48 protein-coding genes and 5 tRNA genes (2 of these 53 only partly in view) are annotated in these 57,671 nt (G+C 72.0%); 18 read left to right on the forward strand and 35 right to left on the reverse strand.

The window, feature by feature from the left end; all coding sequences use genetic code 11:
- The 4 genes from CP968_RS09900 to leuC form a co-directional block, all read right to left on the reverse strand.
- Positions 1–407, reverse strand: partial view of an HU family DNA-binding protein gene (locus CP968_RS09900; RefSeq protein WP_150517658.1) — the 5' portion only. The gene continues 277 nt to the left of window position 1, outside the view; the window shows 407 of its 684 coding nt (coding positions 1–407); the start codon lies at positions 405–407; its stop codon lies beyond the left edge, outside the window.
- A 145-nt stretch (positions 408–552) separates the two neighbouring features.
- Positions 553–780, reverse strand: coding sequence for an SCO5555 family protein (locus CP968_RS09905; RefSeq protein ID WP_150517659.1), 228 nt, complete (start codon positions 778–780; stop codon positions 553–555).
- A gap of 137 nt (positions 781–917) precedes the next feature.
- Positions 918–1,511 (reverse strand): 3-isopropylmalate dehydratase small subunit, encoded by a 594-nt coding sequence (gene leuD, locus CP968_RS09910; RefSeq protein WP_150517660.1) that lies wholly within the window; start codon positions 1,509–1,511, stop codon positions 918–920.
- Positions 1,512–1,514: 3 nt separating this feature from the next.
- Positions 1,515–2,948, reverse strand: coding sequence for a 3-isopropylmalate dehydratase large subunit (gene leuC / locus CP968_RS09915; RefSeq protein ID WP_150517661.1), 1,434 nt, complete (start codon positions 2,946–2,948; stop codon positions 1,515–1,517).
- Between the two features lie 184 nt (positions 2,949–3,132).
- On the opposite strand from leuC, the gene ndgR reads away from it, so the two are divergent.
- On the forward strand, positions 3,133–3,849 hold the full coding sequence (ndgR, locus tag CP968_RS09920) for an IclR family transcriptional regulator NdgR (protein WP_150517662.1): 717 nt from the start codon (positions 3,133–3,135) through the stop codon (positions 3,847–3,849).
- A gap of 185 nt (positions 3,850–4,034) precedes the next feature.
- On the opposite strand, the gene CP968_RS09925 is transcribed toward ndgR, so the two are convergent.
- The 9 genes from CP968_RS09925 to CP968_RS09965 form a co-directional block, all read right to left on the reverse strand.
- Positions 4,035–4,107, reverse strand: a tRNA-Glu gene (locus CP968_RS09925).
- A gap of 24 nt (positions 4,108–4,131) precedes the next feature.
- Positions 4,132–4,203: transfer RNA gene (locus CP968_RS09930), tRNA-Gln, on the reverse strand.
- Between the two features lie 24 nt (positions 4,204–4,227).
- Positions 4,228–4,300: transfer RNA gene (locus tag CP968_RS09935), tRNA-Glu, on the reverse strand.
- Positions 4,301–4,361: 61 nt separating this feature from the next.
- A tRNA-Glu gene (locus CP968_RS09940) sits at positions 4,362–4,434 on the reverse strand.
- Between the two features lie 29 nt (positions 4,435–4,463).
- A tRNA-Gln gene (locus tag CP968_RS09945) sits at positions 4,464–4,535 on the reverse strand.
- Positions 4,536–4,621: 86 nt separating this feature from the next.
- Positions 4,622–5,350, reverse strand: coding sequence for an HAD family hydrolase (locus CP968_RS09950; RefSeq protein WP_150517663.1), 729 nt, complete (start codon positions 5,348–5,350; stop codon positions 4,622–4,624).
- Positions 5,351–5,511: 161 nt separating this feature from the next.
- On the reverse strand, positions 5,512–6,990 hold the full coding sequence (gene gltX, locus CP968_RS09955) for a glutamate--tRNA ligase (RefSeq protein WP_150517664.1): 1,479 nt from the start codon (positions 6,988–6,990) through the stop codon (positions 5,512–5,514).
- Positions 6,983–7,789, reverse strand: coding sequence for a fumarylacetoacetate hydrolase family protein (locus CP968_RS09960; protein ID WP_150517665.1), 807 nt, complete (start codon positions 7,787–7,789; stop codon positions 6,983–6,985). The genes gltX and CP968_RS09960 overlap by 8 nt, the downstream gene beginning before the upstream one ends.
- A 99-nt stretch (positions 7,790–7,888) precedes the next feature.
- Positions 7,889–8,077: a hypothetical protein gene (locus CP968_RS09965; protein ID WP_150517666.1), complete on the reverse strand. Its 189-nt coding sequence runs from the start codon at positions 8,075–8,077 to the stop codon at positions 7,889–7,891.
- 578 nt (positions 8,078–8,655) lie between these two features.
- Between CP968_RS09965 and CP968_RS09970 the strand changes: the two genes are divergently transcribed.
- From CP968_RS09970 to CP968_RS10005, 8 genes are all read left to right on the forward strand, one after another.
- Positions 8,656–12,396: a nitrate- and nitrite sensing domain-containing protein gene (locus CP968_RS09970; RefSeq protein ID WP_150517667.1), complete on the forward strand. Its 3,741-nt coding sequence runs from the start codon at positions 8,656–8,658 to the stop codon at positions 12,394–12,396.
- A gap of 9 nt (positions 12,397–12,405) precedes the next feature.
- Positions 12,406–12,819 (forward strand): roadblock/LC7 domain-containing protein, encoded by a 414-nt coding sequence (locus CP968_RS09975; protein WP_030708442.1) that lies wholly within the window; start codon positions 12,406–12,408, stop codon positions 12,817–12,819.
- A gap of 152 nt (positions 12,820–12,971) precedes the next feature.
- On the forward strand, positions 12,972–13,364 hold the full coding sequence (locus tag CP968_RS09980) for a DUF742 domain-containing protein (protein ID WP_030037344.1): 393 nt from the start codon (positions 12,972–12,974) through the stop codon (positions 13,362–13,364).
- The gene (locus CP968_RS09985) at positions 13,345–13,929 is read left to right on the forward strand and encodes a GTP-binding protein (RefSeq protein WP_150517668.1); all 585 of its coding nucleotides are present in this window, start codon (positions 13,345–13,347) and stop codon (positions 13,927–13,929) included. The genes CP968_RS09980 and CP968_RS09985 overlap by 20 nt, the downstream gene beginning before the upstream one ends.
- A gap of 293 nt (positions 13,930–14,222) precedes the next feature.
- The gene (locus CP968_RS09990) at positions 14,223–17,417 is read left to right on the forward strand and encodes a sensor histidine kinase (protein WP_150517669.1); all 3,195 of its coding nucleotides are present in this window, start codon (positions 14,223–14,225) and stop codon (positions 17,415–17,417) included.
- Positions 17,418–17,427: 10 nt separating this feature from the next.
- On the forward strand, positions 17,428–17,841 hold the full coding sequence (locus tag CP968_RS09995) for a roadblock/LC7 domain-containing protein (protein WP_030037347.1): 414 nt from the start codon (positions 17,428–17,430) through the stop codon (positions 17,839–17,841).
- Positions 17,842–17,934: 93 nt separating this feature from the next.
- Positions 17,935–18,501: a DUF742 domain-containing protein gene (locus CP968_RS10000; protein ID WP_150517670.1), complete on the forward strand. Its 567-nt coding sequence runs from the start codon at positions 17,935–17,937 to the stop codon at positions 18,499–18,501.
- Positions 18,482–19,066 carry a GTP-binding protein gene (locus CP968_RS10005; protein WP_150517671.1) on the forward strand — a complete coding sequence of 195 codons (585 nt, stop codon included), beginning with the start codon at positions 18,482–18,484 and terminating at the stop codon, positions 19,064–19,066. Before CP968_RS10000 ends, CP968_RS10005 begins: the two co-directional genes overlap by 20 nt.
- Positions 19,067–19,218: 152 nt before the next feature.
- Here the strand turns inward: CP968_RS10005 and CP968_RS10010 are convergent, their stop codons facing one another.
- Both CP968_RS10010 and CP968_RS10015 read right to left on the reverse strand, forming a co-directional pair.
- Positions 19,219–19,416, reverse strand: a complete 198-nt coding sequence (locus CP968_RS10010) for an acyl-CoA carboxylase subunit epsilon (RefSeq protein ID WP_150517672.1) — start codon at positions 19,414–19,416, stop codon at positions 19,219–19,221.
- Positions 19,417–19,432: 16 nt separating this feature from the next.
- Entirely contained in the window at positions 19,433–21,016 is a 1,584-nt protein-coding gene (locus CP968_RS10015) for an acyl-CoA carboxylase subunit beta (RefSeq protein ID WP_150517673.1), read from the reverse strand.
- A gap of 261 nt (positions 21,017–21,277) precedes the next feature.
- Between CP968_RS10015 and CP968_RS10020 the strand changes: the two genes are divergently transcribed.
- Entirely contained in the window at positions 21,278–21,889 is a 612-nt protein-coding gene (locus CP968_RS10020; RefSeq protein WP_150517674.1) for a YceI family protein, read from the forward strand.
- A gap of 22 nt (positions 21,890–21,911) precedes the next feature.
- On the opposite strand, the gene CP968_RS10025 is transcribed toward CP968_RS10020, so the two are convergent.
- The 6 genes from CP968_RS10025 to ureA form a co-directional block, all read right to left on the reverse strand.
- Positions 21,912–23,270, reverse strand: a complete 1,359-nt coding sequence (locus CP968_RS10025; protein WP_150517675.1) for a hypothetical protein — start codon at positions 23,268–23,270, stop codon at positions 21,912–21,914.
- Positions 23,271–23,351: 81 nt separating this feature from the next.
- On the reverse strand, positions 23,352–24,971 hold the full coding sequence (cimA, locus tag CP968_RS10030) for a citramalate synthase (RefSeq protein WP_150517676.1): 1,620 nt from the start codon (positions 24,969–24,971) through the stop codon (positions 23,352–23,354).
- A gap of 314 nt (positions 24,972–25,285) precedes the next feature.
- The gene (locus CP968_RS10035) at positions 25,286–25,912 is read right to left on the reverse strand and encodes a TetR/AcrR family transcriptional regulator (protein WP_150517677.1); all 627 of its coding nucleotides are present in this window, start codon (positions 25,910–25,912) and stop codon (positions 25,286–25,288) included.
- A gap of 36 nt (positions 25,913–25,948) precedes the next feature.
- Positions 25,949–26,995, reverse strand: a complete 1,047-nt coding sequence (locus CP968_RS10040; RefSeq protein ID WP_150517678.1) for an agmatine deiminase family protein — start codon at positions 26,993–26,995, stop codon at positions 25,949–25,951.
- Between the two features lie 27 nt (positions 26,996–27,022).
- Entirely contained in the window at positions 27,023–28,756 is a 1,734-nt protein-coding gene (locus CP968_RS10045; protein ID WP_150517679.1) for an urease subunit alpha, read from the reverse strand.
- Positions 28,753–29,529, reverse strand: coding sequence for an urease subunit gamma (ureA, locus tag CP968_RS10050; protein WP_150517680.1), 777 nt, complete (start codon positions 29,527–29,529; stop codon positions 28,753–28,755). Before ureA ends, CP968_RS10045 begins: the two co-directional genes overlap by 4 nt.
- Positions 29,530–29,685: 156 nt before the next feature.
- Here ureA and CP968_RS10055 point away from each other — a divergent pair, with 156 nt between their 5' ends.
- Positions 29,686–31,158 (forward strand): cytosine permease, encoded by a 1,473-nt coding sequence (locus tag CP968_RS10055; protein WP_150517681.1) that lies wholly within the window; start codon positions 29,686–29,688, stop codon positions 31,156–31,158.
- Positions 31,159–31,266: 108 nt separating this feature from the next.
- Here the strand turns inward: CP968_RS10055 and CP968_RS10060 are convergent, their stop codons facing one another.
- The 3 genes from CP968_RS10060 to CP968_RS35340 form a co-directional block, all read right to left on the reverse strand.
- Complete coding sequence (locus CP968_RS10060; protein WP_150517682.1) at positions 31,267–32,352, reverse strand: branched-chain amino acid aminotransferase; 1,086 nt, start codon at positions 32,350–32,352, stop codon at positions 31,267–31,269.
- A gap of 229 nt (positions 32,353–32,581) precedes the next feature.
- The gene (locus CP968_RS10065; RefSeq protein WP_150517683.1) at positions 32,582–33,622 is read right to left on the reverse strand and encodes a 3-isopropylmalate dehydrogenase; all 1,041 of its coding nucleotides are present in this window, start codon (positions 33,620–33,622) and stop codon (positions 32,582–32,584) included.
- 103 nt (positions 33,623–33,725) lie between these two features.
- Complete coding sequence (locus CP968_RS35340) at positions 33,726–33,857, reverse strand: hypothetical protein (RefSeq protein ID WP_268253259.1); 132 nt, start codon at positions 33,855–33,857, stop codon at positions 33,726–33,728.
- Positions 33,858–34,434: 577 nt separating this feature from the next.
- On the opposite strand from CP968_RS35340, the gene CP968_RS10070 reads away from it, so the two are divergent.
- Positions 34,435–36,465 carry a phosphocholine-specific phospholipase C gene (locus CP968_RS10070; RefSeq protein ID WP_150517684.1) on the forward strand — a complete coding sequence of 677 codons (2,031 nt, stop codon included), beginning with the start codon at positions 34,435–34,437 and terminating at the stop codon, positions 36,463–36,465.
- 52 nt (positions 36,466–36,517) lie between these two features.
- Here the strand turns inward: CP968_RS10070 and CP968_RS10075 are convergent, their stop codons facing one another.
- Positions 36,518–37,057, reverse strand: a complete 540-nt coding sequence (locus CP968_RS10075; protein WP_150517685.1) for a GNAT family N-acetyltransferase — start codon at positions 37,055–37,057, stop codon at positions 36,518–36,520.
- 295 nt (positions 37,058–37,352) lie between these two features.
- Here CP968_RS10075 and CP968_RS10080 point away from each other — a divergent pair, with 295 nt between their 5' ends.
- Entirely contained in the window at positions 37,353–38,054 is a 702-nt protein-coding gene (locus CP968_RS10080; protein ID WP_150517686.1) for a nitroreductase family protein, read from the forward strand.
- 124 nt (positions 38,055–38,178) lie between these two features.
- Here CP968_RS10080 and pruA read toward each other — a convergent pair whose 3' ends face one another.
- Together pruA and CP968_RS10090 are read right to left on the reverse strand one after the other, a co-directional pair.
- Complete coding sequence (pruA, locus tag CP968_RS10085; protein WP_150517687.1) at positions 38,179–39,810, reverse strand: L-glutamate gamma-semialdehyde dehydrogenase; 1,632 nt, start codon at positions 39,808–39,810, stop codon at positions 38,179–38,181.
- A gap of 31 nt (positions 39,811–39,841) precedes the next feature.
- The gene (locus CP968_RS10090) at positions 39,842–40,768 is read right to left on the reverse strand and encodes a proline dehydrogenase family protein (protein WP_150517688.1); all 927 of its coding nucleotides are present in this window, start codon (positions 40,766–40,768) and stop codon (positions 39,842–39,844) included.
- Between the two features lie 159 nt (positions 40,769–40,927).
- Between CP968_RS10090 and CP968_RS10095 the strand changes: the two genes are divergently transcribed.
- Positions 40,928–42,121 carry a PucR family transcriptional regulator gene (locus CP968_RS10095; RefSeq protein WP_229886133.1) on the forward strand — a complete coding sequence of 398 codons (1,194 nt, stop codon included), beginning with the start codon at positions 40,928–40,930 and terminating at the stop codon, positions 42,119–42,121.
- 140 nt (positions 42,122–42,261) lie between these two features.
- On the opposite strand, the gene CP968_RS10100 is transcribed toward CP968_RS10095, so the two are convergent.
- Positions 42,262–42,888 (reverse strand): TetR/AcrR family transcriptional regulator, encoded by a 627-nt coding sequence (locus CP968_RS10100; RefSeq protein ID WP_150517690.1) that lies wholly within the window; start codon positions 42,886–42,888, stop codon positions 42,262–42,264.
- Between the two features lie 102 nt (positions 42,889–42,990).
- On the opposite strand from CP968_RS10100, the gene CP968_RS10105 reads away from it, so the two are divergent.
- A complete protein-coding gene (locus tag CP968_RS10105; protein WP_150517691.1) occupies positions 42,991–44,547 on the forward strand; it encodes an MFS transporter in 1,557 nt (518 codons plus the stop codon).
- Positions 44,548–44,624: 77 nt separating this feature from the next.
- On the opposite strand, the gene serA is transcribed toward CP968_RS10105, so the two are convergent.
- From serA to CP968_RS10135, 6 genes are all read right to left on the reverse strand, one after another.
- A complete protein-coding gene (gene serA / locus CP968_RS10110) occupies positions 44,625–46,214 on the reverse strand; it encodes a phosphoglycerate dehydrogenase (protein WP_150517692.1) in 1,590 nt (529 codons plus the stop codon).
- 282 nt (positions 46,215–46,496) lie between these two features.
- Positions 46,497–47,498 (reverse strand): ketol-acid reductoisomerase, encoded by a 1,002-nt coding sequence (gene ilvC / locus CP968_RS10115; RefSeq protein ID WP_150517693.1) that lies wholly within the window; start codon positions 47,496–47,498, stop codon positions 46,497–46,499.
- Positions 47,499–47,611: 113 nt separating this feature from the next.
- Complete coding sequence (gene ilvN / locus CP968_RS10120) at positions 47,612–48,136, reverse strand: acetolactate synthase small subunit (protein ID WP_150517694.1); 525 nt, start codon at positions 48,134–48,136, stop codon at positions 47,612–47,614.
- A 31-nt stretch (positions 48,137–48,167) separates the two neighbouring features.
- A complete protein-coding gene (locus CP968_RS10125; protein ID WP_150517695.1) occupies positions 48,168–50,054 on the reverse strand; it encodes an acetolactate synthase large subunit in 1,887 nt (628 codons plus the stop codon).
- Between the two features lie 204 nt (positions 50,055–50,258).
- On the reverse strand, positions 50,259–53,144 hold the full coding sequence (locus CP968_RS10130) for a putative bifunctional diguanylate cyclase/phosphodiesterase (protein WP_150517696.1): 2,886 nt from the start codon (positions 53,142–53,144) through the stop codon (positions 50,259–50,261).
- Between the two features lie 273 nt (positions 53,145–53,417).
- Positions 53,418–54,365, reverse strand: a complete 948-nt coding sequence (locus tag CP968_RS10135) for a 2-hydroxyacid dehydrogenase (protein WP_150517697.1) — start codon at positions 54,363–54,365, stop codon at positions 53,418–53,420.
- Positions 54,366–54,437: 72 nt separating this feature from the next.
- Between CP968_RS10135 and CP968_RS10140 the strand changes: the two genes are divergently transcribed.
- The 3 genes from CP968_RS10140 (at position 54,438) to CP968_RS10150 (ending at position 57,048) form a co-directional block, all read left to right on the forward strand.
- Positions 54,438–55,445 (forward strand): aldo/keto reductase, encoded by a 1,008-nt coding sequence (locus CP968_RS10140; protein ID WP_150517698.1) that lies wholly within the window; start codon positions 54,438–54,440, stop codon positions 55,443–55,445.
- A gap of 128 nt (positions 55,446–55,573) precedes the next feature.
- Positions 55,574–56,827, forward strand: a complete 1,254-nt coding sequence (locus CP968_RS10145) for a PQQ-dependent sugar dehydrogenase (protein WP_150517699.1) — start codon at positions 55,574–55,576, stop codon at positions 56,825–56,827.
- Between the two features lie 32 nt (positions 56,828–56,859).
- Positions 56,860–57,048 (forward strand): DUF6191 domain-containing protein, encoded by a 189-nt coding sequence (locus tag CP968_RS10150; protein ID WP_373304030.1) that lies wholly within the window; start codon positions 56,860–56,862, stop codon positions 57,046–57,048.
- Here the strand turns inward: CP968_RS10150 and CP968_RS10155 are convergent.
- A protein-coding gene (locus tag CP968_RS10155) for a helix-turn-helix transcriptional regulator (RefSeq protein WP_150521835.1) crosses the window boundary here: on the reverse strand, positions 57,011–57,671 show its final stretch. The gene runs 2,426 nt beyond the window's last position; 661 of the gene's 3,087 nt are visible here — the last part of the coding sequence; its start codon lies off the right edge, out of view — the gene reads right to left on this strand; the stop codon is at positions 57,011–57,013. The two genes, CP968_RS10150 and CP968_RS10155, sit on opposite strands and share 38 nt — an antisense overlap.

Here is a 57,671-nt window from a genome sequence, read left to right on the forward strand (position 1 = left end):
CTCTTCACGGCCGCCTTCTTGGCGGTGGTGGCCTTCTTCGCGGCGGCCTTCTTGACCGTCGCGGAGGCACCGCCGGTGAGGCTGCCCTTGGGCGCCTTCTTCACCGACACCTCGCCGCCCTTGGGCAGCTTCTTGGTGCCCGCGACCAGGTCCTTGAAGCCCTGGCCCGCACGGAAGCGGGGCACCGAGGTCTTCTTGACCCGGACGCGCTCTCCGGTCTGCGGGTTGCGGGCGTAACGGGCCGGACGGTCGACCTTCTCGAACGAGCCGAAGCCCGTGACCGAGACCCGGTCGCCCGCGACGGTAGCGCGGACGATGGCGTCCAGTACCGCGTCGACAGCGTCCGCGGCCTGCTGACGGCCGCCCAGCTTGTCGGCAATCGCTTCTACGAGCTGCGCCTTGTTCAACGTCTTCCCCTTCGGAGACTTCGCCAGAACGAATGTGTTCAAGCTTATTTCGCACGTTAGGCGGATATATACCGCAAATCAAACACGAAACGGGCTAATCACCCTAGTGCCGCAACGCTGTAGGCCGTTACGGAGTTCCTTCGCATCAGTCGCCTTCAGGGAATCGACCCTCGTCGAGGTCCTTCATCAACCTGTCCAGGCGCCTTGCCGCATCGGCGAGATCGTGCTTCGCCGCGGCCGTGACGACCAACAGCTTCCGGGACAGCGCCATCCTTACGCCCTCCGGGACTTGCAGTGAGCGCACCCTTGTGTGTGCTTCTTTCAGCCGGTCCGCGACGAGCCCGTAGAGCTCAAGTTGACTGTCGCGTTCCATGCACAGATTGTGCCATCTGGGGCGAGTTGTCGCCTCATGGGGCCTCAACACACAGCTGTGCCCCCCACCGGAAGGTGGGGGGCACAGTGTCCTCTATGGGGTCGCCCTATGGCGAATAAGCGCTGATCAGGCTGGAATCAGACCCGAATCGTGCGGGGCTTGAAGACGGGCCGGGTGCTTTCGTAGGTCGCGATGTCCGCTTCGTTCTGAAGGGTGAGGGAGATGTCGTCCAGCCCCTCCAGGAGCCTCCAGCGCGCGTTGTCGTCCAGCTCGAACTCCGCGACGACGCCCTCGGCTCGCACCTGGCGGTCGACCAGGTCGACGGTGATCTCGGCGGTCGGGTCGGCCTCGGTCAGCTTCCACAGCCGCTCGACCGTCTCCTGCGGGAGCACCACGGTCAGCAGACCGTTCTTCAGCGAGTTGCCGCGGAAGATGTCGGCGAAGCGGGAGGAGATGACCGTCTTGAAGCCGAAGTTCTGCAGGGCCCAGACGGCGTGCTCGCGCGAGGAGCCGGTGCCGAAGTCGGGTCCGGCCACGAGCACCGTGGCGCCCGCGCGCTCCGGGCGGTTCGTGACGAACTCCGGGTCCTTGCGCCAGGCCTCGAAGAGCCCGTCCTCGAACCCGTCACGGGTGATCTTCTTGAGCCAGTGGGCCGGGATGATCTGGTCGGTGTCGACGTTGCTGCGGCGCAGCGGCACGGCCCGGCCGGTGTGGGTGGTGAAGGCTTCCATGGTTCAGACTCCGGAGGGGGCGGGATCGGCCGAGTTGGCGGTCAGGTCGGCGGGAGAGGCCAGATGGCCCAGTACAGCGGTGGCGGCGGCCACCTGCGGGGAGACCAGATGGGTGCGTCCGCCCTTGCCCTGCCGGCCCTCGAAGTTGCGGTTGGAGGTGGACGCGGAGCGCTCGCCGGGAGCGAGTTGGTCGGGGTTCATGCCCAGGCACATGGAGCAGCCCGCGTGCCGCCATTCGGCGCCGGCCTCCTTGAAGACCTTGTCCAGGCCCTCTTCCACGGCCTGGAGGGCGACCCGAACCGAGCCGGGGACGACCAGCATCCGTACGCCGTCGGCGACTTTGCGGCCGTCGATGATGCCGGCCACGGCGCGCAGGTCCTCGATGCGGCCGTTGGTGCAGGAACCTACGAAGACGGTGTCGACGGTGATGTCGCGCAGCGGCTGTCCGGCGGTCAACCCCATGTACTCCAGGGCCTTTTCGGCGGCCAGGCGCTCCGAAGCGTCCTCGTACGAAGCGGGATCGGGGACGTTGGCCGACAGCGGCAGGCCCTGGCCCGGGTTGGTGCCCCAGGTGACGAACGGGGAGAGCGTGGTGCCGTCGATGACGACCTCGGCGTCGAAGACCGCGTCGTCGTCGGTGCGCAGCGTCTTCCAGTACGCGACGGCCGCGTCCCAGTCCTCGCCGGTGGGGGCGTGGTCGCGGCCCCGCAGGTAGTCGAAGGTCGTCTCGTCGGGGGCGATCATGCCCGCGCGGGCGCCGGCCTCGATGGACATGTTGCAGATGGTCATGCGGGCTTCCATCGAGAGCTTCTCGACGGCCTCGCCGCGGTACTCCAGGATGTAGCCCTGGCCGCCGCCGGTGCCGATCCGGGCGATGATGGCCAGGATCAGGTCCTTGGCGGTCACGCCGTCGGCCAGCGCGCCGGTGACGGTGATCGCCATCGTCTTGGGGCGGGCCAGGGGCAGGGTCTGGGTGGCCAGCACGTGCTCGACCTGGCTGGTGCCGATGCCGAAGGCCAGCGCGCCGAACGCGCCGTGCGTGGAGGTGTGCGAGTCGCCGCAGACCACGGTGGTGCCGGGCTGGGTCAGGCCCAGCTGCGGTCCCACGACGTGGACGACGCCCTGCTCGACGTCGCCGAGCGAGTGCAGGCGGACGCCGAACTCGGCGCAGTTCGCCCGCAGCGTCTCCAGCTGGGCCCGGGAGACCGGGTCGGCGATCGGCTTGTCGATGTCGAGGGTGGGGGTGTTGTGGTCCTCGGTCGCGATGGTGAGGTCGAGGCGCCGGACCGGGCGGCCCGCCTGGCGCAGGCCCTCGAAGGCCTGCGGGCTGGTCACCTCGTGCAGCAGGTGCAGATCGATGAAGAGGAGATCGGGCTCGCCCTCGGCGCGCCGGACGACATGGTCGTCCCAGACCTTCTCCGCGAGTGTCCTACCCATCGCTTTCCCTCCGGCCGGCCGGTTGCGCCGGCGCTTCATAGAGACCTGTTGCGCCTGATCGCCCGTACCCCACGTCCCGGACGACGGCTCGGACCCAGTGGTTCGTGGACCCGCACATACAGACTCGCTCGTTCTTGGAAAAATTGAACTTGCGTTTCACAGTGTGAGACGCGAATATCGTTTCATGGACAACTCTAGCGGCGTCGGCGTTCTCGACAAGGCAGCTCTGGTACTGAGCGCACTGGAGTCCGGTCCGGCCACCCTCGCCGGGCTGGTCGCGGCGACAGGGCTCGCACGACCCACGGCGCATCGCCTTGCCGTGGCTTTGGAACACCACCGGATGGTGGCGAGGGACATGCAGGGCCGGTTCATCCTCGGACCGCGGCTGGCGGAGCTCGCCGCCGCGGCCGGCGAGGACCGCCTGCTGGCCACGGCGGGACCGGTACTCACCCACCTGCGGGACGTGACGGGGGAGAGCGCGCAGCTCTACCGCCGTCAGGGAGACATGCGCATCTGCGTGGCGGCCGCCGAGCGGCTGTCCGGCCTGCGGGACACCGTGCCCGTGGGCTCGACCCTCCCGATGAAGGCCGGTTCGGCCGCGCAGATCCTGATGGCCTGGGAGGAGCCCGAGCGGCTCCACCGCGGGCTCCAAGGCGCGCGCTTCACGGCGACGGCGCTCTCCGGCGTACGGCGCCGCGGCTGGGCCCAGTCGATCGGCGAGCGGGAGCCCGGCGTGGCCTCCGTCTCGGCGCCGGTGCGCGGGCCCTCGAACCGCGTGGTGGCCTCGGTGTCGGTCTCCGGTCCGATCGAGCGGCTCACCCGCCACCCGGGCCGGATGCACGCCCAGGCCGTCATCGACGCGGCCGCCCGCCTCACCGAGGCCCTGCGCCGCACCGGCTGACCCTTCCCTCCGTCCAGCCTCCACTCCCCCGGGCCGGGGGCGCGTACGACGCCGCACACGTCCGAACACGCGCCTCCCGGCCCGCACTTGTACCCGCGGGCCCGCGCGCCGGCCGGCTCCGGCCCGCCCGCGCGGACATGACGAAGAGGCCCTCCGCGATGATCGCGGAGGGCCTCTTCGATGCGTACCCCCGACCGGATTCGAACCGGCGCTACCGCCTTGAGAGGGCGGCGTGCTAGGCCGCTACACAACGGGGGCTAGCTGGTGGTGCTGTGTGATGCGCTGGGCTACCAGGACTCGAACCTAGAATAAGGGAACCAGAAACCCTCGTGTTGCCAATTACACTATAGCCCAAAGTGGTCTAGACCAGACCAACAGTACCCCCGACCGGATTCGAACCGGCGCTACCGCCTTGAGAGGGCGGCGTGCTAGGCCGCTACACAACGGGGGCCCTAGCGATCCTGCATCAAGACGTCCGGGTGCGACCCTGGAGATCTCGCGGGAAGGATCTGTACCCCCGACCGGATTCGAACCGGCGCTACCGCCTTGAGAGGGCGGCGTGCTAGGCCGCTACACAACGGGGGCAAAGCACTGCGTTTACTGCTTGTACTGCGCTGGGGTACCAGGACTCGAACCTAGAATAAGGGAACCAGAAACCCTCGTGTTGCCAATTACACTATACCCCACCAAAAGTCAACCCCTTGTCGGGGTTTTCCTTCGGGTGGCGCCTCCGTCCGGCCTTTCGGCCCGCTCCGGCGGCGCAGAAAGAACATTACCGGATGCCCGACCGTGCTCCAAAACGGGTATCGCCTGCCAGCAGCGGCGGAAGCCGGTCGAGGCCCCCGATGCGGTGGACGCCGTCGGGACCCGGTCCGCGCAGGCCGTCGCGGTCCAGCCAGATCGCCAGCAGCCCGGCGTCCCGGGCGCCCCGGGCGTCGATCTCCGGCTGGTCCCCCACGTACGCCACCTCCCCCGGCGGCAGTCCGAGCGCCTCGCAGGCCGCGAGGAAGGCGGCTGCCTCGGGCTTGCTCACGCCGAGCTCCGCGGCGCAGACCAGCACGTCGAAGCGGTCGCGCAGGCCGAGGTGGCGCAGCTTGGGGTCCTGGTTGGCGACGGAGGAGTTGGAGAGGATCCCGTGTCGGTAGCCGGCGGCGAGGGCATCCAGTACGGGCACCACGTCGGGGAAGAGCGCCCAGGCGGCCTTGTAGTGCTCGACGTAGCGGTCGAACCAGGCGTCCGCCGCGCGGTCGCCCAGGGCGGGCGCGTCGAGGAAGTCGCGCACCCGGTCGCGGCGCTGGCCCTGGAACCCGACCTCGCCGGCGGCGAACCGGGCCCAGTGCCGCTCGGTGATCTCCCGCCACCGGGCCAGCGCCCCGGCGGGGGTCCCGAACCGTGTGCCCTCCCCCAGCGCCTCAAGCTGCCGCACGAGCCCGGTGGCGTCGGCGCCGGTGTAGTCGAAGAGGGTGTCGTCGATGTCCCACAACACGGCACGGATCGGCATGGGACCGAGCCTACGCCGGGGGGCGGGCCGCGGTGGGCGGGAGGGGGAAGTCCGCCGGGAGGCGGGCCCGGCCCGGTGCGCGGGTCCCGGCACGCCGCGGGGGGCGGGCGCCGGAGTGCGGCGCCCGCCCCCCGCGGGACGTGGGTACGAAGCGGGCGGGGCTAGGCGGCGAGCCTGCCCAGGGCCGCGTCGATGCGGGACAGCGAGCGCTCCTTGCCCAGGATCTCCAGGGACTCGAAGAGCGGGAGGCCGACCGTGCGGCCGGTGACCGCCACGCGGACCGGGGCCTGGGCCTTGCCGAGCTTGAGGCCGTGGGCCTCGCCGGCGGTCAGGACGGCCTGCTTGAGGGACTCGGGGTCCGACCAGTCGGCCGCGTCGAGGTTCGCACGGGCCGTGGTGAGCAGGGCCGCGGGCTCGCCCTTCATCGCCTTGTCCCAGGACGCCTGGTCCTCCACCGGCTCCTTGCGGAACAGGAAGTCGACGTTGGCGGTGATGTCCGACAGGACGGTGACCCGGGTCTGGGCGTACGGCGCGATGCGCTCCCAGGCGGCGGCGTCGAAGTCCTCGGGCTCCCAGTTGGCGTGCGGGGCGCGCAGCCAGGGGGTGCAGGCGTCCGCGAAGGCCTTCGGGTCCAGCAGGCGGATGTGGTCGGCGTTGATCGCCTCCGCCTTCTTGAGGTCGAAGCGCGCCGGGTTGGCGTTGACGTCCGGGATGTCGAACTTCGCCACCATCTCCTCGATCGAGAAGATGTCCTGGTCCTTGGAGAAGGACCAGCCGAGGAGCGAGAGGTAGTTCAGCAGGCCCTCGGGGAGGAAGCCGCGCTCGCGGTACAGGTTGAGCGAGGCTTCCGGGTCGCGCTTGGAGAGCTTCTTGTTGCCCTCGCCCATCACGTACGGCAGGTGGCCGAAGGCGGGCGTGGCCTTGGCGATGCCCAGCTCCGTCAGCGCCTTGTACAGGGCGATCTGGCGGGGGGTGGAGGAGAGCAGGTCCTCGCCGCGCAGGACGTGGGTGATCTCCATCAACGCGTCGTCGACCGGGTTGACCAGCGTGTAGAGCGGGGCGCCGTTGGCCCGGACGATGCCGAAGTCGGGCACGTTCTCCGGGCTGAAGGACAGCTCGCCGCGGACCAGGTCCGTGAAGGTGATCGTCTCGTCGGGCATCCGGAAGCGGACGATCGAGGTGCGGCCCTCGGCCTCGTACGCGGTCTTCTGCTCGGCGCTCAGGTCGCGGCAGTGGCCGTCGTAGCCGGAGGGGCGGCCGGCCGCGCGGGCGGCGTCGCGGCGCGCGTCGAGCTCCTCGGTGGTGCAGAAGCAGCGGTAGGCGTAGCCGGCGTCCTGGAGCTTCTTCGCCACGTCGGCGTAGATGTCCATGCGCTGGGACTGGCGGTAGGGCGCGTGCGGGCCGCCGATCTCCGGGCCCTCGTCCCAGGTGAAGCCGAGCCAGCGCAGCGAGTCGAGGAGCTGCTCGTAGGACTCCTCGGAGTCGCGGGCCGCGTCGGTGTCCTCGATCCGGAAGACGAACGTGCCGCCGTGGTGGCGGGCGAACGCCCAGTTGAAGAGGGCCGTGCGGACCAGGCCCACGTGGGGGTTGCCGGTCGGGGAGGGACAGAAACGTACGCGGGGGGAGTTCGCGTTAGCCACGCTTGATCACCTTGTTGGTGAGAGTGCCGATGCCTTCGATGGTGACGGCGACCTCGTCGCCGACGTTCAGGGGGCCGACTCCGGCCGGGGTCCCCGTGAGGATGACGTCGCCGGGGAGCAGCGTCATGGCCTCGCTGATGTGGACGATCAGGTCCTCGACCGGGCGGATCATGTCCCCGGTGCGGCCGAGCTGGCGCTGTTCGCCGTTGACGGTGCACTGGATGGCGAGGTCGCCCGGGTCGAGGTCGGTCTCGATCCAGGGGCCGAGGGGGCAGGAGCTGTCGAAGCCCTTGGCGCGGGCCCACTGCTTCTCGCGCTGCTGGATGTCGCGCGCGGTGACGTCGTTGGCGCAGGTGTAGCCGAGGATCACGTCCTTGACGCGCTCCCTGGGGACCTCGCGGCACATGCGGCCGATGACCACGGCCAGCTCGGCCTCGTAGTGGAGGTCCTGCGTGAAGGAGGGGTACGTGATCGGGTCGCCCGGGCCGACCACCGAGGTGGAGGGCTTGAAGAAGGTGACGGGCGGTTCGAGCCGGCCCTGCTCGTCGACGACGGCGTGTCCGAGCTCCGCCGCGTGCTCCGCGTAGTTGCGGCCGATGGCCACGACCTTGCTGGGCAGCACGGGCGGCAGCAGGCGGACCTTGCTCAGCGGGACCTTGGTCCCGGAGAGCTCGAAGTCCGCGAAGGGGATGCCCTTGATGATGTCGAGGACGAGCTCGCCCCCGGCGCCGGGGGCTGCGTCGCCCTCGACCGCGCCGAAGGCGACGTTGCCGTCGATCGAGAACCTGGCGATGCGCACGTGTTGCGTCTGCCCCTCTGTCTGTCCGCTGGCTGGAGTCTGCGGACTCCAGGCTAACGCGGCGGACAGGGGGTGCTTCGCGCTCCGCGCGCGCCGGCGCTACGGCGCGGGGGTGGTCTCCGGCGCGACCATCAGGATGGTGCGGCGCGGGTTCGCGGTCTGCGTCGGCAGCTCGACGGCGTGCTCCGGGAGGGCCGGGGCCGCCTGCAGCTCCTCTGCGTCCTTGAGGTGCGCGAGGGTGGTGCGGCGGGGGTTGGCAATGTTGCGGAACATCGTCGTCGTCTTCATCGGAGTTCGGGGTCCTCGGTTCGGTCTGGATGGTGGATGTCGCGTGCGCCGGCCCTCGGCGCCAACCCTTGAAGAGGCAAGGCTAAACATCTGAATCCCCCGTCTCGCGGGGAAGTAATGGCCATGGCCGTGTGAGTTTGCTCACCAGCGACCAGGCATTATGGGCATAACGGGCAGTCAATTACCTCCGGCGAAACGGACATTGCGCCACTGAATGCGCCATTCCGCTCCTGATCATCGCGACTGGGACACCTTGCCAGGCCCACTGTTTGGATGATGTAAGTCCGATTCGTCCGCAAAGCGGTCCCACATCGCGTAGCCCGTCTGTCACAAGCCGTCACCGACGGTCCGAGCGGGGGCGCGCACCTTGTTGGAGATCCTCCACTGTGCTGGAATTCGCGGGACCGCCGCGGGAATCAGCCGGCGCGCAGGTGGCGCGACCCAGCGCCGAGCGCGGTGGCAAGGAGAGGGAGACGCGCCGGTCACCGACGACCACCATGGGGCCGTACGTGCCCCACGACTCGACACCGTCCCGCCGGTCACCCGGCAGGACGCCTGGTCCAGAGGTTGCGACGCTAGTGCAGGGACGATTCAAGAGGGATGGCAGCGCTGCGGCGGAGCAGGAGCCGCGCGGCGGGACCGACCGCGGCTCCTCGCCCCAGCACGCCCAGAACCGCGGGCCGGGTGCCGAAGGCACGGGCCGGGACTCCTCCGCCGGCAAGGCGAAGGGCCGCGGCAAGCCCGGCAAGGCCAAGGCGGCCAAGGCCGGCGCGGTCGGCGCCGCCACGCCCGTCGAGCAGGACGCGGCGATACCGAAGGCCCCCAGTGGGCCCGGCTCCCGCCTCGCCATGCAGAACTGGCGCATCAGCACGCGCCTGGTGTCGCTGCTGACCCTGCCGGTCGTCGCCGCCACCACGCTCGGTGGCTTCCGCATCAACGACTCGATGAACGACATCGCGCAGCTGGAGCACATGCAGCTGCTGACGACGATGACCCGGCAGGCCACCAACCTGGCCGCCATGCTCCAGGAGGAGCGGGACATCTCGGCGGGTCCGCTCTCGCTCTCGAAGGGCGTCAGCAACAGCACCGTCGACGGTGCGCGCGCGACGACCAACACCGCGGCCGAGGCCTTCGCCGCCGCGACCGACAAGGTCGACAACGTCGAGAACTCCGACGAGACCCTCAAGTCGATCCGCAACAACGTGCTCCAGATCGGCCGTCAGCTCTCCGGCCTGGAGGACATCCGCAAGAAGGCCTACGTCAACGGGGCCCAGCAGACCGTCACCGAGTACAACGCACTGATCGTCTCCCTCCTCTCGCTCTCCCAGGACATGGCCCAGGCCACGTCCAGCCCCGAGATGATCAAGCGCACGCGCGCCCTGGCGGCCTTCTCGTCCGCCAAGGAGTACGCCTCCATCCAGCGCGCGATCATCGCCGCCTCGCTCCCCGACAGCTCGGAGACGCAGGGCAACCTGAAGGAGAACGACCGGCTGTACGGCCAGTCGGCGCTCAAGGGCGAGCAGCAGGCGAAGAAGACCTTCGAGCTCGTCTACCAGGGCCAGCCCGAAGAGCTCCTCGCCTCACTCGGCGACGGCAACACCGAGATCGGCAGCGCCGACCACTACGCGCGCCGCGTGCTGAGCACCGAGGGCCAGTTCCGCAACGAGAAGAACCGGTCCTGGATGGACTGGTACGACGCCGACGGCACCAAGCTCCAGGCCATGAAGGTCATCGAGCTGACACTGCTGGAGGACATGGAGCAGAAGGCCCGCGAGCTCAAGAACGAGTCCCAGCAGGACGCCATCCTCAACGGTGCGCTGATCCTCCTCGTCCTCGGCGTCTCCCTCGTCGGGGCCTTCGTCATGGCCCGGTCGATGATCCGCTCGCTGCGCCGCCTGCAGGACACCGCCACGCGCGTCGCCCAGGACCGCCTCCCCGAGCTCGTCAAGCAGCTCTCCGAGTCCGACCCGCAGGACGTCGACACGTCCGTGGAGTCGGTGGGCCTGCACACCCGCGACGAGATCGGCCAGGTGGCCGCGGCCTTCGACGACGTGCACCGCGAGGCCGTCCGCCTCGCCGCCGAGCAGGCCCTCCTGCGGGGCAACGTCAACGCGATGTTCACCAACCTCTCGCGCCGCTCCCAGGGTCTGATCCAGCGCCAGCTCTCGCTCATCTCCGAGCTGGAGTCGCGCGAGGCCGACCCCGACCAGCTCTCCTCGCTCTTCAAGCTCGACCACCTCGCGACCCGCATGCGCCGCAACGGCGAGAACCTCCTGGTCCTCGCGGGCGAGGAGCCCGGCCGCCGGTGGACCCGCCCGGTCCCGCTCGTCGACGTGCTCCGTGCCGCCGCGTCCGAGGTGGAGCAGTACGAGCGCATCGAGCTCGCGTCGGTGCCCGGCACCGACGTCGCCGGCCGCGTCGTCAACGACCTCGTGCACCTGCTGGCCGAGCTGCTGGAGAACGCCACCTCGTTCTCCTCCCCGCAGACCAAGGTCAAGGTCACCGGTCACGCGCTGCCCGACGGCCGCGTGCTCGTCGAGATCCACGACACCGGCATCGGACTCTCCCCCGAAGACCTCGCCGCGATCAACGAGCGGCTCGCCGCGCCGCCGACCGTGGACGTCTCGGTCTCCCGCCGCATGGGCCTGTTCGTGGTCGGCCGCCTGTCCCTGCGCCACGGCATCCGCATCCAGCTGCGCCCCTCCGACTCGGGCGGTACGACGGCCCTCGTCATGCTCCCGGTGGACGTCGCCCAGGGCGGCAAGAAGCCGGCCCCGATGCCCGGTCAGGGCGGGCCCGGCGGCGCCGGCCAGGTTCCCTCCGGTGCACCCCAGTCCTCCGTGGCCGGCGGCGGAGCACGTCCGCCCGTGGGCGCCGCGCCGCAGCGCGGCCAGGTCTCCGGGGCCGGCCAGCGCGCCGCCCTGCCGGGACGCGACGGTGCGGGCCAGCAGCGCCCGCAGGGTCCCGGCCAGGGCCAGGGCCAGGGTTCCGGCCAGGGCCAGCAGGGCGGCCGGCCGCAGTCCGGGCCGACCACCGCCGGGCAGGGCCAGGGCCTCTTCGGCGCCGGTGCCCCGCTGCCCACCCGCGGCCAGGCCGGTGCTCCGGCCGGCGGCTTCGGCGGCGGCGGCCTCTCCGGCGGCCCGCAGGCCCGGCCGGGGGCGGTCCCCCCGGGCGCCGCTCCCTCCGCCTTCCCGCAGGGCAACGGCTTCGAGCGGCCCCAGCAGCCGCAGCCCGCGCAGGCCCAGCCCGCGCAGCAGCCCCCGTCGCAGCAGCCCGCCGATCGGGCCGGGCGCGGTGGGCGGCCGCAGCTGCCGCCGCGCGGCGGCGCTCCCCGGCCGGAGCTCCCCGGCCCGCAGACCACCAGCTGGGGCGCCGACCAGGCGCGCGGCCACGACGAGGTGTCGGGCCCGGGTTCGACGGCGGAGTTCGCCCGTCCGGACTTCGACGCGCCGATGCCCCAGGGCGACGGCGCGGGCAGCGGCACGGGCCAGTTCGAGCGTCCGGACGTACGGGGTCCGGTGAACCCGTCCCCCACCGGCCAGTTCGAGCGCCCGCAGCTCGGCGCTCTCCCGGACCCGTCCGCCACGGGCCAGTTCGCCCGCCCGGGCTTCACGCCCCAGCGGCCGGGCGGCCCCGGGGTCGGTGGTTTCGGCCGTCGGCCCGAGCCCCCGCAGGAGCAGCAGCCGTACCAGCAGCCCCAGGCTCCGCAGCCCGGCGGCGACTTCGCGCCCCTGGCGCCCCAGCGCCCGCAGACCCACGGCCTGCCGCAGGGGCACCGGCCGGAGGCGCTGCCTCCGGCGCAGGGGTCCGGCGAGGGCCGCAGCCCGATCTTCGACACGCTGGAGTCGAACTGGTTCCGCGAGGAGGGGCAGCAGCCCGCCTCGGGACCGGCCGTCCCCCAGCAGCCGCAGCACTCCGCCCCGGCGGCCCCCGCGCCGCAGCAGCACCTGCCGCAGCGCGGTCAGGAGCACGCGGCCGAGCCGGCCGCCGCGGTCAGCGGCGCCGTGCCGACGGTCAGCTGGCGCTCCTCTCCGAACGACGAGCTGATGCGCCAGGCCGAACGCGTGCGCCAGCCCGCCGCCGGCGGCATCACGACCTCGGGGCTGCCCCGCCGGGTCCCGCGGGCGAACCTCGTGGCCGGCACCGCGCAGCAGCAGGCCGAGGCACAGGCGGGGCCGCAGGTCTCGCGGGCCCCGGACGACGTGCGCGGCCGTCTGACCAACCTCCGACGCGGTATCCAGCAGGGCCGTCAGGCCGGCAACAGTGGTCCGGCAACCGGCAGTTACCACATCGACCCCACTTACCAGCAGGAGCGATAGTTGAGTTCGATGAGCCAGGCGGCACAGAACCTGAACTGGTTGATCACCAACTTCGTGGACAACACCCCCGGGGTGTCCCACACGGTGGTGGTCTCCGCCGACGGACTCCTTCTGGCGATGTCCGAAGGATTCCCCCGCGACCGCGCCGATCAGCTGGCGGCCGTGGCCTCCGGCCTGACCTCCCTGACGGCGGGTGCCTCCCGCATCTTCGAGGGCGGCGCCGTCAACCAGACCGTGGTCGAGATGGACCGGGGATTCCTCTTCCTCATGTCCGTCTCGGACGGGTCCTCGCTGGCCGTCCTGGCGCACCCCGAGTGCGACATCGGCCTCGTGGGCTACGAGATGGCCCTCCTCGTGGACCGCGCCGGCAGCGTCCTCACCCCGGACCTGCGCGCGGAACTCCAGGGCAGCCTGCTCGGCTGACTTCCCCCCTCCCGGTCGGACGGTACTTCCGGCCGGGGGGGCCGGGGCCACCGCCCCGGAACCCAGTACCCCCCTCAGGCCGTCATACCGTCCCCCCACCGGCCGCCCCGTCAGACGGCACGCTGACCACTGCTGTCCAGCCCGGAGGATCAATGACCCCGCCCCCCGCCTATCCCGATGCGTACGGAGATTCGTACTCGGAAGGCGATCAGCCGCTGGTGCGTCCGTACGCGATGACCGGCGGCCGGACCCGGCCCCGCTACCAGCTCGCCATCGAGGCGCTGGTCAGCACCACCGCGGATCCGATGCACCTGTCCGGCCTGCTCCCCGAGCACCAGCGGATCTGCACGCTGTGCCGCGAGGTCAAGTCCGTCGCCGAGGTGTCGGCGCTGCTGTCGATGCCGCTCGGTGTGGCCCGGATCCTCGTGGCCGACCTGGCGGAGGCCGGGATGGTGGCCATCCACCAGCCCGGCAATGGAGAGGCCGGCGGCACGCCGGATGTGACGCTGCTCGAAAGGGTGCTCAGTGGCCTTCGGAACATCTAGCGGCGGAGCGGCTCCTCGCTCCACCACCTCCGCGAAGATCGTGGTGGCGGGCGGCTTCGGCGTGGGCAAGACCACGTTCGTCGGCGCCGTCTCCGAGATCAACCCCCTGCGCACCGAAGCCGTCATGACCAGTGCGTCCGCGGGCATCGACGACCTCACCCACACCGGTGACAAGACGACCACCACGGTCGCCATGGACTTCGGCCGCATCACCCTCGACCAGGACCTGATCCTCTACCTCTTCGGCACCCCCGGACAGGACCGCTTCTGGTTCATGTGGGACGACCTCGTCCGCGGCGCCATCGGCGCCGTCGTCCTCGTCGACACCCGCCGCCTCGCCGACTGCTTCCCCGCCGTCGACTACTTCGAAAACAGCGGCCTCCCCTTCGTGGTGGCGCTCAACGGTTTCGAGGGGCACCAGCCGTACACGCCGGACGAGGTGCGCGAGGCCTTGCAGATCGGGCCGGGCGCGCCCATCATCACCACCGACGCCCGCCACCGCGCGGACGCCAAGAGCGCGCTCATCACGCTCGTCGAGCACGCCCTCATGGCACGGCTCAAGTAGCACGGTTCGGGTTGCCGGGTACGAGGGGCGGGCTGTGTCATACGACACGGCCCGCCCTTCTCGTTCATAACGTTTCGACAGACAATTCACGCCAGCTGGCCACAGGGAGCGTTCGGTTGGTGCCGCTACGCGCACAACTCCCCCCATTTTTGCCGCAGGACGCTCTTTATGTCCGATTTATGTGGGGCATAAGGCTCTAGGAATGGCCGGTTTCAACTGTTTGGAACACGGCCGTTAACCGTGCTGGAATTCAACGAACCAGCTAGTAGCACCGCGGAGAGGTTGTTGGTCGAGTGAGGCGAAGCAACGCAAGCCCCGCGGATGAACCCGCGCGCGGCAACTTCACCCCGCCGCCGAGAGCGGCCGCGTCGCCCGCCGACGTGCCCGTGGACTCACCCGCGCGCAGCGGGAGCGCCAGCAGGTTCTCTCCGCGCAACTGGCGTGTGCCGACCCGTCTGAACGCCATCCTGCTCGTGCCCGCCCTGGTCGGGCTGGTCATGGGCGGTTTCCAGGTGAAGGGCTCCGTCGACAGCTGGAACGAGGCCAAGGACGCCGAGCAGATAGCCAAGGTCGTCCAGGCCGCCTCCGAGTACAGCCAGGCGCTGCTCAACGAACGCGACCAGACGGCCGAGCCGCTGCTGACCGGCAACACCAAGGACGACGCGGTCACCCAGGCCTACGGGGCGACCGACGCCGCGAAGGTCAAGTTCGACAGGGCCGTCAAGGACATGCCGAAGAACCAGGGCATGGAACGGCGCCTGGAGCTCTTCCGCGCCGAAGAGCCGAAGCTGGAGGGCGTCCGCCAGAAGGCGTACCAGACGGTCCTCGAAAGCCCCAAGAAGAACCTCCCCTCCGCGCTGGGCCCGATCCCCACCGAAGAGGGGTACGTGCTCGTCCAGCACTACCTCATGCAGTTCGCCAACGAACTCGGCCTCGGCACCGGCAACGTGACCTCGTACGGCCGCATGGTCTACGCGATCCAGCTGTCCAAGGCGGCGCTCTCGCTCCAGCGCTCCGTCGGCACCCACCTGCTGGTCCGCCCGAGCGCCAACGAGGAGACCCGCAAGGCCCAGCTCGTCGCCTTCTCCTCCTACAACTACCTCGAAGAGATCGCCATCGGCGAGTACGTCGCGGCGGGCACCGAGGAGGACGTGAACCGCCTCAAGGAGGTCATGGCCCAGAAGTCCGAGGACGGGGCCGCCAAGCTCGCCGCCGCCAAGCAGGCGGCGGAGCAGGCCGGCACCCCGTTCAAGGCTCCGCCCGTGGCCGGACCGACCCAGTCGCCGCTCGTCGGCATGACCGAGGCGATCGCGAGCGGCGAGAAGAACACCAAGCTGGCCCAGAACGGCACGACGCCGCTCGCCTGGCAGGCCGCCGCCACCGCGAAGTTCGACGCCTACGACATCGTCGAGAAGGAACTCCTCGCCAAGGCCGTCGACGACGCCGTCGCCGTCTCCGACGAGTCCCGCAACGACGCCGTCACGAACGGCGCCATCGTCGTCGTCGCCCTGCTCGCCGCCTTCGTCCTGGCGGGCCTCATGGCCCGGCAGATGGGCCGCGCGATGCGCCGGCTGCGCGGGGCCGCCTTCGACATCGCCGAGCAGCGCCTGCCGATGCTCGTCGACCAGCTCTCGCGCACCGACCCCGGCAAGGTGGACACGCGCGTCGTTCCGATCCCCATCGACTCCCGGGACGAGATCGGCGAGGTCGCCCGCGCCTTCGACCAGGTCCACCGGGAAGCGGTGCGGCTCGCGGCCGAGCAGGCCCTGCTGCGGGGCAACGTCAACGCGATCTTCACCAACCTCTCCATGCGCAACCAGTCGCTGATCGAGGGCCAGCTGACCCTCATCACCGACCTGGAGAACAACGAGGCAGACCCGGACCAGCTGGAGAACCTCTTCCGCCTGGACCACCTGGCCACCCGCATGCGCCGCAACGGCGAGAACCTCCTCATCCTCGCGGGCGAGGAGCCGGGCCGCCGCTGGGACCAGCCGGTCCCCCTCGTCGACGTGCTGCGCGCCGCCTCCTCCGAGGTGGAGCAGTACGAGCGCATCGAGCTCTCCGGCGTCTCGGAGGCCGAGATCCACGGCCAGGCCGTGACCGACCTCGTGCACCTGCTCGCCGAGCTGCTGGAGAACGCCACCACGTTCTCCTCTCCGCAGACCAAGGTCCGCGTCAACGCGACCCGGCTGCCCGACGGCCGCGTGATGGTCGAGATCCACGACAAGGGCATCGGCCTCACCGCCGAGGACTTCGCGGACATCAACCACAAGCTGGCCAACCCGCCGACCGTGGACGCCGCGATCTCGCAGCGCATGGGCCTGTTCGTGGTCGGCCGGCTGGCGGACCGCCACAGCATCCGCGTCCAGCTGCGCCCCTCGGGCGAGGCCGCGGGCACCACCTCGCTGGTCATGCTCCCCGACGCCATCACCCACGGTGGCGGTGGCGAGGGCGTCCCGGACGACGACTTCACCGTCTCCCAGATCATCCCGGAGCAGCACAGCCAGCAGGCCGCCCCGCTGCGCACCGCCGCGGAGCTCGGCTTCGACGACTCGCGCTACGACCAGCAGGGCGCGGAGGGCCGCGAGCTCGACCCGGTCGGCCGCTCCCTGGGCCGCGAGGAGCGCCGGGCCGCCCTGGAGGCCCAGGCCGGTACGGGTTACCCGCAGGAACAGCAGGAGTACCCGCCGCAGGAGTATCCGGAACCCCAGCCCGAACACGGGTACCAGCCGTACCAGGGGTACGAGCAGCAGCCCGAACAGGGTTACGAGGGTGCGTACGAACAGCAGCGGGCGCAGCCGGGCTTCGATGCCTTCCCGCAGCAGGGCTACACCTATCCGGAAGCCGGATACCAGGACGGACAGCAGACCGCCCCCGCCTACGAGGACGGCTACGAAGCCCAGTCGGGACAGGCGCAGTGGCCCGAGCAGAACACCTATCCGGCTGCCTACCAGCAGGATTACGGGACCGAATCGGAATCCTCGTCAGGTGCCGAACCGGCCCCGGAACGCGTAGGCTTCGACCGTCCGGATACCGCTGCGGACACCGGTCACGAGATGACCGGAGCGGGTCTGCCGCGGCGCGGCAGCCAGCAGCAGTGGCAGCCGGCGCAGCAGGAAACGGAGTCCACCGGTTCCCTCTTCGAGCAGCGGCCGCAGCGTCAGCAGCAGCCCGCTGAGGCGGAGGGGGCCCCGGACGACGCGGAGGGCACCGCCGCCTGGCGCTCGCGCAACGACGAGCGCTGGCAGCAGGCCGGCAAGCTCCGTGAGCCGAAGGCGGGCGGGGTCACCCCGTCCGGTCTCCCTCGGCGGGTACCCAAGGCCAACCTGGTCGAGGGTGCGGCGGAGACGACCCCGCAGGGCGGCCCCCAGGTCTCCCGGGCCCCGGAGGACGTCCGCGGCAGGTTGAGCAACCTGCGGCGCGGTGTCCAGCAGGGCCGCAGCGCGGGTTCCGAGCAGTCAAGTAACAGCTATGACCAGGAGCGTTAGTGTGAGCCCGATGAGCCAGGCGGCACAGAACCTGAACTGGTTGATCACCAACTTCGTGGACAACACCCCCGGGGTGTCCCACACGGTGGTGGTCTCCGCCGACGGACTCCTTCTGGCGATGTCCGACGGGTTCCCGCGCGACCGCGCCGATCAGCTGGCGGCCGTGGCCTCCGGCCTGACCTCGCTGACCGCCGGCGCCTCCCGCATCTTCGAGGGCGGCGCCGTCAACCAGACCGTGGTCGAGATGGACCGCGGATTCCTCTTCCTCATGTCCGTCTCCGACGGCTCCTCCCTCGCGGTGCTCGCGCACCCCGAGTGCGACATCGGCCTCGTGGGTTACGAGATGGCCCTTTTGGTGGATCGTGCGGGCAGCGTCCTCACTCCGGACCTGCGCGCGGAGCTGCAGGGAAGTCTTCTCAACTAACAGACAGGCAGTGCGTTTCGCGCCATCGCACCATAAGGTGCGGTGGCGCGGTTCCACAGGGAGTACTGCGTACTTGGAGTCGGAGGAGGAAACGTGACAACACCCGGAGGACATCCCTATGGCGGCGCGCAGCAGCCGCAGGGTGGGCACGACCAGAACCGCTTCAACTTCCCCTCCGCTCCCAGCCGGCCCGTTCCGGAGCACAACCCCTACCAGCAACAGCCGTATGGACAGCCTCCTCAGTACCAGCAACCTCAGCAGCCCCCGATGCCTCCTCAGCAGCCGCCGCGTTCCGCACGGCCGCCGGCACCGCAGGCCCACAACCCGCTGGTGCGTCCGTACGCGATGACCGGCGGCCGGACCCGGCCGCGCTACCAGCTCGCCATCGAGGCGCTGGTCACCACCACGGCCGATCCCGCCCGGCTGCAAGGGCAGTTGCCCGAGCACCAGCGGATCTGCCGCCTGTGCCAGGAGATCAAATCCGTCGCGGAGATCTCGGCACTCCTCTCCATTCCTCTTGGTGTCGCCCGCATCCTCGTCGCCGACCTGGCGGAGGCGGGCCTTGTCGCCATTCACCAGCCCGGCGGCGACGAGTCTGCCGGCGGCCAGCCAGACGTGACACTGCTCGAAAGGGTGCTCAGTGGACTTCGCAAGCTCTAGCGGCGGAGCGGCTCCTCGCTCCACCACCTCCGCGAAGATCGTGGTGGCGGGCGGCTTCGGCGTGGGCAAGACCACGTTCGTCGGCGCCGTCTCCGAGATCAACCCCCTGCGCACCGAAGCCGTCATGACCAGTGCGTCCGCGGGCATCGACGACCTCACCCACACCGGTGACAAGACGACCACCACGGTCGCCATGGACTTCGGCCGCATCACCCTCGACCAGGACCTGATCCTCTACCTCTTCGGCACCCCCGGACAGGACCGCTTCTGGTTCATGTGGGACGACCTCGTCCGCGGCGCCATCGGCGCCGTCGTCCTCGTCGACACCCGCCGCCTCGCCGACTGCTTCCCCGCCGTCGACTACTTCGAAAACAGCGGCCTCCCCTTCGTCATCGCCCTCAACGGCTTCGACGGGCACCAGCCGTACACGCCGGAGGAAGTCCGCGAGGCCCTGCAGATCGGCCCGGACGCGCCCATCATCACCACCGACGCCCGCCACCGCGCGGACGCCAAGAGCGCGCTCATCACGCTCGTCGAGCACGCCCTCATGGCACGCCTGCGCTAGCGGTCCCCCGTATGCGGCCGAAGGCCCCCGTGTCCCCGGACGCGGGGGCCTTCGCCGTGCGCGGCGGCCCGCCGGACCGGAGCCGCGTCCGGGCACGCGCGAGGCCCCGCACCCTTCGGGGTGCGGGGCCTCACGGGTGCGTGCGGCGGGTCTCAGCCCTGCCAGCTGTGCGGGGCGCGGAAGCCCGGGGTGCGCTCCAGCCGGCGCCAGCCCGCCTGCGGGCGGGGGGTGCGGGCGGGGGCGGTCTCCGGGGTGGCGGCGGCGCGGGCGAGCAGGATCGCGGTGATCGCGGCCAGCTCCTCGGGGGCGGCGTTGCCCTTCTCGACGCGGAGCAGCGTGTCGGTGCTCATCGGTGGCGGTTCTCCTCTACTGCGGCGGGTTGCCGTGCTTGCGGGACGGCAGATCGGCGTGCTTGTTGCGGAGCATGGCCAGGGCGCTGATGAGCGTCCCGCGGGTCTCCGCCGGGTCGATGACGTCGTCGACGAGGCCGCGCTCGGCCGCGTAGTACGGGTGCATCAGTTCGGCCTTGTACTCCTTGACCATGCGGGTGCGCATGGCCTCGGGGTCCTCGGCGTCCGCGATCTGCTTGCGGAAGATGACGTTGGCCGCGCCCTCGGCGCCCATGACGGCGATCTCGTTGGTGGGCCAGGCGTAGGTGATGTCGGCGCCGATGGACTGGGAGTCCATGACGATGTACGCGCCGCCGTAGGCCTTGCGCAGGATCAGCGAGATCCGCGGGACGGTGGCGTTGCAGTACGCGTAGAGGAGCTTGGCGCCGTGGCGGATGATGCCGCCGTGCTCCTGGTCGACGCCGGGCAGGAAGCCGGGGACGTCCAGGAGGGTGATGATCGGGATGTTGAAGGCGTCGCAGAGCTGGACGAACCGGGCCGCCTTCTCGGAGGCGTGGATGTCCAGCACGCCGGCGAGGTGGCCGGGCTGGTTGGCGACGATGCCGACGACCTGGCCGTCGAGGCGGGCCAGGGCGCAGATGATGTTGCGGGCCCAGCGCTCGTGGATCTCCAGGACGTCGCCCTCGTCGACGAGCTCCTCGATGACCTTGAGCATGTCGTACGGCCGGTTGCCGTCGGCCGGGACCAGGTCGAGCAGGACCTCGGAACGGCGGTCGGCCGGGTCGGCGCTCTCGTGGACCGGGGGGTTCTCCCGGTTGTTGGAGGGCAGCATCGAGATCAGGTAGCGGACCTCGGAGATGCAGGTCTCCTCGTCGTCGTACGCGAAGTGCGCGACGCCGGAGGTCTCGGCGTGGACGTCGGCGCCGCCGAGGCCGTTCTGGGTGATCTCCTCGCCGGTCACCGCGCGGACCACGTCCGGGCCGGTGATGAACATCTGCGAGGTGTCGCGGACCATGAACACGAAGTCGGTCAGGGCCGGGGAGTAGGCCGCGCCGCCGGCGCAGGGGCCGAGCATGACCGAGATCTGCGGGATGACGCCCGAGGCCCTGGTGTTGCGCTGGAAGATGCCGCCGTAGCCGGCGAGCGCGGAGACGCCCTCCTGGATGCGGGCGCCGGCGCCGTCGTTGAGGGAGACCAGCGGGGCGCCGGCCGCGATGGCCATGTCCATGATCTTGTGGATCTTCGTGGCGTGGGCCTCGCCCAGCGCGCCGCCGAAGATCCGGAAGTCGTGCGCGTAGACGAAGACCGTGCGGCCCTCGACCGTGCCCCAGCCGGTGATGACACCGTCGGTGTACGGCTTCTTGCCCTCCAGGCCGAAGCCCGTCGCACGGTGCCGGCGGAGCTGCTCGACCTCCTTGAAGGAACCCTCGTCGAGCAGCAGCGCGATGCGCTCGCGGGCGGTCAGCTTGCCCTTGGCGTGCTGGGTCTCGGTCGCCCGGTCGCTGGGGCCGCGCCGCGCCTGCTCGCGCAGGGAGTGCAGTTCGGCCACGCGGCCGCGGGCGTCCGTCGGCTCGCTCGGGGTCTGGTCCACAACGGTCATGTACCGACCTTACGAAGCGCGCGCCGAAAAACCTCCGTTGGTTCCGCACAGTCTCCGGTGTCTTCCGCTGTCCGGCCCGCACAGTAGCCCGACGGGATGCGTGGACTCCGCCATACGGGACCTTCGTCCTTTGTCGGGCTCCGACAAAACACGGTGCCATCGCGCAGAGAAGTTGAAATTTGAACTGAACGGGGCTAACGTCGTTCCCGTTGAAGTCGTTGAACATTCAACATCGCGCAGCACCCCACCGAGGAGGAAGCCATGGGTCTGTTCACCCGCCGCAGCCAGGACACCACCGCCCCCGCCACCGCCGTGCTCGACGTGGACCCGGCCCTCGCCGCGCTCACCGGCGACTACGTGATCGACCCGGCGCACAGCAGCATCGGCTTCACCGTCCGCCACGCCATGGTGACCAACGTCCGCGGCAGCTTCGCCGAGCACGAGGGCACCCTGCACCTGGACGGAGCCGACCCGGCCCGATCCACCGCCACCATCGACGTCACGATCGCCTCCGTCGACACGGGCATCGCCGACCGCGACGGCCACCTGCGCGGCGGTGACTTCTTCGACGCGGACGCCTTCCCCCTGATGACCTTCCGCTCCACCGGGGCGCGCTCGCTCGGCGGCGACACGTACCGCATCACCGGCGACCTGACCATCAAGGACGTCACGCGTCCGCTCTCCATCGACCTGGAGTTCGCCGGCTCCGCCACCGACGTCTACGGCAACGAGCGGGTGGGCTTCGAGGGCTCCGCCGAGATCCTGCGCTCCGACTGGGGCCTGACCTGGAACGCGGCTCTGGAGGCCGGCGGTGTGATGGTCAGCGACAAGGTGAAGCTGACCTTCGACATCTCCGCCATCAAGCAGGCCTGACCGGCGCGGCCCCCGGGGGCGGCTACCAGCCGCCCCCGCCGTCGAACCCGCCGCCCCCGTCGAACCCGCCCCCGCCGCCGAAGTCCCCGCCCCCGAAGTCGGACGGGTTGAAGTCGGCCCCCGAGACGTCCCCGCCGCCGAAGCCCGACCCGTCCACGGCGCCCCCGCCGAAGTCCGCGGCGTAGGCGGGGCTGGACATCATCGAACCGAGCATCGTGCCCATCAGCAGACCGGGCAGCATGCCGCCGCCGAAGTAGCCGCCGGCCCAGGGGCCGTAGGCCGGGCCCGCGTCGTAGTACGGGCGCGGGCCGTGCTCCGTGTCGACGGTACGGACCGCCGGCTCCTGCCCGTCCCGCAGCCGGACCGCGTCCGCCGTGCAGACGGGCACCGTACGGGCCGTCCCGCCCGCCGGCGCCCAGGTGGCGTCCTCGGTGCCGGGCCCGTGCCGCGGGTCGAAGAAGCAGGGCGCGCGGCGCTCGGGCAGCGGCCGGCCCTGACGGCGCGCGTCGAGGCGGGCCAGCGCGAAGCGCCCGTCCTCCAGCGCCCGGGTCACGTCCCGGACCTCCTCGGGCCGCCGGACGGCGGCCATGACCTGCTTGGCCTTCTCGTACGAGTCGAGCCCCTGCGCGTAGTCCTCGCGCATCGCGTCGTCGGCGCCGGGCTCGCCGGGGTGGAAGTCCAGCCGGTCGAGCTCCTCGCCGAAGGCGGTGATGTCCTCGTCGACGACCACGCTCAGCCGTGCCACGGCCTCGCGGCGGGCCTCTTCCTTCCGCTTCCGGTTGCGCCGGACCAGCGCGTACGCCCCGCCGCCGCCGACCACGGCGACCGCGCCGAGGGCGATCAGACCGCCGACCGGGGCGCCCGCGTCGGCTCCCGCTCCGGCTCCGCCCCAGGACGCGGGGGCGGAGCCCTCGGCCTGGCTCAGGGCCTGGTCGACGAAGGTGCCGAGCTGGGTGTTCGCGTCCACCGGGGCGCCGGTCTTGACGGCGTCGGTGAGGTTGCGCACCGCGTTGACCGGCATGACGCTCCGGTCGGCGCCCGCGTTGAAACCGTCGCCGAGCCGGATCGCGTAGAGCCCGGTGATGCCGGTCTCGGTGCGGACGGCCTTGAGCACCCCGTCCCGGGGGAACGCGGCGGTGGCCGGCAGGACGGCGACGAACACCGGCTTGTCCGCGTCCTTGATCTTCTTCGCGAGCGCGTCCGCCTGGGCCGCGGACAGCTGGTCCCGGGCCCCCGGATCGACGTAGACCGGCCCCTTCTTGAGGGCCTCCCCCACCGCGGCGACGCCGGTGTCGGCCGACGCCTGCGGGGCGGCCGCGACCGCCGTCACCGCCAGGGCCAGCAGCAGACCGGAACATGCGGAAATCAGCCTGGTCCTCATGGCCACGACGCTACCGGAACCGGCCGTTTCCCGTGTGAGCGGGACATAAGCCCCCGCGGCCCGTCCCGCGGGGGCGGCCGGCTATTCGGCCGGTTCCACGCCCGCGTGCAGCAGGCCGAAGGTGAAGGCGTCCTCCAGGGCCTGCCAGGACGCCGCGATCACGTTCTCCGCGACGCCGACCGTGGACCACTCGCGCGCACCGTCGGTCGTGGCGACCAGCACGCGGGTCGTGGACTCCGTGCCGTGCTTGCCCTCCAGGATGCGGACCTTGTAGTCGACCAGCTCGAACTTGGCGAGCTGCGGGTAGAACCGCTCCAGCGCGACCCGCAGGGCCCGGTCCAGCGCGTTGACCGGGCCGTTGCCCTCGGCCGTCGCGACGATCCGCTCGCCCTTGGCCCACAGCTTGACCGTGGCCTCGTTGGCGTGGGTGCCGTCCGGGCGGTCCTCGACGATCGCCCGCCAGGACTCGACGCGGAAGTACCTGCGGGCCCGGCCCTCGACCTCGGCGCGCAGCAGCAGTTCGAAGGAGGCGTCGGCGGCCTCGTAGGTGTAGCCCTGGAGCTCCCGCTCCTTGACCCGCTCCACGACCCGCGAGATGAGGGCGCGGTCCCCGCCGAGGTCGACGCCGAGCTCCTTGCCCTTGAGCTCGATGGAGGCCCGGCCGGCCATGTCCGAGACGAGCATCCGCATGGTGTTGCCGACCCGCTCGGGGTCGATGTGCTGGTAGAGGTCCGGGTCCACCTTGATGGCGGAGGCGTGCAGGCCCGCCTTGTGCGCGAAGGCGGAGACGCCGACGTACGGCTGGTGGGTGGAGGGGGTGAGGTTGACGACCTCGGCGATGGCGTGCGAGATGCGGGTCATCTCGGCCAGCGCGCCCGCGGGGAGCACCGTGCGCCCGTACTTGATCTCCAGGGCGGCGACGACCGGGAAGAGGTTGGCGTTGCCGACGCGCTCGCCGTAGCCGTTGGCGGTGCACTGGACGTGCGTGGCGCCGGCGTCGACCGCGGCCAGGGTGTTGGCGACGGCGCAGCCGGTGTCGTCCTGGGCGTGGATGCCCAGCCGGGCGCCGGTGTCGGCGAGGACGGTGGCGACGGTGGCGGTGACCTGGGCGGGCAGCATGCCGCCGTTGGTGTCGCACAGGACGACGACGTCGGCCCCGGCCTCGTGGGCGGTGCGCACGACGGACGTGGCGTACGCGGCGTTGGCGCGGTAGCCGTCGAAGAAGTGCTCGCAGTCGACGAAGACGCGCCGGCCCTGGGCGACCAGGTGGGAGACGGTGTCGCGGACCATCTCCAGGTTCTCTTCGAGGGTGGTGCGCAGCGCCAGCTCGACGTGCCGGTCGTGCGACTTGGCGACGAGCGTGATCACCGGAGCGCCCGATTCGAGCAGCGCCCGCACCTGCGGGTCCTCGGCGGCCGAGCCGCCGGCCCGGCGGGTCGCGCCGAACGCGACGAGCCGGGCGTTCCTGAAGTCGATCTCGGCGCGGGCGCGGGCGAAGAACTCGGTGTCGCGCGGGTTGGCCCCGGGCCAGCCGCCCTCGATGAAGCCCACGCCGAAGTCGTCCAGGTGGCGCGCGATCGTCAGCTTGTCGGCGACCGTGAGGTTGATGCCCTCGCGCTGGGCGCCGTCGCGCAGGGTGGTGTCGAAGACGTGGAAACTGTCGTCGAGGACCGCTGCCGCCGCCTCTGGTGTCGTCGTCATGCTGATCTGACTCCTGTCGGATGAGTGGTTCCGGATGCCCGGGGTCCACTGCTCCCATCATCGCGCGCGGTCCGTTCCCGGCAGGGGTGGGCCGGGAAAAGAAAAAACCCCTCGCGGGTAGCGAGAGGTCGGCGCGCGGGTCGGGGGCACGGTGGCCGCTTCCGCGAAGTTCTTCCGCGGTTCAGCGGCCCCTGGGGACCGGCGCGCTGCTGGCGATAATCACGAGCTGAGCAGGCACGCTCGCAGTGTGCCACACCGCGCGCCGCCCGTGGACGGCGGTCTCAGCATCCGGTCAGCGGGCGCCGCGGCGGCCCTCAGGCCGGCGGGCGCGGCGTGAGGGTGTCGTCGAGGAACTCGCGGACGTGGGCCAGGATGGCGCCGCGGTCCAGGGTGGGCAGGCCCACCGCGAGCTGGATGCTGAACCCGTCGAGCAGGGCCCGGATGCGGGCCGCCGTGCGGTCGGGGTCCACCGCGCGGAACTCGCCGCGCGAGATCCCCTCGGCGAGCAGCGCCACCAGGTCGCGGTGCCAGGCGCCCTCGATGGCCGCCTGCCGGTCGCGCTCCTCGGGCCCGGCGTTCTGCGAGCGGTTCCAGACCTCCAGCCACAGCGTCCAGTGCGGGTCGCGGGCCTGCGTGGGCACGTACAGGTCGACGTAGGCGCGCAGGCGCTCCGCGGCCGGTCCGCGCCGGGAGAGCAGGGCGCGCCGCTCCCGGCCGAGCTCCGACTCGCTCCACTCCAGGGTCCGCAGCAGGAGCTCGTCCTTGCTGCGGAAGTAGTAGAGGAGGTGGCCGCTGCTCATGCCCACCTCGCGGCCCAGCCCGGCCATGGTCAGGCCGTCCAGGCCGCGCTCGGCGATCGTGGCCATGGCGGCGACGAGTACGTCCTCGCGCGGGGGCGCGTTCTTGCGCGCCGCCCGTACCGGTACTCCGCCCGCCGTCATGGCCCACTCCTCATCGGTACGCCGCCCGGCCCGGGGTCAGGCCTTCGGCTGCTGCTGGGTGATGCAGTGGATACCGCCGCCCCCGGCGAAAATCGTACGTGCGTCGACCAGGGTCACGGTCCGCTCGGGGAACAGGCCGCGGAAGATCTCGGCGGCCTCCTCGTCGCGCGGGTCGTCGAAGGCGCAGAGCACCACGCCGCCGTTGCACAGGTAGTGGTTGATGTAGGAGTAGTCCACCCACTCCCCGTCCTCCTCCAGCACGGTCGGCGCGGGGACCTCCACGACCTCCAGCTGCCGGCCGCGGGCGTCGGTGGACGCGCGCAGCAGGGCCGCGATGGCCTTGCAGCGCTCGTGGTCGGGGTGGGCCGGGTCGGGCTGGGTGTGGACCATGACGACGCCGGGGCGGGCGAAGGCGGCGACGATGTCGACGTGGCCCTGGGTTCCGTAGGTCCCGTAGTCGCCGGCCAGGCCGTACGGGAGCCAGATCGCCTTGGTGGTGCCGAGGTGGGCGTGGACCTCGGCCTCGACCTCGCGGCGGGTCCAGCCGGGGTTGCGGCCCTCGCCCAGCTGGACGGTGTCGGTGAGCAGCACGGTGCCCTCGCCGTCGACGTGGAGCGCGCCGCCCTCGTTGACGAGCGGGGTGCTGTACGTGCGGGTGCCGATCACGTCCGAGACGTGCCGGGCGATCTTCGAGTCGTGCTCCCAGCGGGCCCATTCCTGGGCGCCCCAGCCGTTGAACGTCCAGTCGACGGCGGCCAGTTCACCGGCGTCGTTGGTGACGAAGGTGGGGCCGATGTCGCGCATCCAGGCGTCGTCGAGCTCGCGCTCGACCAGCTCCACGTCCTCGCCGACGATCGCCCGGGCGCTGTCGGCGTCGCCCGGGGAGACGACGAGGGTCACCGGCTCGTACGCCCGCACGGCGCGGGCGACGGCGCCCCAGGCCTCGCGGGCCTCGGCGAGCTCCCGGGGGGTGGTGAAGGTGGGGTTGGGGCTGGGCCAGGCCATCCAGGTGCGCTCGTGGGGGGTCCACTCGGCGGGCATCCGGAATCCGGCGTCGGCCGGCTTGGCGGGCTGTGCGGTCATGGCGGGGTCCTTACGGGCTGTGCAGGCTTACAGGAAGTACAGGCGGTTGAGCGAGACGGTGTCGGCGGCTTCGGAGTGCAGCGGTTCCCCGTCGAGGGAGACGAGGCCGCTGCGCGCGTCCACGTCGACGGCGCCCACCCGGGAGTTGAGGAGGAGGTCGGCGGGGCCGATCCCGCGGGTGCCGCGGACGGCGACCCGGCGGCGGCGGGTCGGCATCGCGTCGCTGCCGAGCGCGGCGGCCGCGGCGGAGACGAAGGCGACGGAGATGTCGGCGGCGGCGGCTCCGTGCGCGCCGAACTGGGGCCCGAGGACGAGCGGTTCGCAGGTGTCGGTGGCGGCGTTCGGGTCGCCGGTGACCCCGTAGGCGGGGAAGCCGGACTTGAGGACCAGCTGCGGCTTGGCGCCGAAGAACGGGGGGCGCCACAGCACGATGTCGGCGAGCTTGCCGACTTCGATGGAGCCGATCTCGTGGGCCAGGCCGTGGGCGATGGCGGGGTTGATGGTCAGCTTGGCCATGTAGCGCAGGACGCGGGCGTTGTCGTCGCCCTCGCCGTCCCCGGCCAGCGGGCCCAGCTCGCCCTTCATCTTGGCGGCCATGGCGAAGGTGCGGCGGATGGTCTCGCCCGCGCGGCCCATGCCCTGGGCGTCGGAGGAGGTGATGCCGATCGCGCCGAGGTCGTGCAGGACGTCCTCGGCGCCCATGGTGCCCGCGCGGATGCGGTCGCGGGCCATGGCGGCGTCGCCGGGGAGGTCCGGCTTGAGGTCGTGGACCGAGACGATCATGCCGTAGTGCTCGGCGACGGCGTCGCGGCCGAAGGGGAGGGTGGGGTTGGTGGAGGAGCCGATGACGTTGGGGACGCCGGCCATCTTCAGGACGTTGGGGACGTGTCCGCCGCCGCAGCCCTCGATGTGGAAGGCGTGGATGGTGCGGCCGTCGAGCACGCGCAGGGTGTCCTCGACGGAGAGGCACTCGTTGAGGCCGTCGCTGTGCAGGGCCACCTGCACGTCGTGCTCCTCGGCCACCCGCAGCGCGGTGTCCAGGGCGCGCGTGTGGGCGCCCATGTCCTCGTGCACCTTGAACCCGGACGCACCGCCCTCCGCGAGCGCCTCCACCAGCGGGGCCGGGTCCGAGGACGAACCGCGGGCCAGGAAGCCGATGTTCACCGGCCAGGCGTCGAACGCGTTGAACGCGTGCCGCAGCGCCCAGGGCGAGTTCACCCCGACGCCCCACACCGGGCCGAACTCCTGACCGATGACCGTGGTCACCCCGGCGGCCAGCGAGGCCTCCATGATGCGCGGCGACAACAGGTGGACGTGCGTGTCCACCGCGCCCGCCGTCGCGATCATGCCCTCCCCCGACACGATGCTCGTCCCGGTCCCGACGACCACGTCGACCCCGTCGAGGGTGTCCGGGTTCCCGGCCCGGCCGATCGCGTGGATCCGCCCTTCCCTGATCCCGATCGACACCTTCCGGATCCCCAGGACCGCGTCGATCACCAGCACGTTGCTGATCACCACGTCACACGTGGCGCGTACCGCCGCGGCCTTCAGGTGCAGCCCGTCGCGCGCCGTCTTCCCGAACCCCGCCAGGAACTCGTCCCCCGGCCGCTGCGCGTCCGACTCCACCCGGACGGTCAGCCCCGAGTCGCCGAGCCGCACCCGGTCCCCCGCCCGGGGCCCGAAGACGGAGGCGTACTCGTGGGGGTCGATGTGCCGGCTGCCGGGGGCGCAGTGGTCGCTGTGGGGGGTCTGGCGGCTCATGCGGGGTTTCCTTCCGGGCGGCCGGTGGGTGCGGGGCCTTCGCCGGGGCCGGGCCGGGGGTCCTCGGCGCGGGCGTCCGCCGGGTCTTCGCCGGGCACGCCGAGATAGCCGCAGGCCGCCGCGCGGCGCAGCGCCTCCTGCCGGGCGCCGGGGGCGTCGAGGGGGCCGTCGACCAGGCCCGCGAAGCCGATGGCGATGCGGTCGCCGCCGATCGGGACGAGCCCGACCTCGCCCTCGCCGTGCGGGTCGAACCGCACGGAGGAGCCCGCCGGGACGCACAGCCGCATGCCGTAGGCGGCCGCGCGGTCGAAGTCGAGGCGCGGGTTGGCCTCGAAGAAGTGGAAGTGGGAGGTGACGCTGACCGGCACGGCGGCCGTGTTGCGCACCCGCAGGTGCAGGGCAGGCTCCGGCTGCGGGACGCCCGGGCCGGGGACGACCGCGCCCGGGGCCTCGTCGCCGAGGGAGACGGCGCCGGCGATCGGGGCGGACACCACCGCGAGGCGGGAGCCGTCGTCGAAGACGGCCTCCACGTGCACCTCGGTGACCACGTCGGACACGCCGGGCAGGACGTCGTCCGGTCCGAGCACGGCGCGGGCCTCGGCGATGGCCTCGGCCAGCCGCTTGCCGTCGCGCGCCGCCTCGCAGACCGTGTCCGCGATCAGCGCGGTGGCCTCCGGGACATTCAGTTTCAGGCCACGGGCCCGCCGGGCCCGGGCGAGCTCGGCGGCGCTGCGCAGCAGCAGCCGGTCGCGCTCCGTAGGGGTCAGCCGCACGCCGATCCACCACCTCTTGAGTCGATGGGTTAGAGCATCACTCTAACTCTTCATTTCCTCGCAGGGAATCATTGACCTGACACATGGGCTTGGGTCACATTGAGTGGCGCTCAAACTTCTGTGCAACCACCCCCCGCCCTGCCAAGGGAGTTCCCCATGCCCATCGAACAGCGCGGAGTCGACACCATCCCCGAAGAGGAACGGACGAGCGGTCCCCGTGACCTGATCTCGATCCTGCTCGGCTCCAACCTCTGCCTCGGTGTGATCGTTTTCGGCTGGCTGCCCCCGTCCTTCGGGCTCGGCCTGTGGCCCTCGGTCACCGCCATCGTGACCGGCACCCTCGTCGGCATCGCCTTCACCGCGCCGCTCGCGCTGGTCTCCCTGCGCACCGGCACCAACCTCTCCACCTCCAGCGGAGCCCAGTTCGGCGTCCGCGGCCGCCTCGTCGGCTCGGTGGTCGGGCTGCTGCTCTCCCTCGGCTACACCGCGCTCACCCTCTGGGTCGGCGGAGACGTCATGGCCGGCGTCCTGTCCCGGCTCACCGGACTGCCCGACACCGGCCTCACCCGGGCCGCGATGTACGGGGTGCTGGCCGCCTGTACCGTCGTCGGGGCCGTCTTCGGCTACCGGCTGCTGCTGCGCATGAGCAAGGTGCTGTCCGTCGGGATGGTGGTGCTGCTGGCCGTGGGCGTCCTCGCGTACGCGGGGGACTTCACCACCGCCGCCCCGCCGCAGACCCCGTACCTCCTGGGGTCCTTCTGGCCGACCTGGCTGCTCGCGGCCGTGGCCGCCGGGCTGAGCGGCCCCGTCGCCTTCATCACCCTGCTCGGCGACTACACCCGCTACGTCTCCCCCCGCAGGCACCGCTCGCGCACGGTGCTCCGGGCGACCGCCGCGGGCCTGCTCTTCGGCCTGCTGATCCCGCAGCTCTTCGGGACGTACACCGCGCTCGCGGCCCGGGCGGGCGCCGAGTACGCGGGACCGCTCGTGGCCGCGGCCCCGTCCTGGTACCTGGTCCCGCTGCTGGCCGCCGCCGCGGCCGGTTCGGTCGGCAACGCCGGGCTGATGCTCTACTCCATGGGCCTGGACCTGGACGCGATCGTGCCCCGCACCACCCGCACCCGGGCCACGCTGATCGCCGCGGCCGTCGCCACCGGCTTCGTCTTCCTGGGCTCCTTCGCCTGGAGCGCGCAGGACGCCATGACCTCCTTCGTCCTGCTGCTGACCGCGATCGGCACCCCGTGGGCCGTGATCACCCTCATCGGGTACGTGCGCTGCCGGGGCCGGTACGACGAGCAGGCCCTGCAGGTCTTCAACCAGCGCAGCCGCGGCGGCGCCTACTGGTTCCGCGGGGGGTGGAACCCGCGGGCGACGGCGGCCTGGGCGCTGGGCGCGGCGACGGGCCTGGCGGCCGTGACGACCCCGTTCTACCAGGGGCCGCTGCTGGCCCTGACCGGCGGCGTGGACTGCAGCTTCGTCCTCTCGGGCCTCGTCGGCGCCCTGGCCTACACCGCGCTGACCTTCCGGTCCGCGGCCGCGACCGCGACCGCCGCGCCGGCCGCCGACCGGGAGGACCGGGGGCCGGGCACGGGACCGGAAGCGGTACGGACGGCGTCGCCGGCCCGCTGACCACCGGTACGGCCGGCGCCGAGCCGGGCCCCGTACGCGGAAGAGGGCCCCCGACCGGATCGGTCGGGGGCCCTCCACGTGCCGTCCGGGCGCGGGCCGGGCGGAGAACTAGCCGAGCGGGTGCATCCAGCCGTGCGCGTCGGCCGCGTGGCCGGTCTGGAGCTCCAGCAGCGCCTTCCGCAGGCGCATGGTGACCTGGCCGGGCGCGCCGTCGCCCTGGGTCCAGTTGGCGCGCTCGGACTTGACCGAGCCGACCGGGGTGATCACGGCCGCGGTACCGCAGGCGAACACCTCGGTGAGGGTGCCGTTCTCGTTGTCGCGCTTCCAGTCCTCGGTGGTGATCCGGCCCTCCTCGGCGGTGTAGCCGAGGTCGCGGGCGATGGTGAGGAGGGAGTCGCGGGTGATGCCCGGCAGCAGCGAGCCGGTGAGCTCGGGGGTGACGATGCGGTCGCCGTACACGAAGTACAGGTTCATCCCGCCCATCTCCTCGATCCAGCGGTGCTCGACCGCGTCCAGCCAGACGACCTGGTCGCAGCCGTGCGAGGCGGCCTGGGCCTGGGCGACGAGGGAGGCCGCGTAGTTGCCGCCGGTCTTGGCGGCGCCGGTGCCGCCCTTGACCGCGCGCACGTACTCCTCGGACAGCCACACGGAGACGGGCTGGACCCCGCCGGGGAAGTAGGCGCCGGCCGGCGAGGCGATGACGATGAACAGGAACTCGTTGGCCGGGCGGACGCCGAGGCCGACCTCGGACGCGAACATGAACGGCCGCAGGTACAGGGAGGCCTCGCCGGAGTCCGGGACCCAGGCGCGGTCCTGCGCGACGAGCGCGTCGCAGGCGGCGATGAACAGGTCCACCGGCAGCTCGGGCATGGCCATGCGGCGGGCGGAGGTCTGGAAGCGCTCGGCGTTGGCCTCGGGTCGGAAGGTGGCCACGGTGCCGTCGGGCTGGCGGTAGGCCTTGAGCCCCTCGAAGATCGTCTGCGCGTAGTGCAGCGTCATGTTCGCCGGGTCGATCGACAGCGGCGCGTACGGGACCAGCTCGGCGTCGTGCCAGCCGCGGCCTTCGGTCCACTTGATCGTCACCATGTTGTCGGTGAAGTGGCGGCCGAAGCCGGGGCTGGCCAGGATCGCCTCGCGCTCCGCGTCGGACAGCGGGTTCGAGGAGGGCTTGAGCTCGATCGTGGGCGTCGTCATGAGTGCGTGTCCTTCACCGTTGTGTATGGCGGACCGCGCTCATGCGTACCAGGACGTCCGAGCTTCCCCGTATTCCGCGGCCTCGCGTTCGATTATCGCGCGCGAGGGGGGTTCGGTGAAACGGGGGGATTGCGGCCCACGGGAGATGGTGGCACCCGGGGCCGCACAGGAGAAGCCGCCGGGTCCGATGATCGCGACCCGGCGGCTTCCCTGGGGTGGAGCGGCCGGGTCAGCCGGCTACGCGCGCGGCGAGGGCGTCGCCGATGGCGTCGGTGGAGCGGAAGGTGCCGTCGCGCTCCGCCAGGTCGGCGGAGACCGCGTCCTCAATGCGGGCGGCCTGGGTCTCGTAGCCCAGGTGGCGCAGCAGGAGGGCGACGGAGAGGATCGTCGCGGTCGGGTCGGCCTTGCCGGTGCCGGCGATGTCCGGGGCCGAGCCGTGGACGGGCTCGAACATGGACGGGAAGGCGCCGGTCGGGTTGATGTTCCCGGAGGCGGCGAGGCCGATGCCGCCGGTCACGGCGGCGGCCAGGTCGGTGAGGATGTCACCGAAGAGGTTGTCCGTGACGATGACGTCGAAGCGGTCGGGCTGGGTGACGAAGAAGATCGTCGCGGCGTCGACGTGCAGGTAGTCGGTGGTGACCTCGGGGTACTCCTTGCCGACCGTGTCGAAGGTGTTCTTCCACAGGTGGCCGGCGTACACGAGGACGTTGTTCTTGTGGACCAGCGTCAGCTTCTTGCGCGGGCGGGCGTTGGCGCGCTCGTACGCGTCGCGGACGACGCGCTCGACGCCGTACGCCGTGTTGAGGCTGACCTCGGTGGCGACCTCGGCCGGCGTACCGGTGCGCAGCGAGCCGCCGTTGCCGGTGTACGGGCCTTCGGTGCCCTCGCGGACCACGACGAAGTCGATCTCCGGGCGGCCGGCGAGCGGGGTGGCCGTGTTCGGGAAGAGCTTCGAGGGGCGCAGGTTGATGAAGTGGTCGAAGGCGAAGCGGAGCTTGAGCAGCAGACCGCGCTCCAGCACGCCGGACGGCACCGAGGGATCGCCGATGGCGCCCAGCAGGATCGCGTCGTGGTGCCTGAGGGCTTCGAGCTCCGCGTCCGGGAGGGTCTCCCCGGTGCGGTGCCAGCGCTGGGCGCCGAGGTCGTACTCCTTGGTCTCCAGCTTCACATCCTGGGGCAGGACCGCGGTAAGGACCTTGAGTCCCTGAGCCACGACTTCCTGGCCGATGCCATCACCGGGGATCACTGCGAGATTGATGCTGGTCGACATGGCGAAACCGTACTCCGTGTCCCAGCCCGCAGACATATTGCGTCCACGATGTGGACCGGTATGCCTGGCTCGCGCCTGCGGGCCGGGCGGTCGAAGGGCCTGGTCAGTGGCCGGTCGAGCCGCCGTTGTCACGGCGGTCGAGCGCGCGCTGGAGGGCGGCGGCGGCGTTCTTGCGGTCGGCGTCGGTTCCGCCGGAGTGACGGACGCGGCGGACGGCTGCGGTGGTGGGGGTCATGGTGATCGACTCCTTGAGATCACGGCGTGGCGGGGCCACGGATGAGGGGTTCCTTCAAGGCGCCGGAAGAGGCGGGGGGCGGGGCGCCGCAGGGGTTGCCTGCACGGGGCGCGCGCCCTCGACCGCCATTCGCCGGATCGGCGAGACGTTCGGCTCCTACAAAGCTAGGCCAGGTCCCGCTGTATGTCTCGGCAATTACTCGGACTTCCTACTATCTGAGACGCCCGGAGCACCCACCGCTGCGGGTCGTACACACGGCGCGACACCCCCACCGGTGCATTGGTTCGCATGCACACCAATTCGCGACCCGAGCCCGCGCACGGCCCCCGCCCCCTCGCACCGCTCCCACCGGCCCGCGGGTACGGCTCCTGGACTGCGATCACGGTGATCACGACGGCGCGGCCGGGCCGCCCCGGAGGGCCGGTCCGCGCCGGACCGGACCGTCGCCGGACGGCGGAATCCGGCCACCCTGATGTTCACCGAGTTCTTACCGCACGCGTGTAGACCTTTGGCGCGGCTGCCGCCACGCTGTCCCTCGATGTGCCGGCGGGGCACGCGCGTGGGAGGGCGAGGGCCAGTGACACCGATCAGCCGCAGAGGGTTCGTGGGTATCGGCGCCGGGCTGATGGCGGGGGCCGCGCTGCCCGCGGCCGGCCCCGCCTCGGCCGCCGCGGCGGCCGCGAGCGGCACGATCACCGATGTGAAGCACGTGGTGATCCTGATGCAGGAGAACCGCAGCTTCGACCACTACTTCGGCCGGCTGAGGGGGGTCCGCGGCTACTCCGACCGGGCGGCCGGGAACATCCCCGGCGGCTGGGGCACCTTCAACCAGCCGAACTGGGGCGGCCGCCAGTACCCGTGGAAGCTGTCCGCCACCCCGCCCGCGGGCGGGGTCGACGGCGAGACCCTCGCCCAGTGCAACGGCGACCTCCCGCACAGCTGGACCTCGCAGCACGCGGCCTGGAACAAGGGCCGGATGGACAACTTCGTCCTCGGCGTCGGCAACACCCGCACCCTGGGCTACCTGGACCGGGGCGACATCCCGTTCCACTACGGCCTGGCGGACCGGTACACGATCTGCGACGCCTACTTCTGTTCCACGCTCAGCGCGACCGGCCCGAACCGCACCTTCCTGTGGAGCGGCAGGATCGACGCGTCCAGCAAGGACGGCGGCGACGAGTCCGGGCTGACCTGGGAGACGTACGCGGAGGCCCTCCAGCGGGCCGGGATGAGCTGGAAGGTCTACCAGAACGCGCAGGACAACTACGGGGACAACGGCCTGGCCTACTTCAAGAAGTTCACCGACGCCTCCCCCGGCAACCCGCTGTGGGACCGCGGCATGGCCTCGGTCCCCGAGGTCACCGGCTCCACCCCCGACGACATCGCGGCCGCCATCCGCGCCGACGCCGTCGCGGGCACCCTCCCCCAGGTGTCCTGGGTCGTGGCGAACGAGGCCTTCTCCGAGCACCCGTACGCCCCGCCGGGGGACGGCGCCCACTTCGTGGACCTGGTCTACCGGGCCCTGGCGGCGAACCCGGAGGTCTTCGACTCCACCGTCCTCTTCCTCAACTACGACGAGAACGACGGCTTCTTCGACCACGTGCCGCCGCCCGTCGCCCCGCCCGGCACCCCCGGCGAGTACCTCGACGGCACCCCCATCGGCCTCGGCTTCCGCGTCCCGATGATCGTGATGTCCCCGTGGACCCGCGGCGGCTGGGTGAGCTCGGAGGTCTTCGACCACACCTCGGTGCTGCGGTTCATGGAAACCTGGACGGCCGCCCTCGGCACTCCCGCCACCTGCCCGAACATCAGCGACTGGCGCCGCAGGGTGACCGGCGACCTGACCGGTGTCTTCGACTTCGCGCACCCGGTCTACGGGGTCCCCGCCGGCCTCCCGTCCACCGCCAAGGTCATCGGGCAGTCCACCTGCGGCCCGCTGCCCAACCCGGTGCCGCAGGACAACGCCCAGCCCGCGCAGGAACCCGGCACCCGCCCGGCGCGCGCCCTCCCGTACCAGGTCAACGGCAACCTGGACCGCTTCGAGTTCGGCAGCGGCGGCAAGATCCTGGCCTGGTTCTCGATGTCCAACCTGGGCCCGCAGGCGAAGCGGGCGGCGCACTTCTCGATCCACCCGCACCAGCACCGGGACACGGCCCCCTGGCAGTACACGGTGGACGCCGGGACCACGTCGGCGGACTACTTCAACATCGGCCTCGGCAGCGGCAGCGGCAAGTACGACATCTCCATGTACGGCCCCAACCGCTTCCTGCGGCGGTTCATCGGAGACGCGTCGAAGGCCGGCAAGGCCGTCGAGGTGGCGGCGCGCTTCGCCGTCGAGCCGGGCACCGGCAAGACCGCCCTCTACTTCGGGATGAACAACGCCTCGGCCTCCCCGGTCACCTTCACCATCCGCTCCAACGCCTACCGCACGGACGGCCCGTGGACCTACACCGTCCCGGCGAACTCCTCCCGCGAGGACTTCTTCAACGCGGTGGCCTACCACGACGGCTGGTACGACTTCACGGTCCTCGCCGACTCCGACGGCACCTGGTCGCGCCGCTACACGGGCCACATCGAGACGGGCGCCCCCGGCATCTCGGGCTCCTGACCGACCCGGCCCGCGTCCACCGCGCACCGGGCCCGACGGGCTCGGGAGGGGCCTAGAGCACGTCCCCGTTGCGCCAGTCGAAGTCCAGCCGCCCGGCCGGGTCCGGAAGGGCCGCGCCGGGCGGCGCCCACACGTACGTGGTGCCCTCCTCCTCGGCCAGCCGGACCGGCCCGCCGGGTCCGAGGGTGCCCAGCTCGCCGGCCCACACCTGCCAGCCGCGCCCGGCGTACAGCCCGGCCCCGTCCGCGGACGCCGACAGGGCGCCGAGCAGGTAGGCGCCCCCGATCACCCGCTCCAAGCCGTCCATGACCCGCCCGCCGAGCCCCTGGCGCCGCCGGTCGGCCCGGACGGCCACCGCCTCCACGTATCCGGTCCGCAGCGCCCGCCCCCGGTGCACGGCGCGCCGCTGGACGACGCTCCCGTGCGCGACGAGCTCCCCGCCCGCGCTCCGCACGAGCACGTGCACCCCGCCGAGCGCGTGCTCGAAGTCCTCCTCGGCGAACCTGCCGCCGAAGGCCCCGTCGAGCAGGGCCCGTACCTCCGCGAGTTCGCCGCCGGTCAGTTCGGCCGTGTGCCGTACGAGGGTGTCCATCCGGGGACCGTACCAACCGGCCGGCCCCCGGTGGCGCGATCCCGGAAAGGCCGGAAACAGGCGGCCGGTCCGGAAGCCGGACTCCGCCCGCCGTCCGCGGCGGAGCCCGCCCGCCCCGCTCCGCCGGGCCGTCCGCCGCCCGCCCCGCCCCGCGCCCCGGCGGCGCGGCCGCGCGCGGGCTCCGGGAATCGACCGGTGATCGCCGCCCGGCATAGCCCCCCTGTCCGTACACATCGGACAGGGGGCCGTGCCGGGGGTCTGGTCAGCGCGGTTCCGGCGTCGGCAGAATCGGCCCATGTCGCCCGATACCCAGCAGTGGACCCCCACCCACGGTCAGCCGTACCGACCCGCCGCCTACCGCCCCGCGCGGATGCCCGGCCAGGAATCCCTGGCGCGGGCCGCCGAGTTGCGGGAGCGGATGGACGAGCGGCGGACCGTACGCCACTTCTCCCCGGACCCGGTGCCCGAGCAGGCGGTCCGGGACGCCATCGCCTGCGCGGCGACCGCGCCTTCCGGAGCCCACCAGCAGCCGTGGACCTTCGTCCTGGTCAAGGACCCCGAGGTGCGCCAGCAGATCCGCGCCGCCGCCGAGCAGGAGGAGGCCCTCTCCTACGACGGCCGGCTCGGCGACGAATGGCTCGCGGCCCTGCGCCCGCTCGGCACGGACGCGGTGAAGACCCACCTCACGGACGCCCCGGCCCTGATCGTGGTCTTCCAGCAGCGCTACTGGCTCGGCCCGGACGGTGCCAAGCGCAAGCACTACTACGTCGACGAGTCGGTCGGCATCGCCGTCGGCATGCTGCTCTCGGCCCTGCACCTGTCCGGCCTGGCGGCGCTGATCCACACCCCGAGCCCGATGCGCTTCCTGGGCCACGTCCTCAGCCGCCCGGAGAACGAGAAGGCCTTCGCGGTGATCCCGGTCGGCTACCCGTCGGACGACTGCGAGGTCCCCGACCTCCTGCGCAAGTCCCTGGACCAGGTCATCGTCGAGGTCTGACCGGCCGGCCCCGGCCCCGGCCCCCGCACACGGCCCCGGACATGGCCATGGACATGGACATGGAACCGCCCCCGCTCCGGAATTGGGGGTACCGGAGCGGGGGCGGGGCGTGGTGGGGCCGGGATCAGCCCATGTGGGGGTACGGGTAGTCGGTCGGCGCGACCAGGGTCTCCTTGATGGAGCGCGTGGAGGTCCAGCGCTGCAGGTTGGTCGCCGCGCCCGCCTTGTCGTTGGTGCCCGAGGCACGGCCGCCGCCGAAGGGCTGCTGGCCGACGACGGCGCCGGTCGACTTGTCGTTGATGTAGAAGTTGCCCGCCGCGAAGCGGAGCTTCTCCATCGCGTCCGCCGCCGCGTACCGGTCCGCCGCGATGATCGAGCCGGTCAGGGCGTAGGCCGAGACGGACTCCATCTGGGCCAGCATCGCGTCGAAGTCGGCGTCCTCGTAGACGTGGACGGCGAGGATCGGGCCGAAGTACTCGGTCGTGAAGACCTCGTTCTCCGGGTCGGTGCAGGCGATGACGGTCGGGCGGACGAAGTAGCCCTCCGCGTCGTCGTACGTGCCGCCCGCGACGATCTCGCAGGTCGGGTCGGCGATCGCGCGGTCGATCGCGGCCTTGTTCTTCGCGAAGGAGCGCGCGTCGATGACGGCGCCGATGAAGTTGGTCAGGTCTCGGACGTCACCCATGGGGATGCCGTCGACCTCGGCCGCGAAGGCCTCCTTGAAGCCGTCGTTCCAGATCGAGGCCGGGACGTAGGCGCGCGAGGACGCGGAGCACTTCTGGCCCTGGTACTCGAAGGAGCCGCGGGTCAGGGCGGTCTTCAGGACGGCGCGGTCCGCGGACGGGTGCGCGACGACGAAGTCCTTGCCGCCGGTCTCGCCGACCAGGCGCGGGTAGGACTTGTACGTCTCGATGTTGTTGCCGACCGTCTTCCACAGGTACTGGAAGGTCTTGGTCGAGCCGGTGAAGTGGATGCCGGCCAGCTCGGGGTGGTTCAGGGCCACCTCGGAGACGGCGATGCCGTCGCCGGTCACCAGGTTGATGACGCCCTTGGGCAGGCCGGCCTCCTCCAGCAGCTCCATCAGGAGGACGGCGGAGTGGGTCTGCGTCGGGGACGGCTTCCACACGACCACGTTGCCCATCAGCGCGGGGGCCGTGGGCAGGTTGCCCGCGATGGCCGTGAAGTTGAACGGCGTGATCGCGTAGACGAAGCCCTCCAGCGGGCGGTGGTCGCTGCGGTTCCACACGCCGGCGGAGTTCGCGACGGGCTGCTCGGCCAGGATCTGGCGGGCGAAGTGGACGTTGAAGCGCCAGAAGTCGACGAGCTCGCACGGGGTGTCGATCTCGGCCTGCTGGGCGGTCTTGGACTGGCCCAGCATGGTCGAGGCGGCGAGCTTCTCGCGCCACGGGCCCGACAGCAGCTCGGCGGCGCGCAGGATGATCGCGGCGCGGTCGTCGAAGGACGTCGCGCGCCAGGCCGGGGCGGCGGCGAGGGCGGCGTCCACGGCCTCCTGGGCGTCGGCCCCGGTGGCGTTGGCGAAGGTGCCGAGCACCGACTTGTGGTCGTGCGGCTGGACCACGTCGAAGCGCTCGCCGGCGCCCATCCGCTTGACGCCGCCGATGGTCATGGGGAGGTCGATCGGGTTCTCGGACAGCAGCTTGAGCTGCGTTTCGAGGCGCGCGCGCTCCGGGGTGCCGGGGGCGTACGAGTGGACCGGCTCGTTGACCGGCGCGGGGACCTGGGTCACAGCATCCATGGGGCTGGTATCTCCTTGACCTGGTTCTTGGCTAGTTCTTGGTGATCATCGAGCGGAGGAAGAAGAGGAGGTTCGCCGGCTTCTCGGCGAGGCGCCGCATGAAGTAGCCGTACCAGTCCGTCCCGTACGCGGTGTAGACGCGCATCCGGTGGCCCTCGGCGGCGAGCCGCAGGTGCTCCTCGCTGCGGATGCCGTACAGCATCTGGAACTCGTACTCGTCCGGCTTGCGTCCGGCCTCGCGGGCCAGCTCCTGGCCGATGGCGATCAGGCGCGGGTCGTGGGACCCGATCATCGGGTAGCCCTCGCCGCGCATCAGGATCTTCATGATGCGGACGTACGCCTTGTCGATCTCGGCCTTGTCCAGGTACGCGACCTCGGCGGGCTCCTTGTAGGCGCCCTTGACGATCCGGACGCGGCTGCCGGCGGCGGCCAGGCGGCGGGCGTCGGCCTCGGTGCGGAAGAGGTAGGCCTGGATCACGCAGCCGGTCTGCGGGAAGTCGCGGCGCAGCTCCTCGTGGATCGCGAACATCGAGTCGAGGGTGGTGTGGTCCTCGGCGTCGAGGGTCACGGTGGTGCCGATGGCGGCGGCCGCCTCGACGACCGGGCGGACGTTGGCGAGGGCGAGCTCGTGGCCGCCCTCCAGCGCCTGGCCGAACATGGACAGCTTCACCGACATCTCGGCCGACTCGCCGAGGCCGAGCTCCGCGAGGCGCTCGATGAGCTGGAGGTACGCGTCGCGGGCGGCGTACGACTGCTCCGCCCGGGTGATGTCCTCGCCGACCACGTCGAGGGTGACCTCCAGGCCGTCGCGGGTCAGGGACTCCACGATCGGGATGACCTGGTCGACCGTCTCGCCGGGGATGAAGCGGTTCACCACGGGCCTGGTCACGGGGGCGGCGGAAACGATGCGGCGCATCGTGGCGCTGCGCGAGGCGGCGAGGATCACGGGACCCAGCACGGGGCACCTCCAACGGGTGGCAGAAGAAAAGCGCAAGTGAAACCACCGTGAAACCTAGGGATCGGTTCGATCCTCGGCCATCGACAGCTGTCACGCATCCGTGTCCCGGATCTCATACAGATGTCTGAAGGGCCGCTCCGGGAGTGGGAGAATGTCCGGGTGAACGGCGATTACCAGGACCTGGTGGACGAGATCTCGGCGCTGCTCGGCGCTCCGGCGACGCTGGAGAACCGCGACTTCCGCCTCATCGCCTTCGGCGCGCACGACAGCGACGACGACCTCGCGATGGACCCCGTACGGACCCGCTCCATCCTGACCCGGCAGTCCACCGCGGCCGTCCGGTCCTGGTTCGAGGGGTTCGGGATCGCGCGCGCCACCGGACCGGTGCGCATCCCCGCCGCGCCCGACGCGGGGGTCTTCCGGGGCCGGATCTGCCTGCCGGTGCGCCACCGGGGCATCGTCCAGGGCTACGTGTGGCTCCTCGACCAGGAGCCGGGCCCGGACCCGGCGGCGCTGGCCGCGGCGATGGAGGTGGCCGAGCGGGTCGGGACGCTGCTCGCCGAGGAGGCCCGGGCCGGCGCCGACCTCTCGCGGGAGTTCCGGGCGGTGCTCACGGCCGGCCGCGGCTGGCAGCAGGACATGGCGGTGGCGGCGCTGCGGCTGGCCCTGGGCCCGGACGGGGACGGGCTGCACGCGGCGGTGTGCGTGGCCCCGTGGGCCGGGGAGGCGCCGACGGCCGTCCCGGGCGCGGCGGCGGTGTGCGTGGTCCCGCGCGGTGCGGCCGCGCAGGGCGGCGCCGCTCCCGGGCAGGCCTTGGCGGTACTGCTGCGGCTGCGCTCGACGGACGCGCTGGCCCCGGCCGTGACGGCGGTGGCCCGGCTGCTGCCCCGCGCGGGCGGCGACGGCGGACCGGAGCGTCCGCCCGGCGCCGGCGGCGGGCCGACGGCGGGGGTCGGCGACCCGGTACGGGGGCTCGCCGAGCTGCCCGCGGGCTGGTCCCAGGCGGTGGCCGCGGCGCGGGCCGCGGCGGCGCAGCCGCGGTTCGGCCCGGTGGCCCAGTGGTCGGCGATCGGCCCGTACCGGCTGCTGGCGGCGCTGGCCCCGGCCCCCGTGGACGATCCGGCGGCCCGCGCCCTGCTGGGTCCGGCCCACCGCGAACTGGCCCGGACGGCCGAGGTGTTCCTGGACCGCGCCGGCCAAGCGGGCCGGGCGGCGGCGGCCCTGGGCATCCACCGGCAGACGCTGTACTACCGGCTGGCCCGGGTGGAGCAGCTGACCGGCCTGGACCTGGACGAGGGCGAGGACCGGCTGCTGCTCCACATGGCCCTCAAGGCCGCCCGCCTGCCCGACTGAGCCGCACCGGGACCGCACCACGCGGGGCCGCCCCGCGCCCCACCCCTCTCCCGGCCGCCTCCCACCGGGCCGCCGATCCGCCGCCGGACCGCCGCCGGACCGCCCCGGCGCCGACCGGGCCGCCCCCGGGGCCGTGCCCGTCAGCCGTCGGACCCGTCCGGCGCCGCGGCGGAGCCGCCCGCCGCCCCGTCGGCTCCGCCCGCGACCGCCGCTCCCGCAGCCCGCCGCATCCCCTCGGTCAGTTCCTCCGCGGTGGCGGCCGACTCCGGATCGAAGATCCACTGGAGCATCAGGCCGTTCAGCAGCGCCTGGTAGAAGCCGCCCAGGGTGCGCACGTCCCGCTCGGTGAGCTCGTCCTCCGGGGTGCCGGTCATCATGGAGATCAGCCCGCGCCGCCCCTCGGCCTGCGAGGCCGCGAGCATCGTCCGCAGCTCCGGCATCCGCTCCCCGCTCAGCGCCACCTCCATGCTGGCCGCCCAGACGGGCGCCGATTCCTCGTACCGGTCCAGGACCCCGCCCCAGAGCGCGCGGAAGCGTTCGAGCGAGCCGCCCGATCCCTCCAGGCCGGCCTGGAAGCCGTTGCCCCACTCCTCCATCAGGGCGATGAACGCCCGGGTCAGCAGGGCGTCCTTGGAGCCGTAGTGGTAGCCGATGGACGCCAGGTTCGTACCGGACGCGCTGACGATGTCGCGCGCCGTGGTGCGCACGAACCCCTTCTCGGCCAGGCACTTCTTGGCGCCTTCGAGCAGATCTTCGCGATGTCCCATGCCGTCACGGTAGCAAGACGACCGTCCCAGACAGAAGTACAGGACATCCGTTCCATACATCCGTCATAGACAGTCGTATTAAACATCTGTACATTCCTCTCCATGACGCACCCCGCCGCCCCAGCGCGCCTCGCCGGCCGCCGCGAATGGACCGCATTCGCCGTCCTGTTGCTGCCCCTGCTCCTGGTCGCCATGGACGTCTCCGTCCTCTACTTCGCGGTCCCCGCCATCACCCGGGAGCTCGACCCGAGCTCCACCCAGCAGCTCTGGATCTTCGACAGCTACGCCTTCGCCCTCTCCGGGCTGCTGATCACGATGGGGTCGATCGGCGACCGGATCGGCCGCCGCAGGCTGCTGCTGATCGGTGCGACCGCCTTCGGCCTCGCCTCCGCCTGCGCCGCCTACGCCGGCAGCGCCGAGATGCTCATCGCCGCCCGCGTCCTGCTCGGCGTCGGCGGGGCGACCCTGATGCCCTCCACCCTCGCCCTGGTGCGCAACCTCTTCCAGGACGCCCGGCAGCGCGGCCGGGCCATCGCCCTGTGGTCCGGTGCCATGACCGGCGGCATCGCCCTCGGCTCGGTCCTGAGCGGCGTCCTGCTCAACCACTTCTGGTGGGGTTCCGTCTTCCTCGTCAACGTGCCCGCGATGCTGCTCCTGCTCGCCCTGGTCCCGTTCCTGGTACCGGAGTTCAAGGACCCGGCCCCCGGCCGCTTCGACCTCCTCGGCGTCCCGCTCTCCGTCGCGGCCGTGCTGCCGGTCGTCTACGGGCTCAAGGAGATCGCCGCCGAGGGCTTCGCCCCCCTCCCCGCGGCCTGCCTCGCCGTCGGCCTGGCCTTCGGGTACGCCTTCCTGCGCCGCCAGCGGTCCCGCGACGACGCCATGGTGAGCCGGGCCCTGTTCGCCGGGCGCGGCTTCGGCGCCGGCGTCGCCCTGAACACCCTCGCCGCCTTCGCCATGATGGGTTCGGCCTACTTCACCACCCAGTACCTGCAGTCCGTACTCGGCATGGGCACCCTGGAGGCCGCCCTGTGGAGCCTCGCCCCCTCCCTCCTCATCGGCGCCGCCGCCCCGGCCGCGGCCGCCCTCGCCCAGCGGGTGGACCGGGCCTGGGTGGTCGCCGGCGGGTTCGCCCTCGCCGCCGCCGGGTTCGCCCTGGTCGGCCTCGTGGACACCGACGCGCTGTGGCTGCTGCTCACCGGGGCCGGGGTGCTCGCCTCGGGCGTCGTCACCGTGATGTCCCTGGTGTCCGACCTGGCCCTCGCCTCGGCCCCCGCCGAGAAGGCCGGCTCGGCGGCCTCCCTGCTGGAGACCGGCGCCGAGTTCGGCGGCGCCCTCGGCATGGCCCTGCTGGGCAGCCTGGGCACGGCCGTCTACCGCGCCGACCTTGCGGACTCCGAGCCCGCCGCCCGCGAGACCCTCGGCGGGGCCGTGGCGGCCGCCGAACGGCTCGGCGGGGCGGCCGGCGAGCAGCTGCTGGGCGCGGCCCGCGAGGCCTTCGTCCACGGGATGCAGTACGCGGCCTGGGGCGGCGCCGCGCTGCTGGCCGCGGCGGCGGTGCTCGCCGCCGTACTGCTCCGGGGCACGAAGGCCCCGGCTCCGGCCTCGGCCCGGCCGGCCGGGGGCCCCGGAGCCCCCGCCCGCGAGGCGACGTACCGCTGACCCGCGCCCGGCCGTCGCCGGTGGAACGCGGAAGGGCCCGGGGGCATGCCCCGGGCCCTTCCCTGTGTGCGGTGCGGTCAGCCGAGGCTGACCGTGCGCGCCGAGACCGCGCCGATCTCGGCGGAGATGTCCGCGAGGACGTTCACCGGGACCTCGGCGTCGACGGTGAGGACGCCGAGCGCCTCGCCACCCTCCTCGGCACGGGCGACCTGCATGCCCGCGATGTTGAGACCGGCCTCGCCGAGGATGCGGCCGACGGTGCCGACCACGCCCGGGCGGTCGGTGTAGCGCAGGACGACCATGAAGTCGGCGAGCGCCAGGTCCACGTCGTACGCGCCGATGCCGACGATCTTCTGGAGGTGCTTGGGACCGGCGAGCGTGCCGGAGACCGAGACCTCCTGGCCGTCGGAGAGGGTGCCGCGGACGGTGACCACGTTGCGGTGGTCCGGCGACTCCGAACTGGTCGTCAGGCGCACCTCGACACCGCGCTCCTGCGCGAACAGCGGGGCGTTGACGTAGGAGACCGTCTCGTCGACGACGTCCTCGAAGACGCCCTTGAGCGCGGAGAGTTCGAGCACCTTCACGTCGTGCTGGGTGATCTCGCCGCAGACCTCCACGTCGAGCCGGACCGCGACCTCGCCCGCGAGGGCGGTGAAGATGCGGCCGAGCTTCTCGGCGAGGGGCAGGCCCGGCCGCACGTCCTCGGCGATGACGCCGCCCTGGACGTTGACCGCGTCCGGCACCAGCTCGCCGGCGAGCGCGAGGCGCACCGACTTGGCGACCGAGACACCGGCCTTCTCCTGGGCCTCGTCCGTGGACGCGCCGAGGTGCGGGGTGCAGACCACCTGGTCGAGCTCGAACAGCGGGGAGTCCGTGCAGGGCTCCTTCGCGTACACGTCGAGGCCGGCGCCGGCGACGCGGCCCTCCTTGATGGCCGAGTACAGCGCGGCCTCGTCCACGATCCCGCCGCGCGCGGCGTTGACGATGCGGACGGAGGGCTTCACCTTGTGCAGCGCCTCGTCCCCGATGAGACCGAGGGTCTCGGGGGTCTTGGGCAGGTGCACGGTGATGAAGTCGGCGACTTCGAGGAGCTCGTCCAGCGTGAGCATCTTGACGCCCATCTGGGCGGCGCGCGCGGGCTGTACGTACGGGTCGTACGCGACGACCTTCATGCCGAAGGCCGACATGCGCTGCGCGACCAGGACGCCGATCCGGCCGAGGCCGACGACGCCGAGGGTCTTCTCGCTGAGCTCGACGCCCGTGTACTTGTTCCGCTTCCACTCGCCGTTCTTCAGGGCGGTGTTGGCCTGCGGGATGTTGCGGGCGGTGGCGACGAGCAGGCCGCAGGCGAGCTCGGCGGCCGTCACGATGTTGGAGGTCGGGGCGTTGACGACCATCACGCCGGCCTTGGTGGCGGCGGAGACGTCGACGTTGTCCAGACCGACACCGGCCCGGGCGACGACCCGCAGCTTCTTCGCCGCGGCGATGGCCTCGGCGTCGACCTTGGTCGCGGAGCGGACGAGGATCGCGTCGACGTCGACGATCGCGGGCAGCAGCTCGGCGCGGTCCGCGCCGTTGCAGTGCCTGATCTCGAAGTCCGGGCCGAGCGCCTCCACGGTGGCGGGCGACAGCTCTTCGGCGATGAGTACGACAGGTTTCGAGCTCACGTGGGTCCTCACAAGTCCAGTGCGGACGGCCGTCCCGACGGCCGCAGGCGTGGAGGGGGTAGCCGCGTGGAAGACGCACGACACTGTGGGCCTGACGCGTATGTGTTGTGCAGTGTAGTGGCGTTGGCGGCGCGGATTTCCGCCTGTACGGAAGGATCACCCGTCCGTGGTTGGCCGGGGTGGACAAGCCGGACTGGAGAACGGCTCCATTCCGGCCGCTCCGGCCCCGTCGTGGCGTGCCGCGGGGCCGGGACCGGGCGTCCCGGCCCCGCGGCGGCCCGATCAGCTCTCGTCGCTGTCGACCCAGCTCATCAGCTTGCGCAGCTTCTTGCCGGTGGTCTCCAGCAGGTGCGCCTCGTCGGCCTTCTTGTACTCGTTGTACTTCGGCAGGCCGGCCTTGTACTCGGCCATCCAGGTGTTGGCGAACTCGCCGCTCTGGATCTCCGCGAGGACCTTCTTCATCTCGGCCTTGGTGGCGTCGGTGATGACGCGGGGGCCGGTGATGTAGTCGCCCCACTCGGCGGTCTCGGAGACCGACCAGCGCATCTTCTCCAGGCCGCCCTCGTACATGAGGTCGACGATGAGCTTCAGCTCGTGCAGGCACTCGAAGTAGGCGATCTCCGGCTGGTAGCCGGCCTCGGTCAGGGTCTCGAAACCGGCCTTGACCAGGGCGGAGGCGCCACCGCAGAGGACGGCCTGCTCACCGAACAGGTCGGTCTCGGTCTCCTCGGTGAAGGTGGTCTTGATGACGCCGGCGCGGGTGCCGCCGATGCCGGCCGCGTACGAGAGCGCGAGCGCGAACGCCGTGCCGGTGGAGTCCTGCTCGACGGCGGCGATGCAGGGCACGCCGCGGCCCTCCTCGTACTGACGGCGGACCAGGTGGCCCGGGCCCTTGGGGGCGACGAGGGCGACGTCCACGTTGGCCGGGGGCTTGATGAAGCCGTAGCGGATGTTGAAGCCGTGCCCGAAGAAGAGCGCGTCGCCCTCGGCCAGGTGGTCCTTGATGGACTCCTCGTAGATCTCCGCCTGCAGCGGGTCCGGGGTGAGGATCATGATGACGTTCGCCCAGGCCGCGGCCTCGGACACCGAGACGACCTTGAGACCCTGCTCCTCGGCCTTGGCCTTGGACTTCGAGCCCTCCTTCAGACCGACGACGACCTCGACGCCGGAGTCGCGGAGCGACAGCGCGTGGGCGTGGCCCTGGCTGCCGTAACCGATCACAGCGACCTTGCGGCCCTGGATGATGGACAGATCGGCGTCGTTCTCGTAGAACAGCTCGGCCACTGGGATATCTCCTTGATGCGCTGGTGTTGCTCCCACCGTACGGCGGGGAACGGAATCTGAGTTTGTCGGTCTCGCCATGCGGGCCGGGGCACGCGGGCGGGGAAGCGCCGCGGTCAGGCGCTGCGGTCGAGCGCGCGCAGGCTGCGGTCCGTGATGGACCGGCCGCCACGCCCTATGGCGATGGTGCCGGACTGCACGAGCTCCTTGATGCCGAAGGGCTCCAGCATCTTGAGCATCGCGCCGAGCTTGTCGGTGCCGCCGGTGGCCTCGATGGTGACGGCCTCCGGGGAGACGTCGACGGTCTTGGCACGGAACAGCTGGACGATCTCGACGATCTGGGAGCGGGTCTCGTTGTCGGCCCGCACCTTCACCAGAACGAGTTCGCGCTCGATGGCGTTGTGCGCCTCCAGCTCGACGATCTTGAGCACGTTGACCAGCTTGTTGAGCTGCTTGGTGACCTGCTCCAGTGGGAGGTCCTCGACGTTCACGACGATGGTGATGCGCGAGATGTCGGGGTGCTCGGTGACACCGACCGCGAGGGAGTCGATGTTGAACCCGCGTCGGGAGAACAGGGCGGCGATCCGGGCGAGGATGCCGGGCGTGTTCTCGACCAGGACGGAGAGCGTGTGCTTGGACATGTGAGGCGTTCTCTCTCTCGGCTCTCTCGGCTCAGTCGTCTTCGTTGTCGCCGAAGTCGGGACGGACGCCCCGGGCTGCCATGACCTCGTCGTTGGAGGTGCCGGCGGCGACCATCGGCCACACCATGGCGTCCTCGTGGACGATGAAGTCGACCACGACCGGGCGGTCGTTGATCGCGTTGGCCTCGGCGATGACCTTGTCCAGGTCGGCCGGGTCCTCGCAGCGCAGCGCCACGCAGCCCATGGCCTCGGACAGCTTGACGAAGTCCGGGACGCGGGTGCCCTTGCGCGGGGCGACGGACTCGCCGAGCTGGGAGCCGACGGTGCCGTGGCCGGTGTCGTCCCCGTGCAGCACGGTGTTGGAGTACCGCTGGTTGTAGAAGAGGGTCTGCCACTGGCGGACCATGCCCAGTGCGCCGTTGTTGATGATCGCGACCTTGATCGGGATGTTGTTCAGCGCGCAGGTGGCCAGTTCCTGATTGGTCATCTGGAAGCAGCCGTCGCCGTCGATCGCCCAGACGGTGCGGTCCGGCATGCCGACCTTGGCGCCCATGGCCGCGGGGACCGCGTAGCCCATGGTTCCGGCGCCGCCCGAGTTCAGCCAGGTACGGGGCTCCTCGTACTGGACGAAGTGCGCGGCCCACATCTGGTGCTGGCCGACGCCGGCCGTGAACACCGTGCCCTGGGGGGCGAGGGCGCCGATGCGCTCGATGACGTGCTGGGGGGAGAGGCTCCCGTCCTCGGGCAGGTCGTAGCCCAGCGGGTACGTCTCGCGCCAGCGGCCGAGATCCTTCCACCAGGCGCTGTAGTCGCCCGCGTGGCCCTCGGTGTGCTCGGCCTGGACGGCCTGGACCAGGTCGGCGATGACCTCGCGGGCGTCGCCGACGATCGGGACGTCGACCGCGCGGTTCTTGCCGATCTCGGCCGGGTCGATGTCCGCGTGGATGATCTTGGCGAACGGGGCGAAGCTGTCGAGCTTGCCGGTGACGCGGTCGTCGAAGCGGGTGCCGAGCGCGATCAGCAGGTCCGACTTCTGCAGGGCGGTGACGGCGGTGACCGCGCCGTGCATGCCGGGCATCCCGACGTGCAGCGGGTGGCTGTCGGGGAAGGCGCCGAGCGCCATCAGGGTGGTGGTGACCGGGACGCCGGTCAGCTCGGCCAGCACCTTCAGCTCGGCGGTCGCGCCGGACTTCATGATGCCGCCGCCGACGTACAGGACCGGGCGCTTGGCCTGGCAGATGAGCTTGGCGGCCTCGCGGATCTGCTTGGCGTGCGGCTTGGTGACCGGACGGTAGCCGGGCAGGTCCTGGGTGGGCGGCCAGGAGAAGGTGGTCTTGGCCTGGAGGGCGTCCTTGGCGATGTCGACCAGGACCGGGCCCGGGCGGCCGGTGGAGGCGATGTGGAAGGCCTCGGCGATGGTCCGCGCGATGTCCTCGGCCTTGGTGACCAGGAAGTTGTGCTTGGTGATCGGCATCGTGATGCCGACGATGTCCGCCTCCTGGAAGGCGTCGGTACCGATCGCCTTGGAGGCGACCTGGCCGGTGATCGCGACGAGCGGGACGGAGTCCATGTGCGCGTCGGCGATCGGGGTGACCAGGTTGGTGGCGCCCGGGCCGGACGTGGCCATACAGACGCCGACCTTGCCGGTGGCCTGCGCGTAGCCGGTGGCGGCGTGTCCGGCCCCCTGCTCGTGCCGGACCAGGATGTGACGGACCTTCTCGGAGTCCATCATCGGGTCGTACGCGGGGAGGATGCAGCCCCCCGGGATGCCGAAGACGGTGTCGCACCCCACCTCTTCGAGAGAGCGGATGAGGGCCTGCGCGCCCGTGACGTGCTCAACTGCGGCGGACTGGTGTCCGCCCGAACGGGGCCGCGGCTGCGGATGGTGGGCCCCGGTGGCCTGCTCGGTCATCGGCATTCTCTTCTCGAAGCTGAGGGTTTTACGAGGATTCGACTCTGTGCCAGTGCAACAAAAAACCCCTCGTGCCGGGAGGCAAGCGAGGGGAGCGCGTCGGGTGCGTTGAGCGGGGACATGCTGGTCCCGGCTTCAGCCGACGCGCTTTCCAAGTACGAGAATTCGGGTGCGCATGGCACTGACCCTCCCTCCGGCGGGAGGTGGATGTCAAGTGGGTGGGACGGGCGTCTCATTATGTGAGCCTCTACGGATGGCCATGGAGCCCCCCGGGGAACCACCGGCCAAGGCGGGCTGGACCGCCCCGCCCGGTACCGCGAACGTACCGCGCACGAGGGCGCGCCGCAGCCTGTACTCGTCGAGCGGTCCGGAAAAGGCCATGCCCTGGCCGTGGGTGCACCCCATCGCCCGCAGGGCGGCCACCTGCTCGGGCAGGTCCACCCCGTCGGCCACGGACTGCATGCCCAGATCATTTGCGATCCGCAACAACCCGGCGGTGATCTTGTGCAGCCGGGCGGACTCGGCCACTCCCTCCACCAGCCCCCGGTCCAGCTTGAGCATGTCCACCGGCAGACGGCGCAGGGCGCTGATCGCCGCGTAGCCGCTGCCGAAGCCGTCCAGGGAGATTCCCACCCCGAGCCGGTGCAGGGCCGCCAGACGGCGCTCCAGGTCGTCGAAGGGCACGCGCGGGTCGGACACGGCCAGCTCCAGGACGAGCGCGCCCGAGGGCAGCCCGTGCCGGGTCAGCAAAGCCTCCACGGAGCCGAGCGGCATGGACCGGTCGAGCAGCCGCTGCGCGGTCATCCGCACGGCCACCGGTACGTCGCGCCCGGCCCGGTGCCGGTCGGCGGCCTGCTCCACCGCCTCCTCCAGCAGCCAGCGCCCCAGCTCGGCGGTGCGCAGGGCGTCCGCACCCCCGGAGCCGGCCCCGGAGCAGCCGTCGCTGTACTCGGCGACGCGCAGGAACTCCGCCGGGGTGAAGAGGATCCCCTGGGCCGAGCGCCAGCGGGCCTGGGCGGCGACGGCCGTGATCTCGCCGGTGGCCAGCGAGACCACCGGCTGGTGCAGCAGGGCGAACTCGCCCTGGTGCAGTGCGGTCCGCAGCCGCCCGGCCAGCTCGGCCTTGCGCACGACCTCGGCCTGCATCTGCGGGGCGTACATCTCGACCCGGTCCTTGCCGCCCGCCTTGGCCCGGTACATCGCGAGGTCGGCGTTGCGCATCAGGTCGGACGGGGTGATGCCGGGGTCGGCGAAGGCCACGCCGATGCTTGCGGCGACCCGCACCTCGCTGCCCGCGATGCGGTACGGCTCGGAGAGCGTGGTGCGCAGCCGGTCGGCGATCTCGTGGACCTGGTACTCGCGGGCGCTGCGGTCGCGGCCGCCGTCGCCCAGGATCAGCGCGGCGAACTCGTCCCCGCCGAGGCGGGCCGCGGTGTCCCCGGCGCGGACCGAGTCCTGGAGCCGGCGGGCGGCCTCGACGAGCAGTTCGTCGCCGGCCTGGTGGCCGATGGTGTCGTTGACCGCCTTGAACCCGTCGAGGTCGATGAAGAGCACGGCGCTGCTGTGGTCCCCCGCGCGCCGGCCGGTGAGGGCCTGGCGGACCCGGCGGGTGAACAGCGCCCGGTTCGGCAGGTCGGTGAGCGGATCGTGCTCGGCACTGTGCTGGAGCTGCGCCTGGAGCCGGACCCGCTCGGTGACGTCGCGGCTGTTGAGGATGAGCCCGCCCTGGTGGCGGTTGACGGTGGACTCCACGTTGAGCCAGTCGCCGTCGCCGGACTCGAAGCGGCACTCGATGCGCATGGTGGGCTCGTCGGCCGGCGGCGCGGCGAGGAAGCGGCGCACCTCGTGGACCACCCGGCCGAGGTCGTCGGGGTGGATCAGGCTGGCGAGCTCGGTGCCGACCAGGTGCTCCGCCTCGCGGCCGTACACCCCGGCGGCGGCGGGGCTGACGTAGCGCAGGGTGCCGGTGGGTGCGGCGATCATGATGACGTCGCTGGAGCCCTGGACCAGCGAGCGGAAGTGGTTCTCCTTCTGGGCCAGCTCCTGGGTCAGGGCGATGTTGTCGAGGAGCATGATGCCCTGGCGGATGACGAGGGCCAGCACGACCGTGCAGCCCGTGAAGACGACCATCCGGTCGACCTTCCGGCCGTCCACCACGTTGTACAGGATGCCGAGCGTGCACACGGCGGCCGCGAGGTACGGGGTCAGGGCGGGCAGGGAGCCGGTGATCGGGCGGCTGTGCGGCCGCTCCTCGCGCACCTGCCCGGCCGGCGCCTGGGGCGCGGCCGCGCGGCGCGCGCCCCAGGGCGCGTACGCGAGGAGCAGGGAGCCCGCGAACCAGCCCGCGTCGAGCAGCTGCCCCGACTGGTATTCGGCGCTCAGCAGCGGCGAGGTGAACAGGGCGTCGCTGAGCACGGTCAGCGCGAGCGCCGCGATGGCGGTGTTGACGGCGGAGCGGTTGGCCGCGGAGCGCCGGAAGTGCAGCACCAGCACCATGGAGACGAGCGCGATGTCCAGCAGCGGGTACGCGAGCGAGAGCGCGGCGCGCGGGACGCTGCCGGGGGCTCCGGTCTGGGCGGTCCGCGCGGCGTGGGCGAGGGCCAGGCTCCAGGACAGGGTCAGCAGGGAGCCGCCGATGAGCCAGGAGTCGAGGCCCAGGCACACCCAGCCGGCGCGGCTGACCGGGCGCTTGGCGAGGACGAGCAGGCCCACGATGGCGGGCGGGGCGAAGCAGAGGAAGGCGAAGTCGGCGAGCGAGGGTTTGGGCACCGCTTCGTCGAGGATCACCTCGTGCCAGCCCCAGACGGCGTTGCCGGTGGCGCCCATGAGGGAGGAGAAGGCGAAGAGGAGCCAGGCCGGCCGCTCACGGCTGTCGATCGCCCGCGCGTAGCAGTAGCAGGAGACCGCGGCCAGTAACCCCGCGGCGCTGAGGCCGAAGTCGCCCATGACGTGGGCGACCTCCTCCGAACCCCAGTTGAGGGCGGCGCCGACGGCGTATCCGCCGCTGACGACGGCGAGGAGCAGCTGCATCGCCAGGCCCTTGCCCCCTCCGGAGAGGGACGGCCGGTTCAGGAGGGCCGTCCCCGGGGCACTCACCGGTCCCCCTCGCTGGCTGGTTCGGGCGCACCCCATCGTCGCCTCCGGCGGCTGTGCCGGGTCGGGTCCTTCGTCCATTGGCCGTGCATCGCCCGTCGCCCCCCAAAGTGTCCGATCGCTCCCCGGCGCCAGACGTTCGTGGCGCAGCCCCTTCTTCCGGACGATACACCACTTTCGTCACTCAGGGACATAGGATCTCTACGCTCCGTTACCACGTGGGGAGTTGTCCCCACAGGGCGCATCCGCGTGACTCCGGAGCGTGCGCAACTCCCTTCATCCGGTGGTGAGCACCGTGTGCTCCACGGGCTCCCTAGCGGCGAAGCGGGTGAGCTGCCGGACCAACAGGCGCTTGGCCCGCGGTTCGAAAGCCGTGCTGCTGCCGCCGACATGAGGCGTGATCAGGACATTCGGAGCATGCCAGAGTGGATGGCCCGCGGGCAGCGGTTCCGGATCGGTGACGTCCAGGGCGGCGCGCAGCCGACCCGACTCCACCTCCGCCAGCAGGGCCCCCGTGTCGACCACGGGACCGCGCGCCACGTTCACGAGCAGGGCACCGTCCTTCATGCGGCGGAGGAAGTCGGCGCCGGCCAGGCCCCGGGTCGCGTCGGTGAGCGGTGTCGTGAGAACCACCACATCGGCGTCCGGAAGGAGCGCGGGAAGGTCGGCGAGGGCGTGCACGGGACCGCGCGCGGTGGTGCGCGCCGAGCGCGCGACCCGGGTGACGGGCCCGCACTCGAACGGCACCAGCCGGTCCTCGACGGCCGCGCCGATCGATCCGTAGCCGACGATCAAGACGGACTTGTCGGCGAGGGCGTCGTAGAAGCCGTCGCGCCATTCCTCGCGGTCCTGGCCCCGGACCATGCCCGGGATGCCGCGCAGCGAGGCGAGGACCAGGGCGAGGGCGAGTTCGGCCGTGCTCGCGGTGTGCACGCCGGCGGCGTTGCAGAGCCGTACGCCGGGGCGCAGGACGTCGAGGCCGCCCAGGACGTGGTCGATGCCGGCGGTGAGGGTCTGGACGACCTCGACGGCCGTCATCGCCGCCAGCGGACGCACCGTCGTCAGCGGGGACTTCATGTAGGGGGTCACGTAGAAGACGCAGTCGGCGGGATCGGCCGGGAACGCGTCCTCGCCGTCCCAGCGGCGGTACCTGAAGGCGTCGGGCAGGCCCGCGACCTCCTCGGCGGGGAAGGGGAGCCAGACGTCGGCGGTCTTTGCAGTCATGATCACGAGGCTATGCCAAGCCATCCGGACCGAGCGGTTAGTTTGTTTCCGGACCGGGAGGGGGACGCACGGGTGGAGCTCAGGTCGATCGGGGCGGGCGCACGGACGGTGGGCGCCATCGGTCTCGGGTGCATGCCGATGAGCTGGGCGTACGCGCCTTCGCGCCGGCGCGGGGCGGAGTCGCTGGCCGCGGTGCACACGGCGCTGGACCTGGGGTCGAACCTGCTGGACACGGCCGACGTGTACGGGCCGTACACCAACGAGCTGCTGCTCGGACGGGTGCTGCGGGAGCGGCGGCGGGACGCGTTCGTCTCGGCCAAGGTGGGGCTGCGGACGGGCGACCAGCACGTGGTGGCGGACGGGCGGCCGGGTTACGTGCGGCGGGCGTGCGACGCCTCGCTGCGGCGGCTGCGGACCGACGTCATCGACCTCTACCAGCTGCACCGGGTGGACCCGGACGTTCCGGTGGAGGAGACCTGGGGGGCCATGGCGGAGCTGGTGGCCGCGGGGAAGGTGCGGTCGCTCGGGTTCTGCGCGCTGGGCGCCGGCGCGGGGCCGGGGGCCGGACGGGGCGGGGACCGGGCGTACCGGACCACGCTGCGGCACCTGGAGCGGGCGCAGCAGGTGTTCCCGGTGAGCGCCGTGCAGGCGGAACTGTCGGTGTGGTCGCCGGCGGCGGCCTGGCAGCTGCTTCCGTGGTGCGCGGCGCGCGGGGTGGGCTTCCTGGCCGCGATGCCCCTGGGCAGCGGGTTCCTGACCGGGACGCTCACACCGGGCGAGGGTTTCGAGTCGCAGGACGTGCGGGCCCGCCACCCGCGGTTCACGGCGGAGGCGATGGCGTCGAACCAGGTGCTGGTGGCGGGGCTGCGCCGGGTGGCGCGCGGCCACGGGCCGGAGGTGACCGCGGCGCAGGTGGCGCTGGCGTGGGTGCTGGCGCAGGGGCCGCAGGTGGTCCCGGTCCCGGGGGCCGACCGGGCGCCGTGGGCCGCGGAGAACGCGCGGGCGGCGGAGGTGCGGCTGTCGGCGGCGGACCTGGACGAGATCGCGTCGCTGCCGATGGCGGTGGGAGCCTGGGACTGACGCCCGGAACGGGCCGGGGCTCCCGCCACAACCACTCGATCGGGTGTACGAGTGGTGGAACTTCGCGTACGGCTCCGCCTGTTGAGACAGGGGAAGGGCACGATCGGAGGACGGAAGGGAGCAGGGCGATGCGATACGGACGGGCGGGAATCGTGGGGCGGGGTGCGCGGCGCCGTGGGGCGGGGGGCCCGGGTGTGCGGCGGCCGGGTGTGCTGGCGGCGGTGGCGCTCGCCGGGTGCGGCGCCCTGCTGGCGGGCGGCTGCTCGCCGGCGGGCGGCCCGGTCGCGCGGCCGGACGGCTCCGCCGCGGGTGCGGCGAGCGGGGGTTCCGGTTCACCGGGTGCTCCGGGGACGGCCTCCGGCTCCCCGGAGGCCGTGGGTCCGCCGGCCAGGGGTTCGGTGGCGGTGACCGGGGAGTTCGCGAAGGGGCTGGAGTCCCCGTGGGGCGTGGCGCCGCTGCCGGGCGGGGACGTGCTGGTCGCCTCGCGGGACAAGGGGACGATCAGCAGGATCGCGGCCGGTTCCGGCGCGGTGACGCGGATCGGCAGTGTGCCGGGGGTGGCCCCGGGCGGCGAGGGCGGTCTGCTGGGCATCGCCCTGTCGCCGTCCTTCGCCTCGGACCGGCTGGTGTACGCCTACTTCACGACCGAGTCGGACAACCGCATCGCCCGGATGCGGTACGACGAGAAGAGAACCGCCGGTGAGCAGCTGGGCGCCCCGGACACGGTGCTGCGGGGCATCCCCAAGGGACTGATCCACAACGGCGGCCGGATCGCCTTCGGCCCGGACAAGATGTTGTACGCGGGGACGGGCGAGACCGGGGAGACGGGCTTGGCGCAGGACAAGCGGTCGCTGGCCGGCAAGATCCTGCGGATGACCCCGGACGGGGAGCCGGTGCACGGCAATCCGGAGGCGGACTCGGTCGTCTATTCCTACGGGCACCGCAATGTGCAGGGCCTCGCCTGGGACAAGGACAAGCGGCTCTGGGCGGCCGAGTTCGGGCAGAACACCTGGGACGAGCTGAACCTGATCGAGCCGGGCGCCAACTACGGCTGGCCGGAGGCCGAGGGCAAGGCGGGAAAGCCCGGCTTCCGCGATCCGGTCGCGGTGTGGAGGACGGACGAGGCTTCGCCGAGCGGCATCGCCTGGGCGGAGGGGTCGGTGTGGATGGCCGGGCTCAAGGGAGAGCGGCTGTGGCGCATCCCGCTGGCCGGGGAGAAGCCGGTGGCCGAGCCAGAGGCCTTCCTGGAGGGGAAGTACGGCCGGCTGCGGACGGTGGTGTCGCTGGGCGGGGACAAGCTGCTGCTGGTCACGAGCGAGACGGACGGGCGCGGGTCGCCGGAAGCGGGCGACGACAGGATCCTGACACTGACGGTGCGGTGACCGGTCGGGCCCGCTGAGGGCGGAAAGGTGCGGTGGACGCGGTGTTCAACATGATCGAGGAGCTGTTCGGTCCGGGGCGCGGGCACACGGAGGAGGAGAAGAAGCGGCTGGAGCTGTCCCGGGTCGACGTCGACGACGGGGACCCGGGACGGGGCCCGATAGACCTGGAGTCCGGCACGGTGCTCATACGCCGCGACGGGGAGCCCCGGGCCGGGGGCTGATCGGCCCGCCGACGGGCTCGGACGGCGGGAAGAGCCGCAGCCGGTGGGCGAGCGCGGCCGCCTCACCCCGGCCGGACACACCCAGCTTCGCCAGGATGTTCGACACGTGGACGCTGGCCGTCTTCGGGGAGATGAAGAGCTCCTCGGCGATCTGGCGGTTGGTGTTCCCGACCGCGACCAGGCGCAGCACGTCCCGCTCACGGCCGGTCAGGCCCAGGTCAGCGGCCGGGTCCGTTCGGGGCGCGGTCGCCGGGGGGAGGGCCTTCGGGGCGGCCAGCGGGAGCCGGGCGCGCTGTGCGAGCAGGGCCAGGTCCTCGCGCAGTCGGCGGGCGCCGAGCGCGTCGGCGGTGGTGTGGGCCTCGCGGAGGAGGGCCGCCACGGGCTCCCGGTCGGCGCCGGAGGCCAGCAGGGCTTCGGCCAGCCGGTGGCGGGCCCGGGCCAGGAGGTAGGGGCGCTCCAGCGGCCGGACGGCCTGTTCCACGGCGGTCCAGTCGGCGACGGTGTCGCGGCCCTCGGCGCGGAGCAGTTCGGCCCGTACGTACTCGGAGTGGGCGGCCCACACCGGTACCGGGGTGGCCAGGGCGCGGGCGGCGGTGCGCAGCACGTCCAGGGCGGCGGCCCGG

Source organism: Streptomyces subrutilus (assembly GCF_008704535.1).
Classification (GTDB): domain Bacteria; phylum Actinomycetota; class Actinomycetes; order Streptomycetales; family Streptomycetaceae; genus Streptomyces; species Streptomyces subrutilus.

Coding starts and splice junctions, on each gene's coding strand:
- cimA (WP_150517676.1), bottom strand. CDS start 24,971: ATGACGACGACACCAGAGGCGGCGGCAGCGGTCCTCGACGACAGTTTC.
- CP968_RS09905 (WP_150517659.1), bottom strand. CDS start 780: ATGGAACGCGACAGTCAACTTGAGCTCTACGGGCTCGTCGCGGACCGG.
- leuD (WP_150517660.1), bottom strand. CDS start 1,511: ATGGAAGCCTTCACCACCCACACCGGCCGGGCCGTGCCGCTGCGCCGC.
- CP968_RS10040 (WP_150517678.1), bottom strand. CDS start 26,995: ATGACCGCACAGCCCGCCAAGCCGGCCGACGCCGGATTCCGGATGCCC.
- CP968_RS09995 (WP_030037347.1), top strand. CDS start 17,428: ATGAGCCAGGCGGCACAGAACCTGAACTGGTTGATCACCAACTTCGTG.
- CP968_RS10025 (WP_150517675.1), bottom strand. CDS start 23,270: ATGAGGACCAGGCTGATTTCCGCATGTTCCGGTCTGCTGCTGGCCCTG.
- CP968_RS10015 (WP_150517673.1), bottom strand. CDS start 21,016: ATGACCGTTGTGGACCAGACCCCGAGCGAGCCGACGGACGCCCGCGGC.
- CP968_RS10135 (WP_150517697.1), bottom strand. CDS start 54,365: ATGACTGCAAAGACCGCCGACGTCTGGCTCCCCTTCCCCGCCGAGGAG.
- CP968_RS10075 (WP_150517685.1), bottom strand. CDS start 37,057: ATGGACACCCTCGTACGGCACACGGCCGAACTGACCGGCGGCGAACTC.
- CP968_RS10080 (WP_150517686.1), top strand. CDS start 37,353: ATGTCGCCCGATACCCAGCAGTGGACCCCCACCCACGGTCAGCCGTAC.
- CP968_RS10010 (WP_150517672.1), bottom strand. CDS start 19,416: ATGAGCACCGACACGCTGCTCCGCGTCGAGAAGGGCAACGCCGCCCCC.
- CP968_RS10055 (WP_150517681.1), top strand. CDS start 29,686: ATGCCCATCGAACAGCGCGGAGTCGACACCATCCCCGAAGAGGAACGG.
- CP968_RS10045 (WP_150517679.1), bottom strand. CDS start 28,756: ATGAGCCGCCAGACCCCCCACAGCGACCACTGCGCCCCCGGCAGCCGG.
- ilvN (WP_150517694.1), bottom strand. CDS start 48,136: ATGTCCAAGCACACGCTCTCCGTCCTGGTCGAGAACACGCCCGGCATC.
- CP968_RS10020 (WP_150517674.1), top strand. CDS start 21,278: ATGGGTCTGTTCACCCGCCGCAGCCAGGACACCACCGCCCCCGCCACC.
- CP968_RS35340 (WP_268253259.1), bottom strand. CDS start 33,857: ATGACCCCCACCACCGCAGCCGTCCGCCGCGTCCGTCACTCCGGCGGA.
- CP968_RS09980 (WP_030037344.1), top strand. CDS start 12,972: ATGACCCCGCCCCCCGCCTATCCCGATGCGTACGGAGATTCGTACTCG.
- CP968_RS09950 (WP_150517663.1), bottom strand. CDS start 5,350: ATGCCGATCCGTGCCGTGTTGTGGGACATCGACGACACCCTCTTCGAC.
- pruA (WP_150517687.1), bottom strand. CDS start 39,810: ATGGATGCTGTGACCCAGGTCCCCGCGCCGGTCAACGAGCCGGTCCAC.
- leuC (WP_150517661.1), bottom strand. CDS start 2,948: ATGGGTAGGACACTCGCGGAGAAGGTCTGGGACGACCATGTCGTCCGG.
- CP968_RS09965 (WP_150517666.1), bottom strand. CDS start 8,077: ATGAAGACGACGACGATGTTCCGCAACATTGCCAACCCCCGCCGCACC.
- CP968_RS10145 (WP_150517699.1), top strand. CDS start 55,574: ATGCGATACGGACGGGCGGGAATCGTGGGGCGGGGTGCGCGGCGCCGT.
- CP968_RS10100 (WP_150517690.1), bottom strand. CDS start 42,888: ATGGGACATCGCGAAGATCTGCTCGAAGGCGCCAAGAAGTGCCTGGCC.
- CP968_RS10065 (WP_150517683.1), bottom strand. CDS start 33,622: ATGTCGACCAGCATCAATCTCGCAGTGATCCCCGGTGATGGCATCGGC.
- CP968_RS10035 (WP_150517677.1), bottom strand. CDS start 25,912: ATGACGGCGGGCGGAGTACCGGTACGGGCGGCGCGCAAGAACGCGCCC.
- CP968_RS09975 (WP_030708442.1), top strand. CDS start 12,406: ATGAGCCAGGCGGCACAGAACCTGAACTGGTTGATCACCAACTTCGTG.
- CP968_RS10105 (WP_150517691.1), top strand. CDS start 42,991: ATGACGCACCCCGCCGCCCCAGCGCGCCTCGCCGGCCGCCGCGAATGG.
- ndgR (WP_150517662.1), top strand. CDS start 3,133: ATGGACAACTCTAGCGGCGTCGGCGTTCTCGACAAGGCAGCTCTGGTA.
- CP968_RS10125 (WP_150517695.1), bottom strand. CDS start 50,054: ATGCCGATGACCGAGCAGGCCACCGGGGCCCACCATCCGCAGCCGCGG.
- CP968_RS10060 (WP_150517682.1), bottom strand. CDS start 32,352: ATGACGACGCCCACGATCGAGCTCAAGCCCTCCTCGAACCCGCTGTCC.